At 61.6% G+C, this 56,600-nt stretch carries 51 protein-coding genes (1 of these 51 cut by a window edge); 32 read left to right on the top strand and 19 right to left on the bottom strand.

Translation table 11 applies throughout. From position 1 onward, the window contains the following. On the top strand, window positions 1-656 hold the 3' portion of the coding sequence (locus BFW87_RS09640; protein WP_078739630.1) for an SDR family oxidoreductase. 595 nt of this gene lie to the left of the window's left edge; 656 of the gene's 1,251 nt are visible here — the last part of the coding sequence; its start codon lies beyond the left edge, outside the window; it ends in the stop codon at window positions 654-656. Then, on the top strand, window positions 653-1,120 hold the full coding sequence (locus tag BFW87_RS09635; RefSeq protein WP_078739629.1) for a DUF2269 family protein: 468 nt from the start codon (window positions 653-655) through the stop codon (window positions 1,118-1,120). The genes BFW87_RS09640 and BFW87_RS09635 overlap by 4 nt, the downstream gene beginning before the upstream one ends. 92 nt (window positions 1,121-1,212) lie before the next feature. Here BFW87_RS09635 and BFW87_RS09630 read toward each other — a convergent pair whose 3' ends face one another. Continuing rightward, entirely contained in the window at window positions 1,213-1,869 is a 657-nt protein-coding gene (locus BFW87_RS09630; protein ID WP_078739628.1) for an HAD family hydrolase, read from the bottom strand. Between the two features lie 143 nt (window positions 1,870-2,012). Here BFW87_RS09630 and BFW87_RS09625 point away from each other — a divergent pair, with 143 nt between their 5' ends. Both BFW87_RS09625 and ptsP read left to right on the top strand, forming a co-directional pair. Next, window positions 2,013-2,492: an RNA pyrophosphohydrolase gene (locus BFW87_RS09625; RefSeq protein WP_003176750.1), complete on the top strand. Its 480-nt coding sequence runs from the start codon at window positions 2,013-2,015 to the stop codon at window positions 2,490-2,492. 22 nt (window positions 2,493-2,514) lie between these two features. Continuing rightward, window positions 2,515-4,794, top strand: coding sequence for a phosphoenolpyruvate--protein phosphotransferase (gene ptsP, locus BFW87_RS09620; RefSeq protein ID WP_078739627.1), 2,280 nt, complete (start codon window positions 2,515-2,517; stop codon window positions 4,792-4,794). Between the two features lie 105 nt (window positions 4,795-4,899). On the opposite strand, the gene BFW87_RS09615 is transcribed toward ptsP, so the two are convergent. After that, entirely contained in the window at window positions 4,900-5,646 is a 747-nt protein-coding gene (locus BFW87_RS09615; protein WP_078739626.1) for an NRDE family protein, read from the bottom strand. A 215-nt stretch (window positions 5,647-5,861) separates the two neighbouring features. Here BFW87_RS09615 and lgt point away from each other — a divergent pair, with 215 nt between their 5' ends. Both lgt and BFW87_RS09605 read left to right on the top strand, forming a co-directional pair. Continuing rightward, window positions 5,862-6,674 carry a prolipoprotein diacylglyceryl transferase gene (lgt, locus tag BFW87_RS09610; protein WP_078739625.1) on the top strand — a complete coding sequence of 271 codons (813 nt, stop codon included), beginning with the start codon at window positions 5,862-5,864 and terminating at the stop codon, window positions 6,672-6,674. A gap of 51 nt (window positions 6,675-6,725) precedes the next feature. After that, window positions 6,726-7,559 carry a thymidylate synthase gene (locus BFW87_RS09605; protein ID WP_078739624.1) on the top strand — a complete coding sequence of 278 codons (834 nt, stop codon included), beginning with the start codon at window positions 6,726-6,728 and terminating at the stop codon, window positions 7,557-7,559. Window positions 7,560-7,562: 3 nt separating this feature from the next. On the opposite strand, the gene BFW87_RS09600 is transcribed toward BFW87_RS09605, so the two are convergent. From BFW87_RS09600 to BFW87_RS09585, 3 genes are all read right to left on the bottom strand, one after another. Next, window positions 7,563-8,324, bottom strand: coding sequence for an SDR family NAD(P)-dependent oxidoreductase (locus tag BFW87_RS09600; protein WP_078739623.1), 762 nt, complete (start codon window positions 8,322-8,324; stop codon window positions 7,563-7,565). Window positions 8,325-8,720: 396 nt separating this feature from the next. After that, window positions 8,721-9,677, bottom strand: coding sequence for a C-terminal binding protein (locus BFW87_RS09590; RefSeq protein ID WP_078739622.1), 957 nt, complete (start codon window positions 9,675-9,677; stop codon window positions 8,721-8,723). Beyond that, complete coding sequence (locus tag BFW87_RS09585; protein WP_078739621.1) at window positions 9,674-10,816, bottom strand: fumarylacetoacetate hydrolase family protein; 1,143 nt, start codon at window positions 10,814-10,816, stop codon at window positions 9,674-9,676. The genes BFW87_RS09590 and BFW87_RS09585 overlap by 4 nt, the downstream gene beginning before the upstream one ends. Window positions 10,817-11,104: 288 nt before the next feature. Between BFW87_RS09585 and BFW87_RS09580 the strand changes: the two genes are divergently transcribed. The 9 genes from BFW87_RS09580 (at window position 11,105) to BFW87_RS09540 (ending at window position 21,674) form a co-directional block, all read left to right on the top strand. Further along, complete coding sequence (locus tag BFW87_RS09580; RefSeq protein WP_078739620.1) at window positions 11,105-12,589, top strand: aldehyde dehydrogenase family protein; 1,485 nt, start codon at window positions 11,105-11,107, stop codon at window positions 12,587-12,589. A 3-nt stretch (window positions 12,590-12,592) separates the two neighbouring features. Further along, on the top strand, window positions 12,593-14,092 hold the full coding sequence (gene xylB, locus BFW87_RS09575) for a xylulokinase (RefSeq protein WP_078739619.1): 1,500 nt from the start codon (window positions 12,593-12,595) through the stop codon (window positions 14,090-14,092). A gap of 10 nt (window positions 14,093-14,102) precedes the next feature. Further along, entirely contained in the window at window positions 14,103-14,777 is a 675-nt protein-coding gene (locus tag BFW87_RS09570) for an HAD family hydrolase (RefSeq protein ID WP_078739618.1), read from the top strand. Then, on the top strand, window positions 14,774-15,613 hold the full coding sequence (locus tag BFW87_RS09565; RefSeq protein WP_078739617.1) for a MurR/RpiR family transcriptional regulator: 840 nt from the start codon (window positions 14,774-14,776) through the stop codon (window positions 15,611-15,613). The genes BFW87_RS09570 and BFW87_RS09565 overlap by 4 nt, the downstream gene beginning before the upstream one ends. Before the next feature lie 22 nt (window positions 15,614-15,635). Beyond that, window positions 15,636-16,346, top strand: coding sequence for a ribose 5-phosphate isomerase A (gene rpiA, locus BFW87_RS09560; protein WP_078739616.1), 711 nt, complete (start codon window positions 15,636-15,638; stop codon window positions 16,344-16,346). Between the two features lie 88 nt (window positions 16,347-16,434). Next, window positions 16,435-17,523: a sugar ABC transporter substrate-binding protein gene (locus BFW87_RS09555; protein WP_078739615.1), complete on the top strand. Its 1,089-nt coding sequence runs from the start codon at window positions 16,435-16,437 to the stop codon at window positions 17,521-17,523. A gap of 71 nt (window positions 17,524-17,594) precedes the next feature. Next, window positions 17,595-19,103, top strand: coding sequence for a sugar ABC transporter ATP-binding protein (locus BFW87_RS09550; protein ID WP_254865862.1), 1,509 nt, complete (start codon window positions 17,595-17,597; stop codon window positions 19,101-19,103). 26 nt (window positions 19,104-19,129) lie between these two features. Then, window positions 19,130-20,128, top strand: a complete 999-nt coding sequence (locus BFW87_RS09545) for an ABC transporter permease (protein ID WP_078739613.1) — start codon at window positions 19,130-19,132, stop codon at window positions 20,126-20,128. A 25-nt stretch (window positions 20,129-20,153) separates the two neighbouring features. Then, window positions 20,154-21,674: an aldehyde dehydrogenase (NADP(+)) gene (locus BFW87_RS09540; RefSeq protein WP_078739612.1), complete on the top strand. Its 1,521-nt coding sequence runs from the start codon at window positions 20,154-20,156 to the stop codon at window positions 21,672-21,674. 167 nt (window positions 21,675-21,841) lie between these two features. Here BFW87_RS09540 and cadR read toward each other — a convergent pair whose 3' ends face one another. Next, the gene (gene cadR / locus BFW87_RS09535; RefSeq protein WP_078739611.1) at window positions 21,842-22,282 is read right to left on the bottom strand and encodes a Cd(II)/Pb(II)-responsive transcriptional regulator; all 441 of its coding nucleotides are present in this window, start codon (window positions 22,280-22,282) and stop codon (window positions 21,842-21,844) included. An 85-nt stretch (window positions 22,283-22,367) separates the two neighbouring features. Here cadR and BFW87_RS09530 point away from each other — a divergent pair, with 85 nt between their 5' ends. Together BFW87_RS09530 and BFW87_RS09525 are read left to right on the top strand one after the other, a co-directional pair. Then, window positions 22,368-24,626, top strand: coding sequence for a heavy metal translocating P-type ATPase (locus BFW87_RS09530; RefSeq protein ID WP_078739610.1), 2,259 nt, complete (start codon window positions 22,368-22,370; stop codon window positions 24,624-24,626). A 16-nt stretch (window positions 24,627-24,642) separates the two neighbouring features. After that, window positions 24,643-25,506, top strand: a complete 864-nt coding sequence (locus BFW87_RS09525) for a LysR family transcriptional regulator (protein ID WP_078739609.1) — start codon at window positions 24,643-24,645, stop codon at window positions 25,504-25,506. Window positions 25,507-25,513: 7 nt separating this feature from the next. On the opposite strand, the gene BFW87_RS09520 is transcribed toward BFW87_RS09525, so the two are convergent. After that, the gene (locus BFW87_RS09520; RefSeq protein ID WP_078739608.1) at window positions 25,514-26,932 is read right to left on the bottom strand and encodes an MFS transporter; all 1,419 of its coding nucleotides are present in this window, start codon (window positions 26,930-26,932) and stop codon (window positions 25,514-25,516) included. Between the two features lie 171 nt (window positions 26,933-27,103). On the opposite strand from BFW87_RS09520, the gene BFW87_RS09515 reads away from it, so the two are divergent. From BFW87_RS09515 to BFW87_RS09475, 9 genes are all read left to right on the top strand, one after another. Then, entirely contained in the window at window positions 27,104-27,577 is a 474-nt protein-coding gene (locus tag BFW87_RS09515; protein ID WP_078739607.1) for a nuclear transport factor 2 family protein, read from the top strand. A gap of 87 nt (window positions 27,578-27,664) precedes the next feature. Beyond that, a complete protein-coding gene (locus BFW87_RS09510) occupies window positions 27,665-28,528 on the top strand; it encodes a LysR family transcriptional regulator (RefSeq protein ID WP_078739606.1) in 864 nt (287 codons plus the stop codon). Between the two features lie 110 nt (window positions 28,529-28,638). Next, window positions 28,639-29,703 carry a putative 2-aminoethylphosphonate ABC transporter ATP-binding protein gene (locus BFW87_RS09505; protein WP_078739605.1) on the top strand — a complete coding sequence of 355 codons (1,065 nt, stop codon included), beginning with the start codon at window positions 28,639-28,641 and terminating at the stop codon, window positions 29,701-29,703. 1 nt (window position 29,704) lies between these two features. Next, on the top strand, window positions 29,705-31,411 hold the full coding sequence (locus tag BFW87_RS09500; protein ID WP_078739604.1) for a putative 2-aminoethylphosphonate ABC transporter permease subunit: 1,707 nt from the start codon (window positions 29,705-29,707) through the stop codon (window positions 31,409-31,411). Between the two features lie 22 nt (window positions 31,412-31,433). Continuing rightward, window positions 31,434-32,447: a putative 2-aminoethylphosphonate ABC transporter substrate-binding protein gene (locus BFW87_RS09495; RefSeq protein ID WP_078739603.1), complete on the top strand. Its 1,014-nt coding sequence runs from the start codon at window positions 31,434-31,436 to the stop codon at window positions 32,445-32,447. Window positions 32,448-32,569: 122 nt separating this feature from the next. Beyond that, window positions 32,570-33,700, top strand: a complete 1,131-nt coding sequence (locus BFW87_RS09490) for a TIGR03364 family FAD-dependent oxidoreductase (RefSeq protein ID WP_078739602.1) — start codon at window positions 32,570-32,572, stop codon at window positions 33,698-33,700. Further along, a complete protein-coding gene (locus BFW87_RS09485; RefSeq protein WP_078739601.1) occupies window positions 33,697-34,257 on the top strand; it encodes a phosphonate degradation HD-domain oxygenase in 561 nt (186 codons plus the stop codon). Before BFW87_RS09490 ends, BFW87_RS09485 begins: the two co-directional genes overlap by 4 nt. A gap of 97 nt (window positions 34,258-34,354) precedes the next feature. Next, window positions 34,355-34,885, top strand: coding sequence for a hypothetical protein (locus BFW87_RS09480; RefSeq protein WP_078739600.1), 531 nt, complete (start codon window positions 34,355-34,357; stop codon window positions 34,883-34,885). A 362-nt stretch (window positions 34,886-35,247) separates the two neighbouring features. Next, complete coding sequence (locus tag BFW87_RS09475; protein WP_254865873.1) at window positions 35,248-35,640, top strand: hypothetical protein; 393 nt, start codon at window positions 35,248-35,250, stop codon at window positions 35,638-35,640. Window positions 35,641-35,645: 5 nt separating this feature from the next. Here BFW87_RS09475 and BFW87_RS09470 read toward each other — a convergent pair whose 3' ends face one another. Both BFW87_RS09470 and BFW87_RS09465 read right to left on the bottom strand, forming a co-directional pair. Beyond that, window positions 35,646-37,013 (bottom strand): DUF3482 domain-containing protein, encoded by a 1,368-nt coding sequence (locus BFW87_RS09470; protein WP_078739599.1) that lies wholly within the window; start codon window positions 37,011-37,013, stop codon window positions 35,646-35,648. After that, the gene (locus tag BFW87_RS09465; protein WP_078739598.1) at window positions 37,006-38,385 is read right to left on the bottom strand and encodes a DUF2868 domain-containing protein; all 1,380 of its coding nucleotides are present in this window, start codon (window positions 38,383-38,385) and stop codon (window positions 37,006-37,008) included. The genes BFW87_RS09470 and BFW87_RS09465 overlap by 8 nt, the downstream gene beginning before the upstream one ends. A gap of 69 nt (window positions 38,386-38,454) precedes the next feature. Between BFW87_RS09465 and BFW87_RS09460 the strand changes: the two genes are divergently transcribed. Continuing rightward, window positions 38,455-38,967 (top strand): dihydrofolate reductase, encoded by a 513-nt coding sequence (locus BFW87_RS09460; protein ID WP_078739597.1) that lies wholly within the window; start codon window positions 38,455-38,457, stop codon window positions 38,965-38,967. Window positions 38,968-39,063: 96 nt separating this feature from the next. Here the strand turns inward: BFW87_RS09460 and BFW87_RS09455 are convergent, their stop codons facing one another. Next, on the bottom strand, window positions 39,064-40,455 hold the full coding sequence (locus tag BFW87_RS09455; RefSeq protein WP_078739596.1) for an L-cystine transporter: 1,392 nt from the start codon (window positions 40,453-40,455) through the stop codon (window positions 39,064-39,066). A gap of 242 nt (window positions 40,456-40,697) precedes the next feature. Between BFW87_RS09455 and BFW87_RS09450 the strand changes: the two genes are divergently transcribed. Beyond that, window positions 40,698-41,756: a phosphorylcholine phosphatase gene (locus BFW87_RS09450; RefSeq protein ID WP_078739595.1), complete on the top strand. Its 1,059-nt coding sequence runs from the start codon at window positions 40,698-40,700 to the stop codon at window positions 41,754-41,756. 258 nt (window positions 41,757-42,014) lie between these two features. On the opposite strand, the gene ilvD is transcribed toward BFW87_RS09450, so the two are convergent. The 3 genes from ilvD to BFW87_RS09435 form a co-directional block, all read right to left on the bottom strand. Continuing rightward, entirely contained in the window at window positions 42,015-43,856 is a 1,842-nt protein-coding gene (ilvD, locus tag BFW87_RS09445) for a dihydroxy-acid dehydratase (RefSeq protein ID WP_078739594.1), read from the bottom strand. 249 nt (window positions 43,857-44,105) lie between these two features. Next, entirely contained in the window at window positions 44,106-45,266 is a 1,161-nt protein-coding gene (locus tag BFW87_RS09440) for an MFS transporter (RefSeq protein WP_078739593.1), read from the bottom strand. Between the two features lie 238 nt (window positions 45,267-45,504). Continuing rightward, a complete protein-coding gene (locus BFW87_RS09435) occupies window positions 45,505-46,701 on the bottom strand; it encodes a class I SAM-dependent rRNA methyltransferase (protein ID WP_003213799.1) in 1,197 nt (398 codons plus the stop codon). 279 nt (window positions 46,702-46,980) lie between these two features. Here BFW87_RS09435 and BFW87_RS09430 point away from each other — a divergent pair, with 279 nt between their 5' ends. Together BFW87_RS09430 and mutM are read left to right on the top strand one after the other, a co-directional pair. Further along, window positions 46,981-47,793: an HDOD domain-containing protein gene (locus BFW87_RS09430; RefSeq protein WP_176159733.1), complete on the top strand. Its 813-nt coding sequence runs from the start codon at window positions 46,981-46,983 to the stop codon at window positions 47,791-47,793. A 21-nt stretch (window positions 47,794-47,814) separates the two neighbouring features. Continuing rightward, window positions 47,815-48,627: a bifunctional DNA-formamidopyrimidine glycosylase/DNA-(apurinic or apyrimidinic site) lyase gene (gene mutM, locus BFW87_RS09425; protein ID WP_078739591.1), complete on the top strand. Its 813-nt coding sequence runs from the start codon at window positions 47,815-47,817 to the stop codon at window positions 48,625-48,627. 121 nt (window positions 48,628-48,748) lie between these two features. On the opposite strand, the gene BFW87_RS09420 is transcribed toward mutM, so the two are convergent. The 5 genes from BFW87_RS09420 to BFW87_RS09400 form a co-directional block, all read right to left on the bottom strand. Beyond that, window positions 48,749-49,000, bottom strand: coding sequence for a YfhL family 4Fe-4S dicluster ferredoxin (locus tag BFW87_RS09420; protein ID WP_078739590.1), 252 nt, complete (start codon window positions 48,998-49,000; stop codon window positions 48,749-48,751). Between the two features lie 290 nt (window positions 49,001-49,290). Next, window positions 49,291-49,770 (bottom strand): pantetheine-phosphate adenylyltransferase, encoded by a 480-nt coding sequence (gene coaD / locus BFW87_RS09415; protein ID WP_003195136.1) that lies wholly within the window; start codon window positions 49,768-49,770, stop codon window positions 49,291-49,293. 114 nt (window positions 49,771-49,884) lie between these two features. Continuing rightward, complete coding sequence (locus tag BFW87_RS09410; RefSeq protein WP_078739589.1) at window positions 49,885-51,480, bottom strand: GMC family oxidoreductase; 1,596 nt, start codon at window positions 51,478-51,480, stop codon at window positions 49,885-49,887. Window positions 51,481-51,611: 131 nt separating this feature from the next. Further along, window positions 51,612-52,157, bottom strand: coding sequence for a twin-arginine translocation pathway signal protein (locus BFW87_RS09405; protein ID WP_078739588.1), 546 nt, complete (start codon window positions 52,155-52,157; stop codon window positions 51,612-51,614). Between the two features lie 28 nt (window positions 52,158-52,185). Further along, window positions 52,186-53,613 carry a coniferyl aldehyde dehydrogenase gene (locus BFW87_RS09400; RefSeq protein WP_078739587.1) on the bottom strand — a complete coding sequence of 476 codons (1,428 nt, stop codon included), beginning with the start codon at window positions 53,611-53,613 and terminating at the stop codon, window positions 52,186-52,188. 146 nt (window positions 53,614-53,759) lie between these two features. On the opposite strand from BFW87_RS09400, the gene BFW87_RS09395 reads away from it, so the two are divergent. Continuing rightward, window positions 53,760-54,431 (top strand): TetR/AcrR family transcriptional regulator, encoded by a 672-nt coding sequence (locus BFW87_RS09395; RefSeq protein WP_078739586.1) that lies wholly within the window; start codon window positions 53,760-53,762, stop codon window positions 54,429-54,431. Between the two features lie 33 nt (window positions 54,432-54,464). Continuing rightward, complete coding sequence (locus BFW87_RS09390) at window positions 54,465-55,319, top strand: sulfurtransferase (RefSeq protein WP_078739585.1); 855 nt, start codon at window positions 54,465-54,467, stop codon at window positions 55,317-55,319. Between the two features lie 120 nt (window positions 55,320-55,439). Here BFW87_RS09390 and BFW87_RS09385 read toward each other — a convergent pair whose 3' ends face one another. Then, window positions 55,440-56,435, bottom strand: coding sequence for a hydrolase (locus tag BFW87_RS09385; protein WP_078739584.1), 996 nt, complete (start codon window positions 56,433-56,435; stop codon window positions 55,440-55,442). Window positions 56,436-56,600 lie beyond the last annotated feature (165 nt).

Raw genomic sequence — 56,600 nt, 5'->3', positions numbered from 1 at the left:
TGGTTTTGCCGCTGGTGGGGCCTGAGCCGTTGCGGCTATCCGAGGTGATTGATCACCTGCGTGCCGCCCAAGGCTTTGGGCCTGGGCGCTACGTGCAGGCGCCGCTGCTGGGGTTGGGCGGATGGGTCGGCGACCGGCTGGGCTGGCGGGCATTGAATCGACAGAGCATCGCCCTGGCCCGACAAGACAATGTAGCCGACCCCGACGTGCTGGCCTCGGTCTGTGGTTACACCGCCGCACCGCTGGCCTCGCGCCTGCAAGACTGGCCGACGGCAACCGAGAGCAGCCAGCACATCATTCGCCCTTTGATGCTGGCGGTGATGGTGCTGATCTGGCTGGGCACGGCGGCGGTGTGCCTGGGCCCGGGTTACGACTGGGGCTTGCGCATCATGGGCGAGGCAGGTGTGCAAGGCGGGTGGGCGACGCTGGCTGTGATCGCCGGAGCTGTGTGCGACGGTCTGCTGGGCCTGGGGTTGCTGGTCAGGCGCTGGCGCAGGCAGGCCCTGATCCTGCAACTGCTGCTGATGGGCGGGTATACCGTGGTTATCAGCATAATCCTGCCCCATTACTGGTTTGATCCCTACGCCGCCGTAGCCAAGAATCTGGTACTCATGGTGGCGACCCTTTGGCTTCTTTGGACTGAACCCCCGCGATGAGCGCCTACCTGCTGCTGAAAACCCTGCATATCCTGTCGTCGACCATCCTGTTCGGGCTGGGCGCGGGCTCGGCTTACTACGCGTTGCGCGCCTGGCGCAGTGGCAAGGTCGAGGTGATCGCCGTGACCTTCAAGCACCTGGTGTTCGCCGACTGGGCATTTACCGCGACCACGGCGGTGTTTCAGCCGTTGAGCGGCGTCGGCTTGATGTACCTGGCGGGATGGTCGTTGCAGCAGAGTTGGTTGCAGTGGACGTTCGGTTTGTATGTGCTGGCGGGTATTTGCTGGTTGCCGGTGGTGTGGTTGCAGATCCGTGTGCACAAGATGGCGGAGCAGGCGTTGCGCGAGGGGACGGCGATGCCGATCAAGGCGGCGACTTATATGCGCTGGTGGTTTGGCCTGGGCTGGCCGGCGTTTTTGGCGTTTCTGGTGATTTTCTATTTGATGGTGGCCAAGCCTGTGTAGGGCTTAAGACCGAGTCGAATCATCGCAGGCAAGCCAGCTCCCACATTGGAATGCGTTCCCCTGTGGGAGCTGGCTTGCCTGCGATGGCGTCATCAGCCGCGCAGCGAAATCACCGGCCAGCCGCGCTTTTCAGCCTCAGCCCGCAAATTCGGATCCGGATCCACCGCCACCGCATGCGTCACCTGCTCCAGCAGCGGCAAGTCATTCATCGAATCGCTGTAGAAGTAGCTGTCTTCCAGGCTATAGCCGGTCTCTTCCAGCCAGCGATTCAAACGCGTCACCTTGCCTTCACGGAAGCACGGCACATCCGTGCTGCGCCCGGTGTAACGGCCGTTTTCCATCTCGCACTCGGTGGCGATCAGGGTTTCAACGCCCAGGCGCGCGGCAATCGGCGCGGTGACGAAACGGTTGGTGGCGGTGATGATCACTAGCTTGTCGCCGGCGGCGCGGTGCTTGGCCAGCAGTTCTACAGCTTGAGGCAGCATCAGCGGTTCAATGCAGTCGCGCATGAAATCGTTGTGCCACTCCTCCAGCTGGGTCATTTCGGTGCGGCCGAGGATTTCCAGGCTGAAGTTCAGGTAGGCGGCGTTGTCCAGCTTGCCGGCCAGGTAATCCTGGTAGAACTCATCGTTGCGGGCTTTGTAGGCCACCGGGTCGAGAATCCTGCGTTCGCAGAGGTAATCACCCCACGCGTGATCGCTGTCACCGCCGAGAAGGGTGTTGTCCAAGTCGAATAAAGCCAGGCGCATTGCAGTTACTCGCTGAAAAGTCTGTAAAAAGGCGTCCAGAATACGGTCTTTTCACAAGAGTGCACATAAGGTAAGAAGCCTCGTTGCCGCTTGATGAACCTTTGTGGAACAATGCGGCGACATGCGTTTGCGAGGTTGTTGCCGTGATCGACCCCGATGGTTTCCGTCCTAATGTCGGGATTATTCTTACGAATGATGCCGGACAGGTGCTATGGGCTCGCCGAATCAACCAAGATGCCTGGCAGTTTCCTCAAGGCGGAATCAACCCCGACGAAACCCCTGAAGACGCCTTGTACCGTGAGTTGAATGAAGAAGTCGGCCTTGAGCGCGAAGATGTGCAAATTCTGGCCTGTACCCGTGGCTGGTTGCGCTATCGTTTGCCGCAACGCCTGGTGCGTACCCACAGCCAACCGCTGTGCATCGGCCAGAAGCAAAAATGGTTTCTCCTGCGCCTGATCTCCAATGAGCAGCGGGTGCGGATGGATTTGACCGGTAAACCGGAGTTCGATGGCTGGCGTTGGGTCAGCTATTGGTACCCGTTGGGCCAGGTGGTGACATTCAAGCGCGAAGTTTATCGTCGCGCTCTCAAAGAGCTTGCCCCGCGCCTTTTAGCGCGCGACTGACGACGGAGTTCGACCCCGAGCCATGCTCAATACGCTGCGCAAGATCGTCCAGGAAGTTAACTCCGCCAAGGATCTCAAGGCGGCGTTGGGGATTATTGTGTTGCGCGTCAAGGAAGCCATGGGCAGCCAGGTCTGCTCGGTTTACCTGCTGGACCCCGAGACCAACCGTTTTGTGCTGATGGCCACCGAGGGCCTGAACAAGCGCTCCATCGGCAAGGTCAGCATGGCGCCCAACGAAGGTCTGGTGGGCCTGGTGGGGACGCGTGAAGAACCCCTGAACCTTGAAAACGCCGCCGATCACCCGCGTTACCGCTACTTTGCCGAAACCGGCGAAGAGCGTTACGCCTCGTTCCTCGGCGCGCCGATCATTCACCACCGCCGCGTTGTCGGCGTGTTGGTCATCCAGCAAAAAGAGCGCCGCCAGTTCGACGAAGGTGAAGAAGCCTTCCTCGTGACCATGAGCGCGCAGCTGGCCGGGGTTATTGCTCACGCCGAGGCCACGGGCTCGATTCGCGGCCTGGGCCGCGAAGGCAAGGGCATTCAGGAAGCCAAGTTCGTCGGCGTGCCGGGTTCGCCGGGCGCGGCGGTCGGTACGGCGGTGGTCATGTTGCCGGCGGCGGACCTGGACGTGGTCCCGGACAAAACCGTCAAAGACATCGAAGCCGAAATCAAACTGTTCAAAACCGCACTCGAAGGCGTGCGCGCCGACATGCGCAACCTGTCGAACAAGCTGGCCACCCAGCTGCGCCCGGAAGAGCGCGCACTGTTCGACGTGTACCAGATGATGCTCGACGACGCGTCCCTCGGGAATGAAGTCAAGAACGTGATCAAGACCGGCCAGTGGGCCCAGGGCGCGTTGCGCCAGGTGGTCACCGATCACGTCAACCGCTTTGAAATGATGGACGACGCCTACCTGCGCGAGCGGGCCTCGGACGTGCGCGACCTCGGTCGCCGTCTGCTGGCTTACCTGCAGGAAGACCGCACCACCAACATGGTTTTCCCCGACAACACCATCCTGGTCAGCGAAGAGCTGACCGCCACCCAGCTCGGCGAAGTGCCGGAAGGCAAGCTGGTGGGCCTGGTCTCGGTGCTCGGTTCGGGTAACTCCCACGTCGCGATCCTGGCTCGGGCCATGGGTATTCCGACGGTGATGGGCCTGGTGGACCTGCCGTATTCCAAGGTCGACGGCATCGACATGATCGTCGATGGCCATCGCGGCGAGGTCTACACCAACCCCAGCGACGTGCTGCGCAAGCAGTTCGCCGAAGTGGTGGAAGAAGAGAAACAACTGGCGCTGGGCCTGGATTCGCTGCGCGAACTGCCGTGCGTAACGCTTGACGGCCACCGCGTGCCGCTGCTGGTGAACACCGGCTTGCTGGCCGACGTCGCCCGTGCGCAACAGCGCGGTGCCGAAGGGGTAGGCCTGTACCGCACCGAAGTGCCGTTCATGATCAACCAGCGTTTCCCGAGTGAGAAGGAGCAACTGGCGATTTATCGCGAGCAACTGTCCGCCTTCCACCCGCTACCGGTGACCATGCGCAGCCTGGACATCGGCGGCGACAAGTCACTGTCGTATTTCCCGATCAAGGAAGACAACCCCTTCCTCGGCTGGCGCGGTATTCGGGTCACGCTCGACCATCCTGAAATTTTCCTGGTGCAGACCCGCGCCATGCTCAAGGCCAGCGAAGGCCTGAACAACCTGCGCATTCTGCTGCCGATGATTTCCGGTACCCATGAGCTGGAAGAAGCGCTGCACTTGATCCACCGTGCCTGGGGCGAAGTGCGCGACGAAGGCGCCGATGTGCCGATGCCGCCGATTGGCGTAATGATCGAGATTCCGGCAGCGGTGTACCAGGCCAAGGAGTTGGCGCGGCAGGTGGACTTCCTCTCGGTCGGTTCCAACGACTTGACCCAATACCTGCTGGCCGTGGACCGTAACAACCCACGGGTCGCCGACCTCTACGACTACCTGCACCCGGCGGTGCTGCAAGCCCTGCAACACGTAGTGCGCGACGCCCATGCCGAAGGCAAGCCGGTGAGCATCTGCGGTGAAATGGCCGGCGACCCGGCGGCGGCAGTGCTGTTGATGGCGATGGGCTTTGACAGCCTGTCGATGAACGCCACCAACTTGCCTAAAGTGAAGTGGATGTTGCGTCAGGTGGAATTGGGCATGGCCAAGGATTTGTTGGCCGAGCTGATGACCATCGACAACCCGCAAGTTATCCACAGCTCGCTGCAGCTGGCGCTGAAGAATTTGGGGCTGACTCGGATGATTAACCCGGCTTCGGCGAAAAGCCTTTAGACCGAGGCGCGGCTATCGCAGGCAAGCCAGCTCCCACATGTTGAACTGCAAACACAGTCAACTGTGGGAGCTGGCTTGCCTGCGATGGCGCCCGTTCAGGCGCCCTCAAATCACCAGTTCTACCTCACCCAGCCTGCCACCGTGCGGCCCAAAACTGCGCTCCACCATCCGCCGCGACCCATCCGCATTCACAATCAGCGCCGTACTCGCCCGCGTTCCATAACTCGGGCTGGCAATAAACACGCTGGATAAAAGGCTTTCCGTAGCCAACCCCACCCCGGTATCCGGCAGTTCAGCAAACGGTGCCGTCTGCGGATCACTTAAAATCCCCAACAAGGCCTCCGGCTGCGGATTCTCCAGCATCCCGCCCAACGCCGCCCTGGCCTTGAGCAGCTTCGGCCACGGCGTATTCAGCCCCGCATTGGATAACCCATACACCCCGGCCTCCAACCGTGTCGGCTCAGTGTCATTGGCGTTGTAATGCCACAGCTCATCCCGCGTGCCCAGCAGCAGGTTAAACCCGGCATATTCAATCGAACGGCCGTTAACGTCGGCCAAATACTCTTCAATCGGTAGCGATCCATTAAGAAACCGCGCCACCAACTCCCCACGGGACTTGCGTGCCGGCGGCTGGTGCGGGTCGCGAATATTGGTCAGGGCCGCAAAACGCCCGTCGGCATTCACCCCAAGCCAGGTGCCACCGGCTTCCTGATCGCGACCGGCGTAGATATCGGGAGCATCCGGCCACTGGGCCAGCGGCAGGCTCGGGCGGGCGTAGAACTCATCGCGGTTGGCCGCGACGATCAGCGGCTGGGCGTGGCCCGGCCGCCAGGCGAAAACAATCAGGCACATCAGGCGATCCCTTTTGTGTTTTTTGCCACTCTACCCACTCGGGCAGAGGCGTTCCATCGTATCCAGTTGGGTCGCATGCCTTCCATCCGTTAACATGCCGGTCTTTGTGGATGACCGTCGGCTTCCTCGGCGAATAAGTTTCTTGATGTAACGCAGGCTTAATCGCGCCCGGGCAAGGTCCGGTCGCCATGACTAATGATTAACGAGGAGTCGCAATGCTGCCTTACCCGCAGATCGACCCGGTGGCCCTGGCCATCGGTCCGCTGAAAATCCACTGGTACGGGTTGATGTACCTGATCGGCATCGGCGGTGCCTGGTTCCTGGCTTCCCGACGCCTGAACCGCTTTGATCCGACCTGGACCAAGGAGAAACTCTCCGACCTGATTTTCTGGCTGTCGATGGGGGTCATCGTCGGCGGACGCCTGGGGTATGTGCTGTTTTACGACCTGCCGGCCTACATCGCCAACCCCACGCTGATCTTTGAAGTGTGGAAGGGCGGCATGGCATTCCACGGCGGCTTTGTCGGCGTAATGATCGCTGCGTGGTGGTTCGGCCGTCGCAATGGCAAGTCGTTCTTCCAACTGATGGACTTCGTTGCGCCGATGGTGCCGATTGGCCTGGGTGCCGGGCGTATCGGTAACTTCATCAACGCCGAATTGTGGGGCAAACCGAGCGACGTGCCATGGGCGATGATATTCCCGCCCTTCAGCGACCCGGCGCAACTGCCGCGCCACCCGTCGCAGCTTTACCAATTCGCGTTGGAAGGCGTGGCGCTGTTCCTTATCCTCTACATCTTCTCGCGCAAGCCGCGCCCGACCATGGCCGTGTCCGGCATGTTCGCGCTGTTCTACGGCATCTTCCGCTTTATCGTCGAGTTCGTCCGCGTGCCGGATGCACAACTGGGCTATCTGGCGTGGGGCTGGGTGACCATGGGTCAGATTCTCAGCCTGCCGATGATCATCGCTGGCCTGGGCCTGCTGTGGTGGGCTTACAATCGCCCGCAACCGATCAAGAACGCCGCGCTTTAAATACGAACGCCGGGGCGTGCGCGCCTCGGCTTCTTTGATACAGGTAAACACATGAAGCAATATCTCGAACTACTGAACGACGTCGTGACCAATGGATTGACCAAGGGCGATCGCACCGGCACCGGCACCAAGGCCGTGTTTGCCCGTCAGTATCGGCATAACCTGGCCGACGGCTTCCCGCTGCTGACCACGAAAAAGCTTCATTTCAAAAGCATCGCCAACGAATTGATCTGGATGTTGAGCGGCAACACCAACATCAAGTGGCTCAACGAAAATGGCGTGAAAATCTGGGACGAATGGGCCACCGAAGACGGTGACCTGGGCCCGGTCTACGGCGAGCAGTGGACCGCCTGGCCGACCAAGGACGGCGGCACGATCAACCAGATCGACTACATGGTCGACACGCTGAAGAACAACCCCAACAGCCGTCGCATTCTGTTCCACGGCTGGAACGTCGAATACCTGCCGGACGAAACCAAGAGCCCGCAGCAAAACGCGCGTGACGGCAAGCAAGCCCTGCCGCCGTGTCATCTGCTGTACCAGGCGTTCGTGCACGACGGTCACCTGTCGATGCAGTTGTATATCCGCAGCTCCGACGTATTCCTCGGCCTGCCCTACAACACCGCCGCTCTGGCGCTGCTGACCCATATGCTGGCTCAGCAATGCGACCTGATCCCGCACGAGATCATCGTCACCACCGGCGACACCCACGCTTACAGCAACCACATGGAACAGATCCGCACCCAACTGGCGCGCACGCCGAAGAAGCTGCCGGAACTGGTGATCAAGCGCAAACCTGCGTCGATCTACGACTACAAATTTGAAGACTTCGAAATTGTTGGCTACGACGCCGACCCAAGCATCAAGGCCGACGTCGCCATCTGACACCTAGATGCAGGTGTAGCCCGCATCCGCATTGATGATCGAGCCTGTCAGCAGGCTCGACGCATCCGAGGCGAGAAACTGCACCAGCGACGCCACTTCATGGGGCTGCCCCATGCGCCCGGCGGGGGTCATGTCCAGCCAACGCTGGATCAACCCCGGCTGGCTTTCCAGCCCATGCAGCAACGGCGTTTCGATATACGTCGGCGCCACCGCATTCACCCGCACCCCGCGCGTTGCCCACTCCACCGCCAATGACTTGGTCAATTGATGCACACCCGCCTTCGACGCGTTGTAGTGGCACTGCGGCTGCGGCACATTCACCACCTGCCCCGACATCGACCCGATATTAATCACCGACCCGCGCCCGGCCTCCAGCATCCGCCGCCCAAACCCCCGGCACGTGCGAAACACGCCGGTGAGGTTGACGGTGATGACCTTGTCCCATTCCTCATCGGTCATTTCCTCAGCCGGCGTATTGGTGACGATACCGGCGTTGCACACCAGAATATCCAGCGGGGGAAGCGAAGTCGCCAAGGCGTTGATCGCGGCGCTGTCCGTTACATCCAAAGCTTCAGCGCGCGCAGCAAAGCCTTTCTCGACCAACTGCTGCGCAGTCGCCAAGGCCCGGGCGTGCAGAATATCGGTGCAGATCACCTCCGCACCCGTCGCCGCCAACGCTTCAGCAATCGCCGCCCCAATGCCCTGACCAGCGCCTGTCACCAGCGCCAACTTGCCGTTCAGGGCCTGTTTTTCCGAATAATTCATCAATCGTCCCTCAACACACAAATGGAAAACCAGCCGCACCCACTCGCTTTTGATCTGCTTCTGATCTTGATCTTAAGGCGCCCCGTTAACCACGCTGGCCGAACGCAGGCTTGAATCCGTGGGTAACCCGGCAGGACGCCGGGTTAGCCGCGATGGGCCAAGGATGGCCCATGGCGGCGGCCCACGGATTCAAGCCGGAGTGAGGGCACACCGAGCCTAAGCGAGGTGCCGAGTGGTGGGGCAAGAGCCTTTTGGTTACTTTTGGGCTCTTTTCAAAAGTGACCCGCTGTAAGAGCGGAACCAATAGAAGCCGTTACCCAAAAAATGGATATACACCCGGACAAGCCGCCATCGCAGGCAAGCCAGCTCCCACATTCCGCCCCTAGCGAACCAGGCTCAAGTCAGCGCACAGCGCAATGCCTCTCCACGCAAGCCGCGCAAGGCTTCCTCACTGGCCAACCGCTGCAACGCATCCACCGACGCATCCGAAAAAAACGCCGCATGCGGCGACACCAACAAATGCGGCGCGCTACGCAACGGCGAATCCATCGGCAACGGCTCCCTCTCAAACACATCCAGCCCCGCCCCCGACAAATGCCCACTGACCAACGCCTCAGCCAGCGCCGTCTCGTCGATCAACCCACCCCGGGAACAGTTGATGAGAATAGCGCCCCTGGGCATCCGCGCGATGGCATCGGCATTGATCACATGGCGCGTCTCCGGCATCAACGGCACATGCAACGACAACACATTGGCGCAGGCAATCACCTCGGCCCGCGACATCGGCTCAATCCCGCACTCCCGCGCCTGCTGGTTAGTCACGTACGGATCGTAGCCCACCAGCGTGCAACCGAACGCCGACATGCGCGACGCAAAAGCGCGGGCAATGCGGCCCAGCCCGATCAGTCCCACAGTGGTATCGCGCAGGGAGCGCACCCCATCGACCATCTGCGCGATTTTCCACTCGCCATTACGAATGCCGGTGCCGTAGTGATCCAGCTTGCGCGCCAGCGCCAGGGTCATCGCAGCAGCGTGGTCCGCCACCTCCTCAACACCATAATCCGGCACATTGCACACCCGGACCCCCAGCGCCTTGGCGGCGGCAAGGTCAACGTTATCCACGCCGACGCCGTACCGCACCACCACCGCACCCGGCGCCATGGCGGCCATCACGCGATGGGTCATCGGCGCGAAGTTATTGATCACCGCATGCGCACCGCGCACCGCTTCCTCGGTTTCCTCTTCGCTGCGGCACTGATGCTCGGAAAACTGCGCGCCGACCAGTGCGGCGGCCGCCTGCTCGTGGCGCGTGTTGCCGAATGCCTGGTCGGTCACTACAAACTTCTGACTCATAGCAGCCCCCGTTTTGCCAGGTTGCGCATCAACGCGCGGGTGCCGTACGTCCAGGGCGCGGCTTCGTCGGAGTACACGACGGTATTGCGCAAGGTGCCCAGCAGCGGCGAGGAAATTTCCACCAGATCACCGGCCTTGTGGGTAAAGCCCGAACCCTTTTTCTCGCGGTCCTGGGTCGGCGCAAACATGGTGCCGAGAAACAGCATGAAACCGTCCGGGTACTGGTGCGAATCATTGCGCGTCTGCTTCACCAAATCGGCCGGCTTGCGGCTGATTTCAGCCATGTTCGAACCGCCAGACATTTCAAAGCCGTCAAGGCCGCTGACGGACAGGGTCAGGGTCGCGTTTTCAATGTCGGTCAGGGTGAAGTGTTCATCAAACAACCGAATAAACGGCCCGATGGAGCACGACGCGTTGTTGTCCTTGGCCTTGCCCAGCAGCAGCGCTGAGCGGCCTTCCACGTCTCGCAGGTTCACGTCATTACCGAGGGTGGCGCCGCGAATGTTGCCCTGGCTGTCCACCGCCAGCACCACTTCGGGCTCCGGGTTGTTCCACTCGGAAATGCGGTTGATGCCCACCTGCGCGCCGTAGCCCACGGCCGCCATGGGCTGGGATTTGGTAAACACCTCGGCATCCGGGCCAATACCCACTTCCAGGTATTGCGACCACAAGCCCTCGGCAATCAGCGCGGCCTTGATCTCTGCCGCTTTAGGCGAGCCCGCCTGCACGTTGGACAAGCTGTCACCAATCAGCGAGCCGATCAGCGCGCGCAGTTCATTGGCGCGGCCAGGATCGCCCGCCGTGCGTTCATCAATCACGCGCTCGACCATACTTCTGGCAAAGGTCACGCCGCAGGCCTTCAGCGCCTGGAAGTCGCAGGGAGCCAGCAGGCAAGGGCGGTCGGAGTGATAGCCCATCTCGGAGGGTTCAAGGATCAAATCCGCGAGGTCGCCCACCGGCTCACCGGCCAGTGTGTCGAAGCGTTCGGCAGGGTTGTTGTCGAGAAAATCGGCCATCGAGACCACGGATGGCGTGACGTCGATCAGCACGTTTTCGCGCAGGATCACCACGCAAGGCCCCTTGCCGGGAAGCCAGACCCGGCCGACCAATTTGGCGTGTTTGAGTGAGATGGGCAGCATGGGGGTGGTCCTTTATTGTTTGATATCTAGTAATGCTACGTTTCGATTTTAAGAGCGGTCAAGCGATCTTGTATGAAAGAAACTGCATTTTTCGCGATAAAAACCACGTTTTAAGACTAATTTTCTGAAAAATAAGGCGAATATTAAGTGTTTCAGGCGCTTGTGCGCATTTATGGTGCAAAAGTCGTGTGGATGAATTTTCACCAGACTATTGCAAAAAGCTAGCAATACTATATTTTCGAATTAAGCGAGTGGTTCAACCGCCCAGACAGGTGACGGAGCAGTTCGATGCATAACAATAAGATTCACAGCGACACGATTGCCGCGCTGGAAGGCGCCTTGTTTATCGATGGTCAGCTGCGCAAAGGTGCGGGCTCAAGGTTGCCGGTCGAGAACCCGGCGACAGGTGAAGTACTGGGGCATATCGCTGCTGCCACTGCGGATGAAATCAACGGAGCCGTGGAAGCTGCCCGCCGTGCGTTTCTGATCTGGTCCCGCGAACTGCCGAAAACCCGCGCCAGCGCATTGCATCGTTTGGGCGACCTGATCGCCGCTGATGCACTGAACATGGCGCACGTCATGACCGCCGAGCAGGGCAAGCCGGTCAACGAGGCCAAGGGCGAAGTGCTCAAACTCGCCGAGGCCTGCCACTTCTATGCAGAAGAAGCCACCCGCGTGCACGGCGAGATCGTGCCCAACGACCAGCCCGGCTTCCAAAGCCTGGTGGTGCGCGAGCCGATTGGTGTGGTGGCGGCGATTACGCCGTGGAACTACCCGGCGGAACTGGTCGGCTGGAAGCTTTGCGCGAGCCTGGCCGCTGGTTGCACCATCGTCATCAAACCTGCTGAACTCACCCCGTTTACCGCGCTGGCCATTGCACAGAAATGCATCGACGCCGGGATTCCCGCTGGCGTGGTCAACGTGCTGACCGGCAAGGGTTCGGTGGTCGGCCAGGCGCTGGTTGAGCACCCGGATGTCAGCAAAGTCGCGTTCACCGGCTCCAGCGCCGTCGGCCTGCATATCCAGCGCAGCTGCCCGCAGGTCAAGCGCCTGTCCCTGGAGCTGGGCGGCAATTGCCCGATGGTGGTCACCGCCAGCGCCGATGTTGCCGCCGCCGTTAAAGGCGCCACGCGCCGCAGCTTCCGCAATTGCGGGCAGATCTGCATCGCGATCAACCGTATCTATGTACACCGCTCGATTTACGAAGCATTCGTCACCCAATTGGGTGCCGCCGCTGACGCTTTGACCGTGCACAACGGCCTGGAAAACCCCGGCGCCGATCTGGGCGCAATGGCCTCCGCAGAACCCCTGAACAAAACCCGCGCCCACCTTGAAGATGCGCTGGCCAAAGGCGCGCGTCTGGTCTCTGGCGGAGAGGCACCGCAAGGCGAGGAATTCGCCCATGGGCATTTCTTCCGCCCCACCGTGGTCGCCGATTGCACTCACGAGATGCTGGTGATGACCGAAGAAACCTTCGGCCCGCTGGTCGGCGTCGCACCGTTCGACGACCTGGCCGAAGCCGTGCAACTGGCCAACGACACGCCTTACGGGCTGGCTTCGTATGTGTACGCCCGCGATCTGGTCGATATCCACACCCTGTCGGCGCAGCTCGACTACGGCAACGTGGCGATCAATAACGTCGACGCCGGGATCATGAATGCGCCCTACGGTGGCCGCAAACAAAGTGGCGTGGGCTACGAACACGGGCGCGAAGGGCTGCTGGAGTACTTCAACTTCAAGCATGTCCGCTTGCACCATGGCGTCGGGAATTGAGTCATGCAGGCCCTTATTGGTATCGACATCGGCACCTCCGGGTGCAAGGCATTGCTGCTCGACGTGCAGGGCGCGGTGATTGCCGCCGACACGGCGACGTATCCGCTGTCCCAACCCCGACCCGGCTGGACCGAACAGGATCCTGAACTGTGGATCGAAGGCGCACGCCAGGCGATAGCCGGCGTACTCGCCAAGGCCCCCGGCGTCGAGCTGCTGGCAGTCGGTTTGTCCGGCCAGATGCACGGGCTGGTGCCGCTGGACGCCGCGCAAAAAGTCTTGCGCCCGGCCATTTTGTGGAACGACCAGCGCAACGCCGCCGAGTGTGAGTGGATCACCCAGACTGCCGGTGGCCTTGAAGGCCTGCTGGCCGCCACCGACAACCGCATGCTGGTGGGTTACACCGGCGGCAAAATCCTGTGGATGCAGCGCCATGAGCCCGAGCTGTTCGCGCGGCTGACCACGGTGCTCAACCCCAAAGACTATTTGCGCCTGCGCCTGACCGGCGAAGTCGCCAGTGAAGTGTCCGATGCGTCTGGCACCGGGTTGTTCAACGTGCGCTCGCGGCAGTGGGCGACCGGGCTGGTAGAGACGCTTGGGATCGATCCCGCGTTGTTGCCTCCCGTGTTTGAATCCCAAGTGATTTCTGGCCGAGTCAGCGGCCACGGCGCGCAACTGTTTGGCCTGCCGGTGGGCACTCCAGTGGCGGGCGGCGGCGGTGACTCGGTGATCCAGACCCTCGGCTCCGGCGTGATCGCACCGGGCGAATTGCAAACCACCATCGGCACCGCCGGCATCCTCGCGGCTGCGCTGGACACGCCACAGGACAACCCCGACGGCCGCCTGCAAATCTTCTGCAACGTCGCCGCCGACAAGTGGCACTGCATGGGCGTGTCGCTGAACGCGGGTGGCTCGATGAACTGGTTTCGCGACACCTTCTGCGCAGGTGTGCCCTTCGAACAGATCGCCGCCGAAGCCGCCGACAGCCCGCCCGGCGCCCATGGCCTGCTGTTTTTGCCGTACCTGAATGGCGAACGCTGCCCCTATCCAGACCCGGTTCTGCGCGCTGCCTTTATCGGCCTCACCGGTCGCCATCAACGCGGCGATATGGCCCGCGCCGTGATGGAAGGCTCGGTCTACGCCCTCGCCGACATGTACGCGCTGATGCGCCCATTGGGCATTGCCGGGCAGGTGATCAAAGCCTCCGGCGGCGGCGCGCGCTCGGTGCTGTGGCGCCAGCTGCAGGCGGATATTTTCGGCTGCGACGTGGTGACCACTGAAGGCGCGGCCGAGGGCGCTGCGTTCGGCGCGGCGCTGGTGGCCGGGCTGGCCGTGAATGTGTGGCCTGACGCGGCCAGTGCCGCCGCCAGCTGCCGCGCGATGACCCGCCAGGCGCCCAATGGCGCCACGGCCGAGGTCCACGCCCAGGCCCATCGCATTTATCGCCATTTGTATCCGACGCTCAGGGAAACCTTTGTTGAGCTCGGCGCCCCTCTTTTCGATTAGGAGTCTGTTCATGGCCGTCTATAACGCGCTGATTTTTGATCTCGACGGGACGCTGATCGACAGCGCCTACGATATCGCGAAGGCCCTGAATGCCGGCTTTATGCTGAACGGCTGGCCGGAGCTCGACCCGGATCATGTGGAAGCTTTCCTCGGTAACGGGCCGCGACGCTTGATCGTCGACATCCTCGAAGACCTGGATATTCCTTACGACGAAGCCCAGGTGCAGCGCGCGTTCGAAGGCTATTTGCAGGCCTATATGGACGACCCGGCGGGACGCACACGGTTTTACCCGCATGTGCGCGAAGACCTGGTGGCGCTGCGCGAAGCCGGGATTCGCTTGGGCATTTGCACCAACAAGAACCACGCCGTCACCGGCAAGGTTCTGGAGCAACTGGGCCTGGCGGATTTGTTCGACGCGGCGATAGGCGCCGACGCCGTGCCAGCGTGCAAACCCGACCCCGGCCACCTGCTTGCGGTCGCCGACGCCATGGCGCTGGCCGACCAGACGTGGGCGTATGTGGGTGACACCCGCGTCGACCAGCAAACCGCGCACGCCGCCGGTGTCGCATTTTTTGTCGTGCCGTGGGGCGGTGGCCCGCTGGTAGAGATTTCTGCGGCGCAGCGCTTGAACCGTTTGGCTGATCTGTTACAACGCAGCCCACCCATCGCCAAGGAGCGCATATGAGCGACAGTTTGCTGCAACGCATCATTGATGAAAGCAAGAACATGCACCGCGCCGAGCGCCGGGTGGCCAATTTCGTCTCCACCTCGCCGTCCAAAGTGCTGCAGATGAGCATGGCCAAATTGTCGGAAACCTGTTCGGTCAGCGACCCGACCGTGATGCGTTTCTGCCGGCGTTTCGGTTTCGAGAGTTACCAGGCCTTGAAGCTGCACCTGGTGCAGAGCCTGGTGCCGTCGGCACCGTTTGCCTACGAACAGATCATCCCGGATGACAGCATCGACAACATTGTGCGCAAGACCTGCCGCAATTCGCTGAACGCCATCCAGCGCCTGGAAGAAGACCTGGAACCGGAAAAAGTCGCCGAAGCCGCGCAGCTGTTGCAGGCCGCGAGCTGGGTGGGGATCTACGCCACCGGCATTTCGGTGGTCAACGCGCTGGACGCCGAGCACAAGTTTCAGCGCCTGGGCATGCGCTGCCAGGCCTTGCTTGGCGGCAAGCGCCAGGAGATGCACGCCGAAGGCGCACGCAGCGGTGAAGTGGCGCTGATTTTCTCGCAGTCGGGGCACACCCGGCAGATGGTCGATATGGCGATTGCCGCGCGCCAGGCCGGGGCCAAAGTGGTGTCGATTGCCGCCGATGACAGCCCGCTGGCGAAAGTCTCTGACGTGTTGATCGCCGTGAAGCCTTACGAACACACCGAGCTGATGACACCGCTAGCGTCACGGCTCAATCACCACCTGGTCACCAACATGCTGGTGGCGGCGATTGCCATCGCCAGCGGCAGTCAGTTCCCCGATCAACTGACCGCCCTTGATTCCTGGCGTACCGACAAAATTTAAACCCCGATCCGTGGAGCAGGTAATGAGTAATCAACAGAACGAAGCCAAGAAGGTCGCCGCCCGCCGGGTGATCGAGGAATTTGTGCGCGATGGCATGAAGCTGGGCCTGGGCTCCGGGACCACCTCGCATTTCTTCGTTCGCGAGCTGGGCAAGCACGTGGCCAACGGCCTGAAACTCACCTGCACCACCACCTCGCGCTCCACCAATGACGTGGCGCGGGAAGTCGGCATCGAAATCACCGACCCCAATGAAATCGGCGAGCTGGACCTGACGGTCGACGGCCCCGACGAAATCGACGGCCAGTTCAACATGATCAAGGGCGGTGGCGCCTGCTTGCTGTGGGAAAAGATCATCGCCCATGCCTCCAAACGCATGATCTGCGTGACGGACGAAACCAAGATCGTCGACAGCCTGGGCGCCTTCCCGCTGCCGGTGGAAGTGGTGCAGTTCGGCTGGAAGCAGACCGAGCGTCTGGTCAAGCGCGTGCTGGCCGAACACGGCATCACCGAGGTACAGATCATCCGTCGCGAACGCAACGGCGAGACCGTGGTGACCGACAGCGGCAACTTTATCCTCGACTGCCATTGCGGCCCGGTGATCACCGACCCGGCGCCCCTGGAAATCGAACTGAACCGAATCCCCGGCGTGGTCGAAAACGGCCTGTTCACCCGCGAGGCGGTGGGCATGGTAGTGGGTTGTTTTGACGGTTCGTCCTACGTACGGATGCGCTGATTGCCTGATTTGTCTGGAGCTATACCGCACGACGCGTGAAGAAAGGAAAGACGTACTCAACCAACAATAATAAGTCGGAGTCACTTCCATGAAAAAAGTCGATTTTTCGAGCGTGAGCCGCCGCAGCGTCCTGGCTGGCGGTGTAGTACTGGGGTTGGGTTCGATGCTGGGGCGCACAGCCATGGCGCAAACCCCGCTGTCCATTGCCTACTCCAACAAGAGCCTGGACTACTATTTCTTCGTGATCCAGGAAGAGTCGGTCAAGCGCGCAGTGCAGGCGCTGTCCGGCAAGTTCCAGGCGACCAATGCCAGCTTCGACACCACCACCCAGCTCGGCCAATGGCAGAGCCTGATGCTGTCGCAGCCTACGGCGATCATTTCCGACCCCATCGACAGCCAGGCGATCGTCTCGGCGATCAAGCGCTATAACCAGCGCAAGATTCCGGTAGGCATCATCGACACCCCGGCCGACGGCGGCGACGTGGCGATCACGGTGAGCTTCGACAACTTCAAGGGTGGCGTGATGGCCGCTGAAGAAATCGTCAAACGCCTGGTGGCCAAATACGGCAGCCCCAAAGGCACCGTGCTCAACTGCTTCGGCGCCCTGGCGTCGGTGGCGTGGCGCTTGCGCAAAGAGGGCATGGACTCGGTGTTCGCCAAATACCCCGAGATCAAATACCTCGCGCGGCCTACCGAAGGCCAGTTGGACAAGATGCAGTCGGTCACGCTTTCCACCTTGTCGGAATTCCCGGACCTGGACGCCGTGCACGCGCCGTCGGACTCGCCGTCACGCGGTATCGCCGCGGCACTGAAGCAGAAAGACCGCTGGAAAAAAGTCGGTGAGAAAGGCCACGTTATCTTTATCAATATCGACGGCGAGCCGGTGGCGCTGGACTGGATCAAGGACGGCTACATGGACGGCTGCGTGTCCCAGGACCCGGTTGCCTATGGCCAGATCGCTGTGGAGATGATCACCAAGCACGCGCTCAAGGGCGAAGCGGTGCCGCTGGGCACTTACCAGAACAAGGACTACTTCTGGGAAACCGGCGAGATCGTGCAGAGCAAAACTGGCCCGGCGCTGGTGATTCCGGCGTTCATGATCACCCCCGAAAATGCCGACGACAAACGCCACTGGGGCTACGTCGCGGAGAAGGTGTGGGGCGTGGCCTCGAAGTGATGGTCCGTCGCGCGGCGTGAGTCACCGCCGGCGCGATGTTTATCCGACAAGGTGATGGTGAGAACAACAAAATGACCTTACACCCAACGCCCGACGACACGATTCTGCGCATCGAGAATGTCGCCAAAAGCTACGGCCCGGTCCGCGCCTTGCGCGGGGTGTCCACGCAAATCCGTCGCGGCTCGATTCATGGGCTGCTGGGGGAAAACGGCGCGGGCAAGTCCACGCTGGTGGGGATCATCTCCGGCCAGGTCATCCCGACCTCCGGGCAGATCCTCATGAACGGGCAGCCGCTCAAGCAGGTGGACGTCAAGGCGATGGAGCAGGCCGGGGTGTTCCTGGTAACCCAGGAGCCGATGATCATCGGCAACCTGACGGCTGCCGAAAACTTGATGCTCGGCATCTGGCCGACGCGCAATGGGCTGGTTGACTGGAAACAGCTGAACGCCGACGCGGCGCGCATGCTCGACGGTTCGGGCATCGACCCCAAGGCGCTTGCCGGTCAGCTGGATGCGGTGGCGCGGCGCAAGCTGAACATCCTTCGCGCGATGTTTTCCGGGGGCAAGGTCATCATCCTCGATGAGCCGACGGCTTCGCTCACGGTGGTCGACCGACGCCAGTTGTTCGATTTCATGCTGCGCCTGAAAGGCGAGGGCGTGACCTTCATCTTTATTTCCCACTACAACGACGAAATCCTCGAGATCTGCGACGCGGTCACCGTGCTGCGCGACGGGGCGCTGGCGGGCACACGTGCGGACATCACCGGGCTGACCTCCGAGCAGCTCACCGAACTGGTGATCGGCCACGGCGTGGAACTGTTCCAGCGCAAGCGCCGCGACCACAGCGGCAAGGCGCCGGCGATTTCCCTGCGCGGTGTGCGCGGCAAGTGGCTGGCGCTGGACAGCCTGGATATCGCGCCGGGCGAGGTGGTCGGTTTTACCGGCCTGCCGGGCGCGGGCGCAAAGGAAATGGCCCGGGCGATTTTCGGCCTGCACCCGGCCATCGGCACGCTGGCGATGAATGGCGCAGGCGTACAGCCATTGCCGCGTTCGCCGAGTGCAGCATTCGAGGCGGGCATTGCCTACCTCTCCGACGACCGTCGCAAGGACGGCGCCGTGGGGCAGATGTCGATTGGCAGCAACATCGCCATGTCGTCCCTCGCCACGCGCAGCAAATTGGGCTTTATCGACGCCGATGCCGAAGCCTCGGTGATCAATCACTACTTCGCGGCGATGGGCGTCAAATCGCCCAACCCGGATTACTCGGTGAACACCCTCAGCGGCGGCAACCAGCAAAAGGTCTGCCTGGGCCGGGTGCTGGCGACCCAGCCACGGTTGTTGATGGTGGACGAGCCGACCCGGGGCATCGACATGGGTGTGAAGCAGGACGTGTTGCGCATTATCGACGAGCTCAGCGATGCCGGCGTAGCGGTGATCATCGTGTCCAGCGACACCGATGAACTGGTGCGCGCGGTGGACCGGGTGTGCATTTTCGATCAGGGCACGATCAAGGAAACATTGACGGGAGAGGACATCTGCGTCGAGCGCATCCGCGCATCCGTACAAGGATCCAGCAGTTGAATAAGAAAAAGAGTGGAGACACGGGTATGAGTACTTTAGTGAAGCCCGGCAACGGGGTAGCGCCTGCCGCAACCAAAATCAACGGCCCGGCGGTGCTGGGTTGGGTGCTGCACAACGTGGTGTGGATCTGGCTGATCGCACTGGTGGCAGGCTTCGGCCTGTTCAACGAATTCTTCTTCACCCTGTTCAACCTGCAGAACGTAATGGTGCAAGCCACGGTGCTCGGCATGTTGGGGCTGGCGGTGGCGTTGCCGTTGCTGGTGGCGGAGATTGATCTGTCGATTCCGGCCAACGCCGGGTTCTCCTCGGCGGTGGGTGCGCTGGCCTATTCCAGCTGGGGCTTGCCGTGGTACCTGGCGGTGATCATCGGCTTGCTGGTGGGCACCTTGATCGGTTTCTTCAACGGGCTGTGCATCACGCGGCTGAAGATGGTCTCGCTGATCGAAACCCTGGCGATGATGATCATCCTGCAAGGCGCGCTGCTGGCGCTGACCCAGGGCACCACGCTGACCAATATGGCCGACGGCTATATCTGGATCGGCCAGGTGACCATTGATGGTTGGCCATTGATGCCGGTGGTGTTTCTGCTCGCGCTGGTGGTGATGGGCGTGGTACTGCGGCGCACCGTGCTGGGCCGTTCGATCTATGCGGTGGGCGGTAACCCGATTGCCTCGAACTCGGCGGGCATCCGCGTGGACCGGGTGAAGATCATCACCTACACCATTTCCGGTTTTCTTGCGGCGGCGGCGGGCTTTCTGCTGGCGTCCTGGCAGATGGCAATTACCTCGAGCCAGGGTTCCAGTTATCTGCTTTACGCAATTGCGGCGCCGATTATTGGCGGCGTCAGCGTATTCGGCGGGCGCGGTAACGTGAAAGGCGTACTGGGCGGCGTATTGTTGCTGACAGTGATCCAAGTCGGCCTGGCGATTGTGAACGTGCCGTCGTTTTATGTTGGCATGATCGGCGGCGTGATGATCTTTATCGCGGTGGCCATCGACGCCATTCGCGTGCGCTATTTCGGTTAATCCATTTCAACTTCAGGAAACGCCCATGTCCTTTACACCCCATGGCAAACACCTGATCGCCGGCGTTTGGGTCGCCAGCGACAGCAGCTTTTCCAACGCCCCGACCCAGGGCCCGGCCCAGTGGTTTTCGGCGGGCAGCATTGAGCTGGTGAACCGCGCCTGCGAGGCGGCGGAAGCGGCGTTCTGGAGTTTCGGCTATTCGAGCCGGGAGGCGCGTGCGGCGTTTTTGAACACCATCGCCGATGAAATCGAAGCGCGTGCGCCGAGCATCACCACCGTGGGTTCCCTGGAAACCGGCCTGCCTGAAGGGCGTTTGCAAGGTGAGCGCGGGCGCACCGTGGGGCAGCTGCGTTTGTTTGCTTCGCATATTCTTGCGGGGGATTACCTGGACCGTCGCCACGACGTGGCGTTGCCTGATCGCCAGCCGCTGCCGCGCCCGGACATTCGCTTGATCCAGCGCCCGATCGGGCCGGTGGCGGTGTTTGGTGCGTCGAACTTCCCGCTGGCGTTTTCCACCGCCGGCGGTGACGTGGCGTCGGCGCTGGCCGCGGGTTGCCCGGTGGTGGTGAAGGGGCACGAGGCGCATCCCGGTACCAGCGAAATTGTGGCGGAGGCGATTCACGCCGCCATCCAGAAGTGCGGCGTACACCCTGGCGTGTTCAGCCTGGTGCACGGCGGCTCGCGGGCGGTGGGGCAGCGATTGGTGCAGCACCCGCTGATCAAGGCGGTGGGGTTTACCGGCTCATTGGGGGCGGGCAGGGCGTTGTTTGATCTGTGCGCGAAACGTTTCGAGCCGATTCCGTTTTTTGGCGAGCTGGGCTCGGTGAACCCGATGTTCCTGATGCCGCATGCGGTGGCTGCGCGCGGGCTGGAAATTGCCAAGGGCTGGGCCGGTTCATTGACCATGGGCGCCGGGCAGTTCTGCACCAACCCTGGCGTTGCCGTATTGACCGAAGGCGCGTCGGCGAATGCGTTTATCGACGCGGCGGTGAGTGCCCTGGAACCGGTTGGCGCCCAAGTGATGCTGACCGAAGGCATTGCCAACGCCTATCGCGATGGCCGCGACCGTGTGGCGAATGCGGTGGGGGTGCGTGAAGTGTTATCCACCACCTGCGAGCTGCGCCAGGCCATGCCGTATCTGTTCGCCACCACGGGGCGCGAATGGCTGGCGAATGCATCGCTGGGCCATGAAGTGTTTGGTCCGCTGGGTTTGGTGGTGACGGTGAAGGACAATGACGAGTTGCTTGAGGTCGCGCGCTCACTGGAAGGGCAACTGACGTGCACGGTTCATATGGATGCAGAGGACAGCGCCGAAGTCAGCCGCTTGCTGCCGATTCTGGAGCGCAAGGCCGGGCGTATCCTCGCCAATGGGTTTCCTACGGGTGTGGAAGTGAGTGAAGCCATGGTGCATGGCGGGCCGTATCCGGCGTCGACCAACTTTGGCGCTACGTCGGTGGGCACCATGGCCATCCGCCGATTTTTGCGGCCAGTGAGCTACCAGAACATCCCCGAGGCCCTGTTACCCGAGGACCTGCGGCAAAAGTGAAATAAGGTGGGAGCTGGCTTGCCTGCGATGGCGGTGGGCCAGGCAACCCCTCTATCGACTGTGCCGCCGTCTTCGCAGGCAAGCCAGCTCCCACATTGGATCTTCATCGCTGGCAATAAAGCGCCCGGCAAGATGGCCCTGCTGATAGCAGTCGCCATCAATCCGACTTAGTGCCCATGACTGCGCCCCACATGGGAGTGCTCGGCCTCACTGGCCTGCACGCCGCCGCTAACTTCCAGCCGCTGCAAGATCCCGCATTGATCCCCGCCACCACAGCGCTGGCGCAAATCGAGCAATTGCTCCTGCAACGCCAACAGCCCATCGATCCGCGCTTTTACATGGTGGATATGCTCATCGATCAACGCATTCACACTTTCGCACTGGTCCTGCGGGCTATCACGCAGCCCCAACAGGCTGCGAATTTCTTCGAGGGTCATGTCGAGGGCGCGGCAGTTGCGGATAAAGATCAGCCGCTCAGTGTGCGCCTGGGTGTACACGCGGTAGTTGGCGTCCGTGCGGGCCGGGGGCGGCAGCAGGCCTTCTTTCTCGTAATACCGGATGGTTTCCACCTGACAGTCGGTCAGTTTGGCCAATTCGCCGATCTTCATCGCAGCAATCTCCAAATGGGTGCTTGACCCTATAGTGGCTACAGGGTCTTTACTTGGCAACAGGCACCTTTACGGACGCGACAGAATGAGCGATTCCCTCCACACCCCGCACAAACACGATCATGACCATGACCACGATCATGCCCCGAAGAAACTCACGCCTGTGCATAACCACGGTCACGGCGGCTCTTGCTGTTCCAGCACGCCAGCTCCCGCGTTGGTGCAACTGAGCGAAGCGCCGACCGCCGGCTCGCGCCTGAGCACCTTCCGCATCGAAGCCATGGACTGCCCCACCGAGCAGACGCTGATCCAGAACAAACTGGGCAAGCTCGCCGGTGTGCAGCAGCTGGAATTCAACCTGATCAACCGCATCCTCGGCGTCACCCATGACCTGCCGAGCACTGCGCCGATCGTCGAGGCGATCAAATCTCTCGGCATGCAGGCCGACCCCATCGAAGAAGGCGTCCCCGCCGCCGAACCACCCGCCAAGAAGCATTGGTGGCCGCTGGCGGTGTCCGGCGTCGGCGCGTTGGGCGCCGAAGTGCTGCATTTCACCGGCGTCGCGCCGACCTGGCTGATTGCGATTGTGGCGCTGGTCTCGATCCTCAGCGGCGGCCTCACTACCTACAAAAAGGGCTGGATCGCCCTGAAAAACCTCAACCTGAACATCAACGCGCTGATGAGCATCGCGGTCACCGGTGCGATTCTGATCGGCCAGTGGCCGGAAGCGGCCATGGTGATGTTCCTGTTTACCGTGGCCGAGTTGATCGAAGCCAAGTCCCTGGACCGTGCGCGCAACGCCATCAGCGGCCTGATGCAGATGACGCCGGAACAGGCCACGGTGCAGCAAGCTGATGGTTCCTGGGCTGAACAGGAGGTCAAAAGCATTGAAATGGGCGCAATCGTACGGGTAAAACCCGGCGAGCGTATTGGCCTGGACGGTGAAGTCACCGCCGGTCAATCCACCATCGACCAGGCGCCGATCACCGGTGAAAGCCTGCCGATTGAAAAAACCGTGGGCGATAAAGTCTTCGCCGGCACTATCAACCAGGCCGGCTCGCTTGAGTACAAGGTCACCGCCGCCGCCAACAACTCGACGCTGGCGCGGATCATTCACGCCGTGGAGCAAGCCCAAGGCGCGCGGGCGCCGACCCAGCGGTTTGTCGACAGCTTCGCCAAGGTCTACACCCCGGCGGTGTTCCTGTTTGCCCTCGGCGTGGCGCTGATTCCACCGCTGTTTATGGCGGGCGCCTGGTTTGACTGGATCTACCGCGCCCTCGTACTGCTGGTGGTCGCGTGCCCTTGCGCGCTGGTGATTTCCACGCCGGTGACCATCGTCAGCGGTCTCGCGGCCGCCGCGCGCAAAGGCATCCTGATCAAGGGTGGCGTGTACCTGGAAGGCGGTTACAAGCTCGACTACCTGGCCCTCGACAAGACCGGCACCATCACCCACGGCAAACCGGTGCAAACCGATTACCTGGCGCTGTTCCCGAACATCGAAGACAGCGCACCTGCCCTGGCTGCGAGTTTGGCCGGGCGTTCCGATCACCCGGTTTCTCTCGCCATCGCCAACGCGGCTGTGGATAAAAACCTGCCCGCTCACGTTGTGGATAACTTCGAAGCCCTGGCCGGTCGCGGTGTGCGCGGCGACATCAACGGCGAAACCTACCACCTGGGTAACCACAGACTGGTGGAAGACCTCGGCCTGTGCTCGCCCGCGCTGGAAGAAAAACTCTTCGCCCTGGAAAAACAAGGCAAGTCCGTGGTGCTGCTGCTCGACAAATCCGGCCCGCTGGCGTTGTTCGCCGTGGCCGATACCGTCAAGGACAGCAGTCGCGAAGCCATCCAGCAACTGCACGAACTCGGCATCAAAACCCTGATGCTCACCGGCGACAACACCCATACCGCCCAGGCGATTGCGGCTCAGGTTGGCATCGACCAGGCCCAGGGTGATCTGTTGCCCACCGACAAGCTGCAAGCCATCGAAGCCCTCTACGGCAAAGGCCACCGCGTGGGCATGGTCGGCGACGGCATCAACGACGCCCCGGCCCTGGCCCGTGCCGAGATCGGTTTTGCCATGGCCGCAGCAGGCACCGACACTGCCATCGAGACCGCCGACGTGGCCTTGATGGACGATGATTTGCGCAAGATTCCGGCTTTCATTCGGCTGTCGCGGCAAACGTCGAGTATCCTCAAGCAGAACATCGCCCTGGCGCTGGTGATCAAGGCGATCTTCCTCGCGGTCACCTTCCTGGGCATGGCCACCATGTGGATGGCGGTGTTCGCCGACATGGGCGTGAGCCTGCTGGTGGTGTTCAATGGCCTGCGCCTGTTGCGCAAATAAACGATGAGAGGGTGGTGTGCTGAGTGCCGAGCTGAAGGCTTTTTACATGGTCGCCCGCCTGGGCAGCATCACCCAGGCGGCGAAAAAACTCGGCCTGAGCCAGCCCACGGTCACCACCCAGATTCGCAACCTGGAAAGCCAATACAGCGTTGAACTGTTCTACCGCGGCGGCCGTCGCCTCACCGTCAGCGATGACGGCGCGCGCTTGCTGCCGATGGTCAAGACACTGTTGCAGCAGGAAGCCGACATCGAGTTTTTCCTGCGCAATACCGGCCAGGTGCAAGGCGCTTTAAGAATTGCCGCAACCGCGCCGTACTACATCCTTGATCTGGTCAAAGCCTTTCGCGAACGCCTGCCACACGTGGAAGTGTCGGTGGAAATCGGCAACTCCCAGCAAGTGCTCGAAGCGCTGGATGATTACCGCGTGGATGTCGCCGCCTCCTCGCAATTGCTCGAAGACCCGCGCTTGATCCGCCGCGTGCTGGGCACTGATCCGCTGGTGCTGGCGGTGCATCGCAACCACCCGTTGGCCAAGCTAGAGCACGTGCCGTTAAGTGCCCTGGCCGGGCACACGCTATTGATGCGCGAAGCCGGTTCCACCACGCGGCGGCTGACGGAAGACCTGTTGCAAGGCGCGGGAGTCAGCTACGGCCCGCTGCTGGAAATCGGCAGCCGCGAATCGATTCGCGAGGCGGTGCTGCGCAATATCGGCATCAGCATCATTGCGCGCCAGGAAGTGCCCCATGACCCGCAGTTGCGCGTGCTGACCATCGAAAATGCGCCGCAGATTCCGGAATACCTGTATTGCCTCAAGGAAAGAAAAGGCGCGCGGCTGCCGGCGGCATTTCTGGGGCTGGCGCAGGAAATGTCGCCGATCTGAACCCTGCTTATCGTTGCCGGGCCAGCGAGAAACTCAGTATCGCCCCCACGGCGAGGCAAAACGCGATGCACAGGCTTGAGATAACAAACGCCTCACTGATCACCGCCGCATCCTTGCTTGTACCCAGCACGGTGTAGAACACCCCGCCGATCAGCGCAACACTGAGCGATGTGCTGATCTGCAGGGCGGAACTGGCGATGCCCGCGATCATGCCTGAATACCCCGCAGCGACGCGGCCGGTGATCATGCGCATCAACGTCGGCAGCGCGAGCCCTTGCCCCAGGCCAATGACGAACAGGACGGCGCCCAACGCCAGCGGTGGCGGGCTGATCCCGGCCGGTGTGGTCAGCACACAACCGGCCAGGACCAGGAGCGCGACGGTTTCCAGGGCCATGCCGATGGCATTTACGTACTCGCCGAGCAAGCGCCTGGCGGCAGGCGTCGACAACGGCCCGAGCAACAGGCCTGCGCCAAATGGCAGAAATACCAGGCCGGCATCGAGGGCACTGACGTGCAGCGCCGCTTGCAAGTAAATCGAGAACAGCAGGAAGAACACACCGATCGAATACAGCATCAGCGCCACCAGCAGCGCACGGCCCAGGCCCGGCGCGCGCAATGCGGCAGGATTGAGGAGCGGCGCGCCACCCGTCGCGGCCAGTCGCGATTCATACCGCCAGAAGCACACCAGCAGCAGCGGCACCGCGCTCAGCGAAAGCCAGGACCACAGGGGCCAGCCAGCCTCGCGCCCTTCAATCAGCGGCACGATCAGCGCACCCAGCGTCAACATGGACAGCGCCATGCCACCCAGGTCCAGCTTGCTGGCGTGTTGTGCGCGCAGGTCTTTGAGCAGTGGGACGCCCAGCAACAGCACCAGCAGCGCCACCGGCAGGTTGACCAGAAAGATCGCCCGCCAGCCCAGCCCCATGACGTTCTGCGAAATCAGGATGCCACCGAGCGCCTGGCCAACTACTGCCGCCAGACCAAACACCGCCCCGTACAGGCTGAGGGCGAGCGGTTTTTCGGACTCCCGGAAAATCACCTGTATGGCCGCCAGCGCCTGCGGCGCCATGACCGCCGCTGTAATGCCTTGTAATGCTCGCCCAACGATCAGCGCCCATGGCGACCACGCGAGACCGCACAACGTCGACGCGGCGGCAAAGCCGATCAGCCCGAGCAGAAACATGCGGCCCCGCCCATACAAATCGCCCAGCCGGCCACCGGTAATCAGCGTCACCGCATACAACGCGGCGTACGAGGAAATCACCAGTTGTTCCGCCGAGGCCGTGGCACCTAATTCCGCCTGGATGGAGGGCAGTGCGACATTGACGATGAAAAAATCCAGCGGTGGCAAAAAGGCCCCCACCAGCAGCACCGCGAACATCGCCCAGCGACGCACGTCGAGTGAAATAACCGCAACTTCAGACATGGAACACTCCCTGCGCAACCGGTTGGTTGCGCGTCAGACAGGTTTTTGAAAGCTACAAAAATGAACGCCGAAGATGCACAAATGACAGTTCCGCCCCGGCCCGATGCCCCGCAGACTGGTTTCTCCACCGGCCACTCAGGCCGGTAATTACCCCGTTGTGAGGACTGACCGATGAACCTTGAAACCCTGGCTGCCCGCCTTGATGCCCTGGAAAGCCGCGCGGCGATCGAGTCGTTGATTTCCGGTTATGCCAACGCGTTTGACCGGATGGACACCGAGCTTTTGCACAGCCTCTGGCACGCGGATGCAACCCTGGACCTGCCCGGCTTCGGTAAGGGCGAAAACCGCGAAGGCATCCTGGCGATGGCTGCCCGCAACTGGCGCAAAATGCCCCACATGCACCACTGGATGGCCAACCCGCTGATGCACATCGACGGCGACCGGGCCACCGCAACCGTCGCAGCCGATTGCCTTATGCATGACATCGAACAAGGCCCGGTGCAGCTCAGCGGCCTCTATCACGATCAGTTCGAACGCCGCGAGGGCGAATGGCGCTTCAGCGCACGCCTGTTTGAACTGCATTTCCTCACCCCCCTGGAAAACTGGACGCCGATCGCCGGTTCCGAGCGCTTCGCCAGGGGTTGAGCCCATGGCGCTATTCTGCGAGCCCGGGGCTTGCGAGGGGACTGCCATTGCTGCATCTTCGTTGTTCACTTTTGTACGAGCACAGCCATGGACTGGAATGACCTGCGCGTCTTTCTGGCAATTGCCCGCAGCGGCTCACTGGGTGCGGCAGCCAAGCAGCTCGGGGTCAGCCACCCCACCGTCGGTCGGCGTTTGCAGGCGCTGGAACAACTCAATGGACAGGTGTTTTTCCGGCGCACCAGCCAAGGGCTTGTCCTGACGGCTGCCGGTGAGCGCATTCTGTATCTGGCGCAGGAAATGGAGCGCAGCGCCCTGGCAATCGAGCGGCGTATCGCCGGGCACAGCGACCAGCCTGAAGGCCTGTTGCGCATCTCATCGGCGGACTGGTTCGCCGGTTATGTGCTCGCCCCGGTGCTGGACGCGTTGCAGCGGCGCTTCCCGCTGATCGTCCCCGAGGTGATCCCCGGGCACCGGTTGTTCGACCTGTCGCGACGCGACGCGGACATTGCCTTTCGCATCATTCCGTTCAGCGAACCCGACATCGTGCAGCGTCGACTGACGACGATCCGCTACGGGCTTTATATCGCCGAGCACCTGGATTTCAGCCCGGGCTCGGAGGGAGAGGGGCTCGGTTTAATTTTGATGAACACGGCGCAAGCGCATTATCCCGATGTGCTCTGGCTGCAAAAACGTTACCCCCGCGCGAAAACCCGCTTCACCAGCAGCAGCCGCACTGTGCAGGCGCGCATGTGCGCGCTGGGGCTCGGCGTGGCGGTGCTGCCGTGTGTGTTGGGTGATCAGTCGCCTTCACTCAAACGCTTGGACGTGGGTGAAGAGCTACCCGGGCGCGATATCTGGATGGGCTATCACCAGGATATGCGGCAGATGGATCGGCTGCGGGCCCTTGCCGACCTGGCGTCAGAGATGATTGGCGGCGACACGGCGGGCTGAGTCCTACACAAATCCACCAATACCACTATCGCCACGTTTTGCCTTCCTGCCACATCAGGGACGCATTGCCCGCCTAGCATGGGCTTCATCAGTTTGATGAGGTGCCTTGCATGAACACAGCCCTGAGCAACCCCGGCGCGCCGATGACGGTGCGCGGTATCCAGAAGCGCTTCGGCGCCTTCACCGCGCTGGACAACGTGTCCCTGGACGTCGCCGCCGGCGAGCTGGTGTGCCTGCTCGGCCCGTCCGGCTGTGGCAAAACCACCTTGCTGCGCTGCATCGCCGGCCTGGAGCGCCAGGACAGCGGCGAGCTGCGTTTGGGTAACCGCGACGTATCCCTGCTGCCGCCGCAGGCGCGGGACTACGGCATTTTGTTCCAGTCCTACGCGCTGTTTCCCAATCTCACCGTCGAAGCGAATATCGGCTACGGCCTGATGGGCAATGGCCGTGATGAAACGCGCAAGCGCGTCGGTCAGATGCTGGAGTTGGTCGGGCTGTTGGGCAGTGAAAAGAAATACCCCGGCCAACTCTCCGGCGGCCAGCAACAACGTGTCGCGTTAGCCCGCGCGTTGGCGCCAGCGCCTTCCTTGCTGCTGCTGGACGAACCGATGTCGGCCCTCGACGCCCGCGTGCGCGAGCATCTGTGCACCGAGCTGCGCCAACTGCAACGGCGCCTGGGCATCACCACGCTGATGGTCACCCACAACCAGGACGAGGCCATGCTGATGGCCGACCGCATCGCCGTGATGAACAACGGCAAGGTCGAGCAATACGCCACGCCGCAGGAAATCTACGACCGCCCGGCCACGCCGTTTGTGGCGGAGTTTGTCGGCCAGGGCAACTGGCTGCCGTTCAGTCGCAACAGCGCCAGCCACGCCCAGGTCGGTGGGATGAATATGCGCTTGGCCGAGGACGCTGGCGTGGCCAAATCCGGACGGCTGTTCTGCCGCCCGGAAGCCATCAGCGTCAACCCGCCGGTGCATGAAGAAAACCTGTTCCCGGCCAAGGTTCGCGAAATCACCTTTCTCGGCAACCGCTGCCGCATGAGCTTCGAACTGGAGCAGTTGCCGGGTCACCCATTGCTGGCCGAACTGGCGCCGGAAGCCATGCCGCGCTTGGGCGCACAGGACATCTGGGTAGCCTTGCCGCCGCGCAGCCTGCAGGTGTTTGCCTGAGATGGCCGCTGTGATGACTCTGCCGCGCCAGGCTTCACGCGCCGAAACGGGCGACCGTATTTTCGTGGTCGGCGGCAAACTGCTCTGGCTGTTGTTGCTGGGTATTGCTGTGTTGTTGCCGTTGCTGGCGATCTTCTGGCGCGGCTTCAGCAGTGAAGCCGGGCAGGGCGGCGGCCTGGTGGCGGCGCGCGAATTGGTGACCAGCGACAACTTCCACTGGCTACTGGGCAATAGCCTGAAAGTCTCCCTCAGCGTCGCGGCCATCGTCGTACCGCTGGCTTACCTGTTTGCCTACGCCCTGCAACGTACGCTGATTCCGGGTAAGGCGATCTGGCGCGGCCTGTCGCTGCTGCCTTTAATGGCGCCGTCGATGCTGCCGGGGATCGCGCTGGTGTACCTGTTCGGCAACCAGGGCCTGTTGCGCGGCCTGCTCTCGGACAATATCTACGGCTTCTGGGGGATTGTGCTGGGTGAAGTGATCTACACCTTCCCACACGCCTTGATGATTCTGCTGTCGGCGCTGTCCCTGTCGGATGCCCGTTTGTTCGACGCGGCCTCAAGCATGGGCGCCAGCCCGGCCCGGGCGTTTCGCAGCATCACCTGGCCGGCCACGCGCCAGGCGGTGTTTGCGGCGTTCTGCCTGGTGTTCACCCTGACCATCACCGATTTCGGCGTGCCTGTGGTGGTCGGCGGGGACTATCAGGTGCTGGCGCTGGAAGCCTATAAGGCAGTGGTCGGCCAGCAACAGTTCGGTCGCGGCGCGTTGATTGGCATGGTGCTGTTGTTGCCGGCGCTGTTCAGTTTTGCGGTGGACGCTTGGCTGCGCCGTCGCCATGGCGACTCGATGAGTGGCCGCGCCCAGGTGTTTCAGCCTGCACCGTCGCGGCTGCGGGACGGTTGCTACCTGGCCATCGTGCTGCTGATCTGCGCCGCATTGCTGCTGGTATTTGGCATGGCGGTGTATTCCTCGCTGGTCAAATTCTGGCCGTACAACCTGTCATTGTCCCTCAGCCATTACCAATTCGAAGACACCGCGGGCGGCGGCTGGCTGGCCTATCGCAACAGCCTGACCATGGCGCTGTGCACAGCGTTGGTCGGCAGCGTGCTGATCTTCACCGGCGCGTATCTGATGGAAAAAACCAAGAGCCAGAAAGGCCTGAACCTGGCGCTGCGCATGCTCAGCTTTGTGCCGATGGCCGTGCCGGGTTTGGTGCTGGGCCTGGGTTACGTGTTCTTTTTCAATCTCAACGGCAACCCGCTGCATGTGTTCTACGGGACCATGACCTTATTGGTGGTGTGCACCATTGCGCACTACCTGACCACCGCGCAGATGACCGCCACCACCGCGCTGCGCCAGCTGGACGCCGAGTTTGAAGCCGCCGCGCAGTCCCTCAAGGCGCCGCTGTACCGCCATTACCTGAAAGTGACGGTACCGATTTGCCTGCCGGCGCTGCTGGACATCGTGCGCTACCTGTTTGTGTCGGCGATGACCACCGTCTCCGCCGCGATCTTCCTCTACAGCCCCGACACCATCCTCGCCGCCGTCGCCGTGTTGAACATGGACGACGCCGGCAATGTGGGCGGCGCGGCGGCGATGTCGACCTTGATTCTGTTCACCTCGGCCGGCGTCTCGCTGCTGCTGGCGTGGGCCTCACGTGGCGCGTTGCGCCGCTCCCAAGCCTGGCGCCAGACCGCGCCCGGCCAATAATTGTCCCTGTAGGAGGTGTTCCATGTTCAAGCCCCTGGCGCTGGTCGCTGCGGTACTCACTGCATTCAGCCTGAATGCCTTCGCCAAGACCGAGTTGACCGTGTACACGGCCCTCGAAGCCGAGCAGTTGAAGACCTACAAGCAGGCCTTCGAAAAGGCTAACCCCGACGTCGAGATCAAGTGGGTGCGCGACTCCACTGGCATCATCACGGCCAAGCTGCTCGCCGAAAAAGACCGCCCGCAAGCCGACGTGGTCTGGGGCCTGGCCGCGTCCAGTCTGGCGATCCTTGACCAGCAAGGCATGCTCGATAACTACGCGCCCAAAGACCTGGACAAGATCGGCAAAAACTACCGCGACGCCGCCAACCCACCGGCCTGGGTCGGCATGGACGTGTGGGCCGCAACTATTTGCTTCAACACCGTCGAAGCCGAGAAACAAGGCCTGACCAAGCCCGTGAGCTGGCAAGACCTGACCAAGCCTGAGTACAAGGGCAAGATCGTGATGCCCAACCCGGCCTCGTCCGGCACCGGTTTCCTCGACGTCAGCGCCTGGCTGCAAACCTTCGGCGAGAAGCAGGGCTGGCAGTACATGGACGACCTGCACCAGAACATCGGCCAGTACGTTCACTCCGGCTCCAAGCCGTGCAAGCTGGCGGCGTCGGGTGAGTTCCCGATTGGTATTTCCTTCGAATACCCGGCCGTGCAGTTGAAGCGCCAAGGCGCGCCGCTGGACATCATCCTGCCAAAAGAAGGCCTGGGTTGGGACATTGAAGCCACCGCCGTGATCAAGGGCACCGCCCATGCTGATGCAGCGAAAAAGCTCGCCGACTTCTCTGCAAGCCCTGCTGCGATGGAACTGTACAAAGACAACTTTGCCGTCCTCGCCCAGCCGGGTATCGCCAAGCCGCAGACCGAATTGCCGGCTGACTACGAGCAGCGTCTGATCAAGAACGACTTTGCCTGGGCGTCGAAGAACCGCGACAGCATTCTGACTGAGTGGCGCAAGCGCTATGACGGCAAGTCGGAGAAACAGTAACCGATCGTTCCCACGCTCTGCGTGGGAATGCCGCCCCGGACGCTCTGCGTCCGCTCTTGGAATCGTGACGCGGAGCGTCACCCGATGCATTCCCACGCGGAGCGTGGGAACGAGAGGACTGCATGAGTAGTGATCTGTTAATTGTAGGCGCCGGCATCCTCGGCCTCTCGCACGCTTTTGCGGCCGCCAAACGCGGCCTCAAGGTCAAGGTCTTCGAACGCAGCGCCACGCCGTTGGGCGCCTCGGTGCGCAATTTCGGCCAGGCGCTGGTCACCGGCCAACCTCCGGGGCCGATGCTTGACCTGGCGCGCGAAAGCCGCGAGATCTGGGGCCACTGGGCGCACGTCGCGGGTCTGCAACTCAAGCGCAACGGCGCGTACCTGTTCGCCCGCACCGAGGCCGAAGAACACTTGCTGGAAGCCTTCTGCACCGGGCGCGCGCAACAGCACGGCTACAACGTCGAGTTGCTGCAAGGCGCGGCGATGAAGGATCTGTATGGCGGCCAGTTCCGCCATCACCGCGCGGCGCTGCATGGCAAGGACGATCAGCAGCTGTATTCGCGCGAAGCGATTCCGGCGTTGATCAACTACCTGGCGCAGGAACTGAACGTGGAGTTTCACTTCTCCACCCTGGTACGCGACGTCGAGCCCGGCCAGCTTCACAGCACGGCGGGCAGCTTTCGCGGCGAGCAGATCATTGTCTGCTCTGGCCACGACTATCAAACCCTGCTGGCGGAATCGATCGCCGAGCTCAATCCGAGCATCTGCCGCCTGCAAATGCTGCGGGCCCGGCCTGCTATCAATCTGAACCTGCAACATGCCTTGCTGACGGGGTTGAGTTGCGTGCATTACGGCGCCTTCGCCGACCTGCCGGAAGCCGCGCCAGTGCAGGCGCAGATCCTGCGCGATGCACCGCACCTGCACGAACACGGCATTCACCTGCTGATCAGCCCGACGCCTCATGGCGAACTGATCATCGGCGATTCCCACGACTACGGCAGCGATGCCTCGCCCTTCAATGCCGAGCAAGTCGATGACTGGATGATCGAGCTGGCCGAGCAGACGCTGGGGTGCAAGATCCAGGTGGTGGAGCGTTGGCAGGGCGTTTATGGCTCACGCGGGCCGGGGCCCTTTTCCTTTCTGCGCGCGGCGCCGGGGGTGAGCGCGGCCTTGATGCACACCGGCGTTGGCATGAGCGTGGGGCCGGCGATGGCCGAACGAAATATCACAACGTTGTGGGGAGAAGCGCGATGAACCCGGAACAGGCAATTGCCGACGTCTTCGGCTTGTATGAACAGCACGGCAAGGCCGATTACATCGGCGAGCCCGTGTCGCAGATCGAGCACATGTCCCAGGCCGCGCAGCTGGCAATGGCTGAAGGCTTTGATGATGAAGTGGTGCTGGCGGCGTTTTTTCACGACATCGGGCATATCTGCGGCCAGGGCGGCGAGAACATGGGCGGCTATGGCGTGGTCAGCCATGAACGGCTGGGCGCGGATTACCTGCGTCGCGCAGGCTTCAGCGAACGCATGGCCAAACTGGTGGAGTATCACGTGCAAGCCAAGCGCTACCTGACCTTCAGCCAACCCGACTACTACGCGCGCCTGAGCGAAGCCAGCCGTCGAACACTGGGTTATCAGGGCGGCGTGATGAGCGCCGAGGAAGCCCACGCGTTTGAACAGGACCCGCTGTGCGCCGTGAGTTTGCGCATGCGCCACTGGGACGAGCAGGCCAAGGAAATGCACGTGCCGGTGCTCGACCTTGACGTGCTCAAGCTCAAGGCCCGGCAACTGCTGGTGTTGCCTTCATGAGATCGGCGCGATTCTGACCTAAGAGAGCGACGTGGCACATGGAATAGGCGCTACCTTACTCAGTAAGGTGCTCCCTTTGACTAAGGGAGTTGGACCGATGCGTTATTTGAAAGTCGTTGTGAAGGATCAGAGCTCCAATACTCAAGCGGATACCGTAAGCCTGTATTTTGTTCAACGCGCTCCTGAACTGCCGGATGAGATGGTACGTACAGCGACGGCCGTAGACGTGACGGCGGATGGTCTTGTGGATTTTCAAATCACTGGCGACATTGATGGCAATGGAGTTTCAGGCGAGTTGGACAGGAAATTGCTCAGGAATTTTGCTAACGCTGTATTGAAGTTGAGTTGGCTCAGCCGACCCGTCATGTCGTACCGTTCGATCAATATCTATGTGAGCCGCTTCAATACAGCGACCAAACCTGTGGAAATTCGCCTGGATTTCTATCAGAACGAGAAACCAATGATCAGCAAGGACAAGCTGATGTTCAGTGCGACCGCTTGCGACCCTACTGGCAGAGGCGTCATAGCGCTGGACGATGAAGCGCTTGCACCGGATTTGTTTGATACGGTGGATCGACAGGCCTTGCAGCGCATGATTGAGGAGTACTTAAGGTTCAATTGGCGCTAGTCGTTGCGCTTTCAGAGTTCATTGGCCAGATGTTCTATCAGCGTCTGTGCTCGGCTCTGGGCTGTAGATCCGCGTATGCATCACTGGGGTGACCAGGCCAGAAAATACAGGTATCGGTGCTTGAACGGCAGATGCTCAAGGCTACGTTTAAACGGCTACTAGCTGTTTAGATTAGCCTTACGACTAAGGCGGACTCGCCGTCTGGAGGCGGCGCACCCATGCCGTTAAGGTGCTTGTTTCTTACCTTAAGGAGTAACACTGATGCGCTACTTGAAAGCTACCGCCCAAAGCAAGGACTGCAAGGTGCCTGCTGATACGGTCATTCTGCAGTTTTACCAGCATCATGGCGACTGCCCGGAGTGATGACGCATGAATTTATCGGGGTGGACACTAACGCAGATGGCAAGATCGACGACCTGAGGCCGGGAGCTGTTGAGCCTGCAGCGTTGGACCTGGATAAACGCCAGCTTGAGGTATTCGCCAATAGCTTCTTGAAGCTCAACTGGTTTAACGCAGGTGGCCACTGTCAGCGTGCGCTGACTTTCTATGTCGATCACTACGCAAAAAGCGGACGGCCGAACGCGGTCAAGTTGGACTTCCATGAGAGCGCAGCACAAGACGGTGACAGTGACGGCGTGCTGGAGTCGTTTACCAACACGGATGTCGACCGCAACGGAGTCGCCGATAAGGCTGACAGAGAACTGATCCGCTCGCTATGCACGGCTTTTCTCGCCTTGGCATGGTACGAGCAGTAACTGCCTCACACCTCGTCCAATCGTTCTGACAATGCCTCGACCTGCTCCTGGCGCTCGGCTTGGCTGAGCTTGGCGTGGGGGTTTAGTGACGACCATTGCGGATGGGCGCGGGCTTTATGCAGCGCGTCCGGCAATTTACCTTCGCGCCAGGTTTTGTCCTGGGGCGTGTCGACCTTGATGCTGTGCAGCGCTGCGTGGCCCCGCAGGTTCAGGGCCTTGAGCAGCTGGCGCTGGCGCAGGGCGAGCAGGCGCAGCACGCTGTCGTCCACGGTCAGTTCGCGTTGGCCCTTGATCTTGCCGAGCAAGCGGCTGCCATAGCTGCGCGCGGTTTGCAGTGCGCCACCCGCAATCGCGCCGGCCAGTGCGGCGGCACCGAGGGTCAGCCCGCCGACCAATAAATCCACGCCTGCACCGGCCGCTGCGCCTGCGGCGATCCCGCCGCCGACGCGCACGCCAAGTTGCTTGAGGGTTTCGGGGTTGAACAGGTCGTCGCCCCAGCGCCCGTCGAGCAAGGGCAAGTCGCTGGCGGCGGCGTCCTGTGGGCGGAAGCCGAACAGCTTGAGCAGGGCCTCCACGCATTTTTGTTCGCGTTGGCGCACGGCTTTACGCAGATCGCCGATGGCCTGTTGCTCGTCTTCGGTGACTACGCTGCGGCGACAGGCGGCGCAGTCGATCAGCAGTTCGGCAATCAGCCGCGCCGCGCTTTGTTGGCGGGCCTGGCGTTGGGCTTCTTGGTCGAGGATCAGCCGTTCCAACTGCGGCCGCGCGTTTTCCAACAACAGCGCGAGGCTTTCGTACAGCCGCCGTTCGCCGTCTTCCGGTGGTGCCACGCTGTCAAAACGCACCAGTGCATGCAGGCCAAGACGGGCCAGGGCTTCGCGCCAGTCCGGCTCGCGATGGTCGCTACTGCTGACGAAGTTGAGTACGGGTAACAGCGGCTTGCCGCAACTGGCGAGTACTTGCAGCTCGTCGCGGTACTTGGCCAGCACGGGTTCGCGGGCGTCGATCACGTAGAGGCCGGCGTCGGACGCCAGCAGTTGGCGCAGCACTTTGGCTTCCTGTTCGAAACGCTGGCGGGCTTCGCTGCCCTCCAGAAAACGCGCCAGTCGGGCCGGGCCATCGAGGCGTTCGCCGGGTCGGTCCAGGCGTTCCAAATAGTCGAGCAAGGCGATGGCATCTTCGAGGCCGGGCGTGTCGTACAGCTCCAGCAAGGCTTCGCCGTCCACCGACAAGCGCGCGCCTTCCACATGCCGCGTGGTGCTGGGCCGATGGGAGACTTCGCCGAAGCCCACATCGCGGGTCAGCGTGCGCAGCAGCGAGGTTTTGCCGACATTGGTGTGGCCGACCACGGCGAGTTTCAGCGGTTTAGTCATGACCGGTCTCCAGCCAATTCAGCGGCACGCAGTCGGCGAAGGGCAGTTCCAGCTGTTGCAGTGCGGTGTGCCAGTCGCCGAGGCGTTCGGCGTCCAGCGCCTGGCCGGGTGGCGCTTGCAGCAGCCACACGCGGGTGGCGGTGGCGCTGCGCGCGAGTTCGGCGACCAGCGCCAGGCTGCCACGGTCCGGCGAACGGCGCGGGTCGCAGGCGATGGCCAGGCGCGCGGGCGGAAAGCGGGTGAGTTGTTCCAGCAGTTTGTTGCGTGATTCGCGGCTGTCGAGGATGCCGGCGTTTTTCACGCTGGCGGGCAGTTTGGGCGGCCATGGGTGCTGGTCGTCGAGTTCGATGGCGACCAGCAGCGCGCCGTCACTTTCCAGTTCGCTGACACCGCCGGTTACAGGGTGCAACTGTTCGGGCGCGGCATCGTTGACGCCAAGGCGCTCGCTGCTGGGCATCAAACGTTCGCGCAGCTGGCTGTAGCCCGGCAGGTTCAGGTCCAGGCGTAAGGCTGCGCGCCCGCGTTTCCAGCGCCACAGGCACAGCAGGGCGAGAATCAACCGTGGCAGCAGGCCGTAGACCAGCAGCACGCCGACCAGCCACGCGGCCCAGGCCTGGCGCGCGCTTTCGATATTCAGGGCGGAATCGCCGCTGGCGCGGATCATTTCGACTGTCGGCACATTGAAGCCCAGCAAGGCGGGCAGGCTGCCGAGGGTTTTGGTGACGGCAACGAATGTATCGGCGCCGAGGATGGTGGTTTCCCACACGAAGCCGTAGCGGCGGGTGGCGAGCAATGTGAGCAGAATTACCATGGCACTGAGCAAGGCCAGCAGCCACAGGCTGTTGACCAGCACGCCCACGGCCCAGCGGTTGAGTTTCTGACGCTGCAACAACAGCAACAGCGCGGGCGCCAACTGCGCGGCCTTGGCGTCGCGGGCGAGCTTTTCACTGAGCCATAACCACAGCCGCCCCAGGCTGGCGCTGTGTTCCCCGGCAAACAGCAGGCCCAGCGCCCAGCTGACCAGCAGGATCAGGTTCAAGCCGAGCAGACTGCCTAGCGCCCAGAACACATTCACCGGCGTCAGGCCATTGCCCAAGGCGGCAAAGGCCAGCCCGGCGCCGCTGACCACCGCGACGATCGCCAGTAACACCAATGCCAGACGCGCGCCTTGCAGCCAGCGGGTGAGTGCGGCGGTCAGGCCGTCGCGCTCGGACAGGTGCAGGGCGCGGTGCTGGATGCGCGTTGGCAAGTCGCCGCCGGCCGTGCGGGCCAGGCGGTTGGCTTCCAGGTCTTCCAGAAGGCCTGCGTGTTCTTCACGCAGGCGCACGGTTTCTGTCAGCCAGAGTTTGTGCAGGGGGTTCAGTGCAGTCACGCGCCATCCTGTTGAGCAAGTGAGCCTGGAGCATAACCGCTGACTCGCGGCTCTGGTATTCTCGTCGCCATGAAAAAAACTCTCCCTTTAAGCCTGATCGCAGCCCTCGGTGAAAACCGTGTGATCGGCGTCGACAACAGCATGCCCTGGCATTTGCCGGGGGATTTCAAATATTTCAAGGCCACCACGCTCGGCAAGCCGATCATCATGGGGCGCAAGACCTGGGATTCCCTCGGCCGACCGTTGCCGGGGCGTTTGAACCTGGTGGTTAGCCGTCAGACCGATCTTGTGCTTGAAGGTGCGGAAGTTTTTCCGTCACTGGAGGCGGCGGTCGAGCGCGCCGAAGAGTGGGCGCTGGCGCAAGGCGTGGATGAGCTGATGCTGATCGGCGGTGCGCAATTGTATGCGCAGGGGCTGGAGCAGGCGGATCGCTTGTATTTGACGCGGGTAGCGTTGAGTCCGGAGGGGGACGCGTGGTTTCCGGAGTTTGATCGGGGCCAGTGGAAGTTGGTGTCGAATGTTGAAAACCCGGCTGAGGGCGATAAGCCGGCGTACAACTTTGAGGTTTGGGAAAAGGCCTAAGAGCATCGCAGGCAAGCCAGCTCCCACAGTTGACCGAGTTTTTCTGAAGAAACCGGATCAACCTGTGGGAGCTGGCTTGCCTGCGATAGCGATCTATCAGGCCTGCGCTAATTCGGCATGCTCATCGGCATCCAGCAACGCTTTATCCGTCTGCCCCATGACCTGGCTGGTAATCGCGCCCGCCGTCATCGAACCATTCACGTTCAACGCCGTACGGCCCATATCAATCAGCGGCTCCACCGAAATCAGCAGCGCCACCAGTGACACCGGCAAACCCATCGCCGGCAGCACGATCAGCGCGGCAAACGTCGCACCACCGCCCACGCCCGCCACACCGGCCGAACTCAAGGTCACAATCGCCACCAGCGTCGCGATCCACAGCGGGTCCAGCGGGTTGATGCCGACGGTCGGCGCAACCATCACCGCCAACATCGCAGGGTAGAGACCGGCGCATCCGTTCTGGCCAATGGTCGCGCCAAACGAAGCGGCAAAACCGGCGATGGAGTGTGGAATGCCCAGACGGCGGGTCTGCGCTTCGATGCTCAGCGGGATCGCCGCCGCGCTGGAGCGGCTGGTGAAGGCAAAGGTCAGCACCGGCCACACCTTGCGGAAGAAGCGCAGCGGGTTGATCCCGGCCAGCGACAGCAGCAGGCCGTGCACCACGAACATCAGGCCCAACGCCAGGTACGACACCACCACAAAACTGCCAAGCTTGATGATGTCTTGCAGGTTGGAACCGGCGACCACCTTGGTCATCAGCGCCAATACACCGTACGGCGTCAGCTTCATCACCAAGCGCACCAGACGCATCACCCAGGCTTGCAGGGTGTCGATGGCGTTGAGCACTTTCTGGCCTTTTTCCACGTCATCCTTGAGCAGTTGCAGTGCGGCAACCCCGAGGAACGCGGCGAAAATCACCACGCTGATGATCGACGTCGGCTTGGCGCGGGCCAGGTCGGCAAACGGGTTGGCTGGCACGAACGACAGCAGCAGCTGCGGGATATTCAGGTCGGCGACCTTGCCCGCGTAATCACTCTGGATCACTTGCAGGCGCGCCATTTCCTGAGTACCGGCCACCAAACCTTCGGCGGTGAGGCCGAACAGGTTGGTCAAGCCGATGCCGATCAGCGCTGCAATTGCGGTGGTGAACAGCAGCGTGCCGATGGTCAGGAAGCTGATCTTGCCCAGGGACGAGGCGTTATGCAGGCGCGCCACGGCGCTGAGGATCGAGGCGAATACCAGCGGGATCACGATCATTTGCAGCAGTTGCACATAGCCGTTGCCGACCAGGTCGAACCAGCCGATGGAGGCCTTGAGCACGGGGTTGCCGTCGCCGTAGATCGTGTGCAGAACGGCGCCGAACACCACGCCGAGTACGAGGGCGAACAGGACCTTCTTGGCGAGGCTCCAGTTTGTGTGACGGGTTTGTGCCAGGCCCAGCAACAGGGCCACGAACATCAATACGTTGAGAATCAGAGGCAGATTCATTGAAGCTCCATTGAGAGTGCAGCCAACCGCGTGAGCCTGCGATTGCGAACCGGAAAGCCTAACAGCTTGAAATATATTGATTTAATACCGATATGGAATGGTGACTGTCGTTTTTGGAATAAGCGTTTGACGCTCAGGCGTATGGCCGTGACGGGATCAGAACGCGTACGGTCGCGCTCGACTTGGGAACTGTCACAAGAATTTGTTAGCGTCGATGTCTTTCACTCAGGGAGAAAACGCTTATGAAGCTCGCGCCGAAATTACTAGCCGCCGCCTTCTGCCTTGGCCTCGCAGGCCAGGCCTTTGCCGCCACCGAGTTGAAGCACTGGCCGGCGCCTGCCGCCGAGCAACTGAACAAGATGATCGCCGCCAACGCCAACAAGGGCAATTTCGCGGTGTTCGACATGGACAACACCAGCTACCGCTACGACCTCGAAGAATCCTTGCTGCCCTACATGGAAAACAAGGGCCTGATCACCCGTGACACCATGGACCCCTCCCTGAAGCTGATGCCGTTCAAGGACACCGCGGACCACAAGGAAAGCCTGTTCAGCTACTACTACCGCCTGTGCGAAGTCGACGACATGGTCTGCTACCCGTGGGTCGCGCAGATTTTTTCGGGCTTCACGCTTAAGGAACTCAAGGTCCAGGTGGATGAGTTGATGGCCTCCGGCAAACCGGTCCCCGTCACCTACTTTGAAGGCGACGTGGTGAAGAAATCCGAGGTGCAGCCGCCAAAAGTCTTCACCGGCCAGGCCGAGCTGTACAACAAGCTGATGGAAAACGGCATCGAGGTGTATGTGATGACGGCCGCGTCCGAGGAATTGGTGCGCATGGTCGCGGCCGATCCGAAGTACGGTTACAACGTCAAACCCCAGAACGTTATCGGCGTGAGCACGCTGCTCAAGGACCGCAAGACCGGCGAGCTGACCACCGCGCGTAAACAGATTACCGCCGGCAAGTATGACGAGAAGGCCAACCTTGGTCTGGAACTGACCCCGTACCTGTGGACCCCGGCGACGTGGATGGCGGGCAAACACGCGGCAATCCTGACCTACATCGACGAATGGAAGAAACCAGTGATCGTGGGTGGCGACACGCCGACCAGCGATGGTTACATGCTGTTCCACGATGTGGACGTGGCCAAGGGCGGCATTCACTTGTGGGTCAACCGCAAGGACAAGTACATGACGCAGCTGAACGGCATGATGGCCAAGCACGCAGCTGCGCAAGCTAAAGAAGGTCTGCCGGTGACGGCGGACAAGAACTGGGTGATCGTGAAGCCGGAGGAGATTCAGTAAGACCGAGTCGCCTGCTTCGCGAGCAAGCCCGCTCCCACATTCGACCGCATTCTCAAGTGGGAACTCGGTCAACTGTGGGAGCGGGCTTGCTCGCGAAGGCGGTGTGTCAGGCAATACATGGGTCGGCTGGCCCACCGCTATCGCAGGCAAGTCGAATCGTCGCACCGCAGCTCCCACAGTTGATCTTCAGTGTATGGGGGATTTTCTCCAGGCAAAAAAATGCCCCGCACCTGGCGGGGCATTTTTTATGGGCGAGGCTTACAGGCCGTCGAGCATCGCTTTGTTACGCACAGCACCCTTGTCGGCGCTGGTCGCCAGCAGGGCGTAGGCTTTCAACGCGGTCGTCACTTTACGCGGACGCTTTTCAACCGGTTTCCAGCCTTTCTTGTCCTGCTCAACCCGGCGTGCCGCGAGTTCTTCATCGCTGATCAACAGGTTGATCGAGCGGTTCGGAATGTCGATCAGCACCTTGTCGCCGTCCTGCACCAGGCCAATCGCGCCGCCGGCAGCGGCTTCTGGCGAAGCGTGGCCGATGGACAGGCCCGAGGTGCCGCCGGAGAAACGGCCATCGGTGAGCAAGGCGCAGGCTTTGCCCAGGCCTTTGGATTTCAGGTAGGACGTGGGGTAGAGCATCTCCTGCATACCCGGGCCGCCTTTCGGGCCTTCGTAGCGGATGATCACGATGTCGCCTTCTTTCACTTCGTCGGCGAGGATGCCACGCACCGAGCTGTCCTGGCTTTCGTAGATCTTGGCGCGGCCTTCGAAGACGTGGATCGACTCATCCACACCGGCGGTTTTCACCACGCAGCCGTCGAGGGCGATGTTGCCGTACAGCACGGCCAGGCCGCCTTCTTGCGAGTAGGCGTGCTCGACACTGCGGATGCAGCCGTTTTCACGGTCGTCGTCCAGGGTTTCATAGCGGGTCGACTGGCTGAACGCGGTTTGTGTCGGAATGCCCGCCGGGCCTGCCCTGAAGAAGGTGTGCACGGCTTCGTCGTCAGTCTGGGTGATGTCCCACTTGGCGATGCCTTCGGCGACGGTCTTGCTGTGCACGGTCGGCAGGTCGGTGTGCAGCAGGCCGCCACGGGCCAGGGAGCCCAGGATCGAGAAGATCCCGCCAGCGCGGTGCACGTCTTCCATGTGGTACTTCTGGATGTTCGGCGCGACTTTGCACAGTTGCGGCACGTGACGGGACAGACGGTCGATGTCGCGCAGGTCGAAATCGATCTCGGCTTCCTGGGCAGCAGCCAGCAAGTGCAGGATGGTGTTGGTGGAACCGCCCATGGCGATGTCCAGGGTCATGGCGTTTTCGAACGCCTTGAAGTTGGCGATGTTGCGCGGCAACACCGACTCATCGTTGTCATGGTAGTAGCGCTTGCACAGCTCGACGATGGTGCGGCCAGCCTGCAGGAACAGCTGCTCGCGGTCGCTGTGGGTGGCGAGCGTTGAGCCGTTGCCCGGCAACGCCAGGCCCAGGGCTTCGACCAGGCAGTTCATCGAGTTGGCGGTAAACATGCCGGAGCACGAACCGCAGGTAGGGCAGGCGCTGCGCTCGTATTCCGCGACCTTCTCGTCAGAAGCGCTGGAATCGGCGGCGATCACCATGGCATCGACCAGGTCGAGGCCGTGGCTGGCAAGTTTGGTCTTGCCGGCTTCCATCGGGCCGCCGGAGACGAAGATCACCGGGACGTTCAGGCGCAGGGCGGCCATCAGCATGCCGGGGGTGATCTTGTCGCAGTTGGAAATGCACACGATGGCGTCGGCGCAGTGGGCGTTGACCATGTATTCCACGGAGTCGGCGATGATCTCGCGGCTCGGCAGGGAATACAGCATGCCGTCATGGCCCATGGCGATGCCGTCGTCCACGGCGATGGTGTTGAATTCTTTGGCTACACCGCCGGCGCGTTCGATTTCGCGGGCGACCAGTTGGCCCAGGTCCTTGAGGTGGACGTGGCCCGGTACGAACTGGGTAAATGAGTTGGCAATCGCGATGATCGGCTTTTTGAAGTCGTCATCTTTCATTCCCGTGGCACGCCACAGTGCGCGCGCGCCGGCCATGTTGCGGCCGTGGGTGGATGTTTTCGAACGGTAATCAGGCATTGGAGCACTCCGGGCGGCTAATCAGGTACTAAAGGTGAGTGAGCTTCTATTGACGTCTGGAACACTCAGAAATGGCCGTGTGTCCGGAAGTTGCCACTCGCGTCGCGGGATCGCCGCTTGCTTGGGCCTCGAGCTCATAAACCCGCCGGGGGATGACTGGCGATGAATAGGCCGATTCTACACCGCTGGCGGCTGGAGGGAATGGCCGCCGGTGTGAAGATAATGCTTACGAGGCGTGCGGCCGGGGCATCAGCGACTGACCCGAGCATTGGTGACCCAGCCCCACAGGCTCAAAACCACGAAACTGATGGCGATAGTCATCAGCAAGTGGCCGCCAGTCTGCGCCAGGGCGGCGCTACCGACGGCGGCGGTGAGGAACATGATGCTGTTGCCTGCCGATGCTGCCGTGCCCGCGCTGCTGGAGAACAGCAGCATTGCCGCAGATATCGCGGCAGGTCGAACCAGCGTTACGGCCAGGGCGCTGATCAGCATCGGGATCAGCAGGGTCACGGTGGTGATGGCCTCGAAGCTGATGATCAGCGTTAACAGCACGCCGGCAATGAGCAGCAAGCCGAGGCCGAGGTTGATCTGCCGGGACAGCGAGATGCGTTTTTGCAAGTACGAGGCAGCCACGCCGCCGAGCAGGTAGGCCATGCCGTACACCATCAGCACCAAGGCGTACTGGTATTCGGACAGCTTCAAGGCATCCATGAAAATCAGCGGTGTCACGCTGATCAGCGCGAAATAACAGGCGAATACCAGCGCGGCGATCCACCAGTAGCGCAGAAAGTCTCGATTTCGTGCGACGGCCTTGAGCGTGCCGAAGATCGACACAGGCGCCCGATGCGGGCTGGCGGATTTGGACGGCAGAATGCACAGCGCATGGATCAGCATCCCCAACGCCATCAGCGCAAAGCCGTAGAAACTGCCGTGCCAGTCGAAGGTGGTTTGCAGCCAGGAGCCGATCAGCGGGGACAGCGCCACAAACGAACCGCTCAGGGTCATGTAATAGAGGCGAGCGCGGGCGCGGTCTTGTTCGTCGAACAAGTCTTCGACCAGTGCGTGGCCCAGCACAAAGAAACCGCAGCCCATGGCCTGGACGCTGCGAAACAGCAGGAAGGTCAGGTAGTCCGTCGACAGTGCGCAACCGATGGCGCCCAGGATCGACAGGGTGATGCAGCCGATCAGGACTTCTTTGCGCCCCCACTTATCCGATAACGGACCGGCGATCAGTTGGGATATCGAGAAGACCAGTGTGAACAGGCTGATGGAGAGCGCGATATCGGCTGTAGGCGTGTCGAACCTGGCCGCCAGGGCGGGAAACGACGGCAGCAGAATATTGATCGGGAAAAAGCTGATCAGGGAAATGCAGGTGATGAGGATGAAGCGAGAGAGGTGGGGCCCAGACATTGTTTTTGTTTTCCGGAGTCATTCCAGAGACGAATACTAGTCTGCGAAAAATGGAATTCAATCAGAAAATGTTTTGTGAACTGTCTCCACTTGCATGGCTTGCGGGAATATTTCTGACACAGCACAAATGAATGTGGGAGCTGGCTTGCCTGCGATAGCGGTGTATCAGCCAATGCATCATCGACTGATCCTCCGCCATCGCAGGCAAGCCAGCTCCCACCTTTGGGCAGTGTGTTACTTAGCTATTCGGCAACAACCGGCACGTAATGCTCTTGATGTACCGCGTCTCGGCAATCGCCGGGTGCACCGGGTGATCCGGGCCCTGGCCGCCGCGTTCGAGCATCTGGATATTGCGGTCCAGGTGGCGGGCGCTGGTCAGCAGGATGTTTTGCAGGTCGTCTTCGGGCAAGTGCATGGAGCACGAGGCGCTGACGAGGATGCCGTCTTTGCTGAGCAGGCGCATGGCTTGCTCGTTCAGGCGGCGGTAGGCGCCTTCGCCGTTTTTCATGTCTTTTTTGCGTTTGATGAAGGCCGGTGGGTCGGCGACGATCACGTCGAAACGCTCTTCGCTGGCTTTCAGTTCTTTCAGCGCTTCGAAGACGTCGCCTTCGATGCAGGTCATTTTCTCGGCCACGCCGTTCAGCGCCGCGTTGCGCTCAACGCCGTCGAGGGCGAAGGCGGAGGCGTCGACGCAGAACACTTCACTGGCGCCGAAGGCCGCTGCTTGCACGCCCCAGCCGCCGATGTAGCTGTACAGGTCGAGCACGCGTTTGCCTTTGGCATACGGGGCCAGGCGTGCGCGGTTCATGCGGTGGTCGTAGAACCAGCCGGTCTTCTGGCCCTGGATCACCGGGGCTTCGAATTTCACGCCGTTTTCTTCCAGTGCAACCCATTCCGGCACCAGGCCGAACACGGTTTCGACGTAGCGGTTGAGGCCTTCGGCGTCACGCGCGGCGGAGTCGTTCTTGAACAGGATGCCGCTTGGCTTGAGCACTTGGGTCAGTGCAGCAATCACGTCTTCTTTGTGCGCTTCCATGGTCGCCGAAGCGATCTGCACCACGAGGATGTCGCCGAAACGGTCGACCACCAGGCCTGGCAACAGGTCGGAGTCGCCGTAGACCAGGCGGTAGAACGGCTTGTCGAACAGGCGATCACGCAGGGACAGGGCCACATTGATGCGGTGCACCAGCAGCGACTTGTCCAGCGGCAGCTTGATGTCGCGCGACAGCAGGCGGGCGCAGATCAGGTTGTTCGGGCTCATGGCCACGATGCCCAGGGTCTTGCCGCCGGCTGCTTCCAGGATGGCCTGGTCGCCTGCCTGAAAGCCGTGAAGTGGGGTGGCGGCCACGTCGATTTCGTTGCTGTAGACCCACAGGTGGCCGTTGCGCAAACGACGATCGGCGTTGGCTTTGAGACGCAGGCTTGGCAGGGACATGACGTCGCTCCGGAAAAAAGAGCGGGAGTATACCTGTTGCGCACCGATTCATGTGGGAGCTGGCTTGCTTGCGATGCAGACGGCCCGGTGTATCTGACGTACGGTGGTGATGCAATCGCAGGCAAGCCAGCTCCCACATTTGATCAAGTGTCGGCTCAGTTTTTTGAGGTGTCAGTCAGCTTCCCATAGAGGGTAGAATTCGCGCTTAGCCCAGAGTGTGTACTTATGTCCCAAGAGCTTTCTCCCGAACAGATCCAGCAGGCCCTGCAAGGCATCAGCGTGCCGCCCCAGCCGCAAATCATGGTGGATTTGCAGATGGAGCAGTACATGCCCGACCCGGACCTGGAGGTGATTGCGCGGTTGATCTCTCAGGACCCGGGCCTGTCCGGCGCACTGCTGAAGATCGTCAACTCGTCGTATTTCGGCCTGAGCAACAAAATCGCCTCGATCCAGCGCGCGGTGAACCTGCTGGGCAGCCGTTCGATCATCAACCTGATCAACGCGCTGTCGATCAAGGGCGAGATGAGCGACGACACCATCGTCACCCTCAATCGCTTCTGGGACACCGCCCAGGACGTGGCCATGACCTGCCTGACCCTGGCCAAGCGCACCGGCTCGCAAACAGTCGACGAAGCCTATGCTTTGGGGCTGTTCCACGATTGCGGCGTGCCGCTGATGCTCAAGCGCTTCCCCAATTACATGGCGGTGCTGGAAGAGGCTTATGCCAATGCCGGCCCGGATTGCCGCGTGGTCGACACCGAGAACAACGCGTTCAACACCAACCATGCCGTGGTCGGCTACTACACCGCCAAGTCTTGGCGCCTGCCGGAGCACGTGACCGACGCCATCGCCAACCACCACAACGCCCTGGCGATTTTCAGCGATGAGTCGTCGCGTAATCCGCAGCTTAAAAACCTGCTGGCGATCCTGAAAATGGCCGAGCACATTTGCTCGTCCTACCGCGTGCTGGGCAGCCAGACGGTGGACCATGAGTGGAATGCCATCGGCCATCTGGTGCTGGATTACGTGGGCCTGTCGGATTACGACTTTGAAAGCATGAAACTGTCGATTCGCGAGCTGGGCGCCCACTAAACCTGTCTTCTAGAGGTATGCATGCCCGAGTTACCAGAAGTCGAAACTACAAGACGCGGAATTGCGCCGCACCTGGAAGGCCAGCGCGTCAGCCGCGTGGTGGTGCGGGAACGGCGCCTGCGCTGGCCGATTCCGGAGGACCTGGATGTGCGCCTGTCCGGGCAACGCATTGTGCTGGTGGAGCGACGGGCCAAATACCTGCTGATCAATGCTGAGGTGGGCACCTTGATCAGCCATTTGGGCATGTCGGGCAATTTGCGCCTGGTGGAAGTCGGGTCTCCCGCGCTCAAGCATGAGCATGTGGACATTGAGCTCGAATCCGGCCTGGCCCTGCGCTACACCGACCCGCGGCGTTTTGGCGCGATGCTTTGGAGCCAGGACCCGCACAACCACGAATTGTTGATTCGCCTGGGGCCGGAGCCGTTGACCGACCTGTTTGATGGCGAGCGCCTGTTCAAGCTGTCCCGTGGGCGTTCGATGGCGGTGAAGCCGTTCATCATGGACAACGCGGTGGTGGTGGGCGTGGGCAATATCTATGCGACAGAAGCGTTGTTTGCGGCGGGAATTGATCCGCGCCGCGAAGCGGGCGGTATTTCCCGGGCGCGTTATCTAAAGCTGGCGATTGAGATCAAACGCATCCTGGCGGCGGCTATCGAGCGGGGCGGTACGACGTTGCGCGACTTTATCGGCGGGGATGGGCAGCCGGGGTATTTCCAGCAGGAGTTGTTCGTCTACGGCCGGGGCGGCGAGGCGTGCAAGGTCTGCGGGACGGAGTTGCGCAATGTGGTGCTGGGGCAGCGGGCGAGTGTGTTTTGCCCCAAGTGCCAGAGCTGATGCTGTGTGATGGCTGATACCGCAATCGCAGGCAAGCCAGCTCCCACACTTGAAGGTATTCACAAATCCAAATGTGGGAGCTGGCTTGCCTGCGATGAGGCCCTTAAGGCAATAAAAAACTTCAAGCCTTGCCGGTAATCAACCGGTACTTGGCCATCAACTGCTCTTCCGATTCCGGATGCGCTTCATCCAGCGGAATGCAATCCACCGGGCACACCTGCTGGCACTGTGGTTCGTCATAGTGGCCGACACACTGGGTGCACAGGTTGGGGTCGATCACGTAGATCTCTTCGCCCTGGGAAATCGCGGCGTTCGGGCACTCGGGTTCGCAGACGTCGCAATTGATGCAATCGTCGGTGATGATCAGGGACATGGAAACTCCTGCCAGGGCTGTCAGCCAAGGCATCTGAAAACTAATGCGCGCAATTGTGCCGCATTGGCGCCCGCAGTGCGAGTGCACATGACCTGTGGCAAATTAACCTGTGGCGAGCGGGCTTGTTGTGGCGAGCGGGCTTGCCCCGCGTTGGGCTGCGTAGCGGCCCCTATTCAAAGCACCGCGCAGTGTCAGGCAGAACCGAATCGTCTGATTTTAGGGCTGCTGCGCAGCCCAACGCAGGGCAAGCCTGCTCGCCACAACAAGCCACAGCTCGTTCTTACGGCAAATCACTTCTTGAATCGAAGCGTCAGCGCATCGGCTACAGCCGGGTGCACAAACTTGGTGATATCTCCGCCCAAAGCGGCGATTTCACGGACCAACGTCGAGGAAATGAACGAATAACGTTCCGACGGCGTGAGGAACAGGCTTTCCACGTCCGGCGCCAGTTGGCGGTTCATGTTGGCCAGCTGGAATTCGTATTCGAAGTCCGACACCGCACGCAGGCCACGCAGGAACACATTGGCGTTCTGCTCTTTGGCGAAGTGTGCCAGCAAGGTCGAAAAGCCCACCACTTCCACGTTGGGCAGGTGCTTGGTGACCTCTTGCGCCAGCTCTACGCGCTGTTCCAGGGGGAACAGCGGGTTTTTCTTGGGGCTGGCGGCGACCGCGATGATCACATGGTCGAACAAGCGCGAGGCGCGTTCGACCAGATCGCCATGGCCTTTGGTAATCGGGTCGAAGGTACCTGGGTACAACACTCGGTTCATCGCGTCGTCCTGGCGGAGTCCGTTGGGGAACCGGATGGTATCGCAGCCATCCCGGTCGGCCAAGTCAACTTACGCATAAGAAAGCCGTATAGACACCGTGAATAGCCGGTTTTTTCACGCTGTTTTCAGACGTTCGGCCAACGCTGTCGCCAGTTGCGCGGTCAACCCGTACACCGACAATTGCGGGTTAGCCCCAATGCTGGTGGGGAATAACGAGCCATCGTGGATCGACAAATTGCGCAGTTGATGGTGGCGACCGAGGCTGTCGGCGACTGCATTTTTCGGATCCTCACCCATCGCACAACCGCCCATCACATGGGCGCTGCCCAGCGCCGTGCGGTGCAATTCCAGGCTCAAGCCGTCAATCATGCTTTTGGCCTCGGCCAGGGTGGTCACGTAACGCGCATCGTGATGCAGCGGCTTGACTGACTTGGCGCCTGCCGCGAACTGAATTTCGGCCATGGTATGAAAGGCCCGGCGCAGGCCGTCCCAAGCGTAGTCCGAGACCTGATAATCCAGCACCGGCGTGCCGTCCCCGCGCAACTCCACGGTGCCGCCGGGGCTGTCGGGGTGAAAGCCGTCGCGCAGCAACGCGAGCATGGCGTGGGTATGGGGCAGTTGGCTCATCTCCAGCGCGTTTTGCGTGCCGTAGCCGCCAAACAGGGTGCTGGCCAAGCCTGGGTGTAAGGGAGGCGCCTCCAGCTTGTAGGACATTTTGCCGGTGGTGCCGTCCTGCCATTGGAAATGGTCGGAATAGATCGACTGCGGCGCGCCGTAGAACGGGTTGATCACCTCGTCGAACAGCCCGGCGGAGAAGTTCACCAGGTGCAAAAAGGTGCGTTTGCCCAGCCGTGAATGCGGGTCGGGGGCATCCGAGCGCATCAGCAATGCCGGGCTGTTGATGCCGCCGCCCGAGAGTACGTAGTGCTTGGCCTTCACCGTGATCTTGCGACCGGTCGGCGCTACGCAGCGCTCGTCCATCGCCACGCATTCGAGGCTGCTGATCGTGTCGCCGCTGTATTTAAGGTGTTCGGCGCGGGCCAGGTAGAGCAATTCGCCACCCTTTTCCAGAGTCGATGGAATGGTGGTCACCAGCATCGACTGCTTGGCGTTGACCGGGCAGCCCATGCCGCAATACCCCAGGTTGAAGCAGCCACGCACATTGCGCGGGATCACATGCCAGCTGTAGCCGAGTTTTTCGCAGCCTTTGCGGATCACATCATTGTTGGCGTTCGGCGGTATGGCCCAGGGCGCGATGCCCAGGCGTTGTTCCATCTTCTCGAACCACGGCGCCATCTCGGCGCTGCTGTGGCCCTTCACCGCGTATTCGCTGGCCCAGTGGGCGAGGGTGGCGTCGGGCGTGCGAAAGCTCGATGTCCAGTTGATCAGCGTGGTGCCGCCCACCGCCCGGCCCTGCAGGATGGTAATCGCGCCGTCCTTGCTCATGCGGCCGATGCCTTCCTGATACAGGCTGGCGTAGGCCTCGTCTTCGAGCAGTTTGAAGTCGCTGCTGGTCTTGAGTGGGCCTTCTTCGATCAGCAGGACCTTGTAGCCGGCGGCGCTGAGGATTTCGGCCGTGGTGCCGCCACCGGCGCCGCTGCCGATGATTGCAACGTCGGCTTCCAGGGTCAGGTCGCTGTTCAAGGCGGCGCCATTGTGGGTTTTCCAGCCACGGGCCAGGCCGTCGCGGAACAGATCGGGTACGGGCATGGGGTTGCTCTCTTGTTGTTCTGTACGAAGTTGCAATCAATGTGGGAGCTGGCTTGCCTGCGATAGCGATGTTGGATTCACGACCGCTATCGCAGGCAAGCCAGCTCCCACAGTTGATTGAGTTATCAGGGCTAGATCTTGGGTGGCCCGGGATAGCCGCAATGCGCCCACGACGCAGGGCGGAAGTACCAGGCCATGATCACCAGCTTGAGCAGCGAGCCCTGGCCCATGCGCAGCAGGTTGAGGTAGCTGTTTTCCCAGCGGTGCAGGAAGTTGCGGATTTGATCGGCGCTGGCGTTTTCCCAGCCGCCCCAGATGCCGGTCAACGGGCCTCGGGTAATGCCCATGCTCAACACGTCGAACAGTTGCTGGGTGAGCTTGAACATCTCCGGCGACAGGTGCTGCAGGCTGTAGTCGAGCTTTTTCAGGGTGTCTTCAATGCCGGCGACCACGTCCTCGGCGCTGGCCGCGCCTTCGAGCAGCACCGGGATTACGGCGCGTAAAAACGGCAGGTCGCTGCTGCGCAGCATGGCAAAACCGCTGGCCGGGGTGCTGCTGGAGCAACCGCTGAGGCTCGCGCCCAGCCCGGCGGTGGCCAGGAAAGCGCTGGCGCACAGGCCGATTTTCAAAACGCCGCGCCGCGATAGTGCAGGGGAATCAGTCAGGCTGGGGTTCATTGTTTTTATTGTCCCGTGAGTGGCGCTATCAGCGGATAAACAGCTTCTGGATCAACTTCTGGATGGATTTGCCGTAAGGCGGGTAAATCAACTTCGCCGCGTTCAAGCGCTGCTTGACCAATACGCCTTTGGCTTTGCTGAATGTCAGAAACCCTTCGTGCCCGTGGTAATGCCCCATCCCGGAGGGGCCGATACCGCCAAACGGCATATCGTCCTGCGCTACGTGCAGCAACGTGTCGTTCAGGCACACGCCGCCGGAATGGGTCTCGTGAAGCACGCGGTTCTGCTCGCCCTTGTTGTAGCCGAAGTAGTAAAGAGCCAGTGGGCGCGGACGCTCGTTGACGTAGGCAAACGCCTGATCAAGTCCGCGATACGGCACGACCGGCAGCAGAGGGCCAAAGATTTCGTCCTGCATCACGGTCATCTCGTCGCTGACGTTCAGCAGCAGGCTGTGGGCCATGCGCCGGTCTTGGCCCTTGTCGTACAGGGGGATCAGGGTCGCGCCCTTGTCAGTGGCGTCCTTGACGTAGCTGTTGAGCCGCGCCAGTTGTCGCTCGTTGATGATGGCGGTGTAGTCCGGGTTGTCCGCCAGCGTCGGATAAAACCCGCGAACCGCCTGGGTGTAGGCTTCGACGAAGCCTTCAACGCGCTCTTCCGGCACCAGCACGTAGTCCGGGGCCACGCAGGTTTGCCCGGCGTTCAACGCTTTACCAAAGGCGATACGCTCGGCTGCGTCCTTGAGCGGCACGTCGGCGGAAACAATGGCCGGCGATTTACCGCCTAGTTCCAGCGTCACGGGCGTGAGGTGTTCTGCGGCGGCGCGCATCACATGCTTGCCGATGCTGGTGGCGCCGGTAAACAACAGGTGATCGAAGCGTAATTTGGAAAACGCCATGCCCACTTCGGCTTCGCCCAGCACCACGCATACTAGGTCTTCAGGGAAGACCTTCGCCAGCAATGCCTTGAGCAGCTCCCCGGTTGCGGGCGTGGATTCGCTGAGCTTGAGCATCACCCGGTTACCGGCGGCGAGGGCGCCGACCAACGGGCCAATGGCCAAATACAGCGGGTAGTTCCAGGGCACGATCACCCCGACCACGCCCAGCGGTTGGTAAATGACTTTCGCCGAGGCGGGCTGGAAGGCGATACCGACAGCCCGGCGGGAAGGTTTCATCCAGCCTTTGAGATGTTTGCTGGCATAGTGAATGCCATGCAAACTCGGCATAAGTTCGGCGAACAGGGTCTCATCTGCACTGCGGTGGCTGAAATCCTGGCTGATCGCGTCGATCAACGCCTGGCGCTCGTCGCTGAGCAGGTCGCGCAGGGCTTTGAGCCATTGCTGGCGCTGTGCGGCGGGCGGCATCGGGTTGGCGGCATAGGCGCGGCGTTGGGCGTCGAACAGGCCCTGGAGTTGATCCAGCGCCTGGGAATCTTGCAGGTAGGCAACGTTGGCAGACATGGCGCAGTTCCCGATTGTTATAGGTCTGCCTGGATTTTTAGAGTCATTACTCTAAATTGTCAAATGTCATTGCAACAACGCGCGGATTTATCCCGTTGAGGATAGACCGTAAGATGCCTCTTCACGTGTATAGAAGCTGATCCCCTATGACATCACGAGTAAAGACCAGCGAGCGCATTGTGCAAACCAGCCTGGAGCTGTTTAACCAGCAGGGCGAGCGCAGTGTCAGCACCAACCATATCGCCGCCCACATGGAAATTTCCCCGGGCAACCTGTACTACCACTTCCCCAACAAGCAGGCGATCATCGCCGTGCTGTTTCGTGAATACGAAGCCCTGGTAGACAGTTTCCTGCGCCCGCCCCAAGGTCGCGCCGTCACCGTTGAAGACAAGCGTTTCTACTTGCAAGCCGTGCTGGCCGGTATGTGGCGCTACCGTTTCCTGCACCGCGACCTTGAACACATGCTGGAAAGCGACCCGGAACTGGCCACCGGCTACCGGCGCTTTTCCCAGCGTTGCCTGACCCAGGGTGGCGCCATTTACCAAGGGTTTGTGGATGCCGGCATCCTCAATATGGACCCGGTGCAAACCGAGGCCCTGACCCTCAACGCCTGGATCATCCTCACGTCTTGGGTGCGTTTTCTGTGCACCACCAATGAAAACTCCGCCCACTTGAGCGCCGAAGCGATCAAGCGCGGGGTGTATCAGGTGCTGGTGCTGGAGGCGGGGTTTGTCACGCCTCAGGCGAAAGAGGCGGTAGATGCCTTGTTCAAAGAGTTTTACGTGCCGTTGAACCAGGCACTGGAAGAAGTGAAGTAGGACCTTTCCCGAATCTGTTCACAGGAGTTCGTCATGCCGCTTGCCCAACTGATCAGCCCCCAACAATTGGCCGAGCGCCAGAAGGCCGGCGGGGTGGTGATCCTGGATTGTCGTTTTGCCCTCGAAGACCCGGATTACGGGCGTTGCAGTTACGCCGAAGGGCATATCGAAGGCGCGCAGTACGCTGACCTGGAGCGCCACCTCAGTGGCCCGGTGACCAAGGGCGTGACCGGTCGCCATCCATTGCCGGCGGCGGACACACTGGTTCGACAGCTGCGCGCATGGGGCATCAATGCAGACACCGACGTGGTGCTGTATGACGACGGCCCCGGCGCTTATGCCGCCCGCGCGTGGTGGTTACTGGCCTGGCTGGGCAAGCGTGATGGCGTGTTTATCCTCGACGGAGGCCTCAAGGCCTGGCACGCAGCAGGTTTCCCTTTGAGCCTGGACGCGCCGGTGATCGAGCCTGGCACCTTCACGGGGACACCCGACAATCACCTGCTGCTGGACGCCGAACACCTGCAAAAACGCCTCGGCCAACCTGGCCTGACCCTGATTGATGCCCGCGCCCAACCGCGCTTTCGTGGCGACGTGGAGCCCATCGACCCGATCGCCGGGCATATTCCCGGTGCGCAGTGTGCGGCGTTTAACGAAAACCTGGGCAGTGATGGGCGTTTTCTGCCGGCTGAGCAGCTCAAGCAGCGCTTTGCCGCGCAATTGCAGGGGCGGTCGCCGGATGAGTTGGTGGCGTACTGCGGCTCAGGCGTGACGGCGTGCCATAACCTGTTCGCATTGAGCTTGGCGGGTTACCCGTTGGGCAAGTTGTATGCAGGGTCGTGGAGTGAGTGGATTACGGATTCCGCTCGGCAGATTGCGACGGGTGACTGATTCGTCTGCTGTGTAAACCCAATCCAACTGTGGGAGCTGGCTCGCCTGCGATAGCGGTGTGTCAGCCCCAAAAAGGTAGCTGACACGCCCTCATCGCAGGCAAGCCAGCTCCCACAGTTTTTAACCGTGTTGTGCCAATAGCCATTGGGGAATTCGGCGCTCCAGGTAGTAACTTGGCCGCTTCAGCGAACCGTCCACAAACCCCACATGCCCGCCTTTCGCCAGCAACTCAAACTCGGTGCAAGCCGACAGCTCACTGGCCTCGGGCAGGCTGTGGGCGAACACAAATGGGTCATCCGCAGCCTGGATAATCAGGGTGGGTGTGCGGATATCGCCCAAGTAGTACCGGCTCGACGCACGACGGTAATAGTCCTCGGCGCTGAGGAAACCGTGCAGCGGTGCGGTGACCCTGCCGTCGAAATCCCAGAACGTGCGCATCTTCTCCAGTGAGCCCAGAGCTTCCAGGGTTTTCAGCCCTTCGGCCTGGCCATCCTTTAGAAAACGGCTCTGTTTGACGCGGATATACGCCAGCATCTCGCGCATAAAATGCTTCTGATAAACCCGCGAAAAACCCAGGCCGATGCGGTCCGCACACTGGTCCAGACGAAACGGCACCGACACCGCCGCCGCGCCTTGCAGCCCGGATGCCTCGCCGGTTTCACCCAGGTGCTTGAGCAACACATTGCCGCCCAGCGAATAACCCACTGCGTACAACGGCGCCAAGGGCCGCTTGGCGCGCAGATGAGCAATCGCTGCCGCCAGGTCTTCGCTCGCGCCCGAGTGATAGCTGCGCGCCAACAAGTTCGGCTCGCCCGAGCAACCCCGCCAATTCAACGCAGCGCTGGCCCAGCCGCGAGTGGCGAGCGCTTGCTGCAGGCCGGCCACGTAGGGCGAGTTGGACGAGCCAGTCAGCCCGTGCAGCACCAGCACCAACGGCGCTTGCGCGTCATGGGGGCCGTGCCAGTCGAGGTCGAGAAAGTCGCCGTCCTCCAGCCACAGGCGTTCGCGTTGGCGTTCGATGTGAGTGGTGGGTCGCCAAAGCGGGCCCCACAGCGTTTGCAGGTGGGGGTTGCCGAGGCCGAAGGCGGGGGTGAACAGGTCGGTGGAAGGCTTCATGGACATCTCTGTAACGAGCAAGGCTTCATGTGGCGAGCAGGCTTGCCCTGCGTTGGGCTGCGCAGCAGCCCCATCAAAAGCACCGCGTTGGGTCATTCAGAGCACGGTCGCAGGTTTTGGGGCTGCTTCGCAGCCCAACGCAGGGCAAGCCTGCTCGCCACAATA

The organism is Pseudomonas fluorescens (assembly GCF_002022275.1).
Classification (GTDB): Bacteria; Pseudomonadota; Gammaproteobacteria; order Pseudomonadales; family Pseudomonadaceae; genus Aquipseudomonas; species Aquipseudomonas fluorescens_AJ.
Note: the sequence above shows the minus strand (reverse complement) of the source record. Positions and strands in the feature narration are given on the sequence as shown.

What these genes read in the sequence shown, in the direction of transcription:
- BFW87_RS09635 (WP_078739629.1), top strand. Translation starts at nt 653, where the DNA reads ATGAGCGCCTACCTGCTGCTGAAAACCCTGCATATCCTGTCGTCGACC.
- BFW87_RS09630 (WP_078739628.1), bottom strand. Translation starts at nt 1,869, where the DNA reads ATGCGCCTGGCTTTATTCGACTTGGACAACACCCTTCTCGGCGGTGAC.
- ptsP (WP_078739627.1), top strand. Translation starts at nt 2,515, where the DNA reads ATGCTCAATACGCTGCGCAAGATCGTCCAGGAAGTTAACTCCGCCAAG.
- BFW87_RS09615 (WP_078739626.1), bottom strand. Translation starts at nt 5,646, where the DNA reads ATGTGCCTGATTGTTTTCGCCTGGCGGCCGGGCCACGCCCAGCCGCTG.
- lgt (WP_078739625.1), top strand. Translation starts at nt 5,862, where the DNA reads ATGCTGCCTTACCCGCAGATCGACCCGGTGGCCCTGGCCATCGGTCCG.
- BFW87_RS09605 (WP_078739624.1), top strand. Translation starts at nt 6,726, where the DNA reads ATGAAGCAATATCTCGAACTACTGAACGACGTCGTGACCAATGGATTG.
- BFW87_RS09600 (WP_078739623.1), bottom strand. Translation starts at nt 8,324, where the DNA reads ATGAATTATTCGGAAAAACAGGCCCTGAACGGCAAGTTGGCGCTGGTG.
- BFW87_RS09590 (WP_078739622.1), bottom strand. Translation starts at nt 9,677, where the DNA reads ATGAGTCAGAAGTTTGTAGTGACCGACCAGGCATTCGGCAACACGCGC.
- BFW87_RS09585 (WP_078739621.1), bottom strand. Translation starts at nt 10,816, where the DNA reads ATGCTGCCCATCTCACTCAAACACGCCAAATTGGTCGGCCGGGTCTGG.
- BFW87_RS09580 (WP_078739620.1), top strand. Translation starts at nt 11,105, where the DNA reads ATGCATAACAATAAGATTCACAGCGACACGATTGCCGCGCTGGAAGGC.
- xylB (WP_078739619.1), top strand. Translation starts at nt 12,593, where the DNA reads ATGCAGGCCCTTATTGGTATCGACATCGGCACCTCCGGGTGCAAGGCA.
- BFW87_RS09570 (WP_078739618.1), top strand. Translation starts at nt 14,103, where the DNA reads ATGGCCGTCTATAACGCGCTGATTTTTGATCTCGACGGGACGCTGATC.
- BFW87_RS09565 (WP_078739617.1), top strand. Translation starts at nt 14,774, where the DNA reads ATGAGCGACAGTTTGCTGCAACGCATCATTGATGAAAGCAAGAACATG.
- rpiA (WP_078739616.1), top strand. Translation starts at nt 15,636, where the DNA reads ATGAGTAATCAACAGAACGAAGCCAAGAAGGTCGCCGCCCGCCGGGTG.
- BFW87_RS09555 (WP_078739615.1), top strand. Translation starts at nt 16,435, where the DNA reads ATGAAAAAAGTCGATTTTTCGAGCGTGAGCCGCCGCAGCGTCCTGGCT.
- BFW87_RS09550 (WP_254865862.1), top strand. Translation starts at nt 17,595, where the DNA reads ATGACCTTACACCCAACGCCCGACGACACGATTCTGCGCATCGAGAAT.
- BFW87_RS09545 (WP_078739613.1), top strand. Translation starts at nt 19,130, where the DNA reads ATGAGTACTTTAGTGAAGCCCGGCAACGGGGTAGCGCCTGCCGCAACC.
- BFW87_RS09540 (WP_078739612.1), top strand. Translation starts at nt 20,154, where the DNA reads ATGTCCTTTACACCCCATGGCAAACACCTGATCGCCGGCGTTTGGGTC.
- cadR (WP_078739611.1), bottom strand. Translation starts at nt 22,282, where the DNA reads ATGAAGATCGGCGAATTGGCCAAACTGACCGACTGTCAGGTGGAAACC.
- BFW87_RS09530 (WP_078739610.1), top strand. Translation starts at nt 22,368, where the DNA reads ATGAGCGATTCCCTCCACACCCCGCACAAACACGATCATGACCATGAC.
- BFW87_RS09520 (WP_078739608.1), bottom strand. Translation starts at nt 26,932, where the DNA reads ATGTCTGAAGTTGCGGTTATTTCACTCGACGTGCGTCGCTGGGCGATG.
- BFW87_RS09515 (WP_078739607.1), top strand. Translation starts at nt 27,104, where the DNA reads ATGAACCTTGAAACCCTGGCTGCCCGCCTTGATGCCCTGGAAAGCCGC.
- BFW87_RS09510 (WP_078739606.1), top strand. Translation starts at nt 27,665, where the DNA reads ATGGACTGGAATGACCTGCGCGTCTTTCTGGCAATTGCCCGCAGCGGC.
- BFW87_RS09505 (WP_078739605.1), top strand. Translation starts at nt 28,639, where the DNA reads ATGAACACAGCCCTGAGCAACCCCGGCGCGCCGATGACGGTGCGCGGT.
- BFW87_RS09500 (WP_078739604.1), top strand. Translation starts at nt 29,705, where the DNA reads ATGGCCGCTGTGATGACTCTGCCGCGCCAGGCTTCACGCGCCGAAACG.
- BFW87_RS09495 (WP_078739603.1), top strand. Translation starts at nt 31,434, where the DNA reads ATGTTCAAGCCCCTGGCGCTGGTCGCTGCGGTACTCACTGCATTCAGC.
- BFW87_RS09490 (WP_078739602.1), top strand. Translation starts at nt 32,570, where the DNA reads ATGAGTAGTGATCTGTTAATTGTAGGCGCCGGCATCCTCGGCCTCTCG.
- BFW87_RS09485 (WP_078739601.1), top strand. Translation starts at nt 33,697, where the DNA reads ATGAACCCGGAACAGGCAATTGCCGACGTCTTCGGCTTGTATGAACAG.
- BFW87_RS09480 (WP_078739600.1), top strand. Translation starts at nt 34,355, where the DNA reads ATGCGTTATTTGAAAGTCGTTGTGAAGGATCAGAGCTCCAATACTCAA.
- BFW87_RS09475 (WP_254865873.1), top strand. Translation starts at nt 35,248, where the DNA reads ATGACGCATGAATTTATCGGGGTGGACACTAACGCAGATGGCAAGATC.
- BFW87_RS09470 (WP_078739599.1), bottom strand. Translation starts at nt 37,013, where the DNA reads ATGACTAAACCGCTGAAACTCGCCGTGGTCGGCCACACCAATGTCGGC.
- BFW87_RS09460 (WP_078739597.1), top strand. Translation starts at nt 38,455, where the DNA reads ATGAAAAAAACTCTCCCTTTAAGCCTGATCGCAGCCCTCGGTGAAAAC.
- BFW87_RS09455 (WP_078739596.1), bottom strand. Translation starts at nt 40,455, where the DNA reads ATGAATCTGCCTCTGATTCTCAACGTATTGATGTTCGTGGCCCTGTTG.
- BFW87_RS09450 (WP_078739595.1), top strand. Translation starts at nt 40,698, where the DNA reads ATGAAGCTCGCGCCGAAATTACTAGCCGCCGCCTTCTGCCTTGGCCTC.
- ilvD (WP_078739594.1), bottom strand. Translation starts at nt 43,856, where the DNA reads ATGCCTGATTACCGTTCGAAAACATCCACCCACGGCCGCAACATGGCC.
- BFW87_RS09440 (WP_078739593.1), bottom strand. Translation starts at nt 45,266, where the DNA reads ATGTCTGGGCCCCACCTCTCTCGCTTCATCCTCATCACCTGCATTTCC.
- BFW87_RS09435 (WP_003213799.1), bottom strand. Translation starts at nt 46,701, where the DNA reads ATGTCCCTGCCAAGCCTGCGTCTCAAAGCCAACGCCGATCGTCGTTTG.
- mutM (WP_078739591.1), top strand. Translation starts at nt 47,815, where the DNA reads ATGCCCGAGTTACCAGAAGTCGAAACTACAAGACGCGGAATTGCGCCG.
- BFW87_RS09420 (WP_078739590.1), bottom strand. Translation starts at nt 49,000, where the DNA reads ATGTCCCTGATCATCACCGACGATTGCATCAATTGCGACGTCTGCGAA.
- coaD (WP_003195136.1), bottom strand. Translation starts at nt 49,770, where the DNA reads ATGAACCGAGTGTTGTACCCAGGTACCTTCGACCCGATTACCAAAGGC.
- BFW87_RS09410 (WP_078739589.1), bottom strand. Translation starts at nt 51,480, where the DNA reads ATGCCCGTACCCGATCTGTTCCGCGACGGCCTGGCCCGTGGCTGGAAA.
- BFW87_RS09405 (WP_078739588.1), bottom strand. Translation starts at nt 52,157, where the DNA reads ATGAACCCCAGCCTGACTGATTCCCCTGCACTATCGCGGCGCGGCGTT.
- BFW87_RS09400 (WP_078739587.1), bottom strand. Translation starts at nt 53,613, where the DNA reads ATGTCTGCCAACGTTGCCTACCTGCAAGATTCCCAGGCGCTGGATCAA.
- BFW87_RS09395 (WP_078739586.1), top strand. Translation starts at nt 53,760, where the DNA reads ATGACATCACGAGTAAAGACCAGCGAGCGCATTGTGCAAACCAGCCTG.
- BFW87_RS09390 (WP_078739585.1), top strand. Translation starts at nt 54,465, where the DNA reads ATGCCGCTTGCCCAACTGATCAGCCCCCAACAATTGGCCGAGCGCCAG.
- BFW87_RS09385 (WP_078739584.1), bottom strand. Translation starts at nt 56,435, where the DNA reads ATGAAGCCTTCCACCGACCTGTTCACCCCCGCCTTCGGCCTCGGCAAC.